Origin of the sequence: Streptomyces sp. NPDC018031, assembly GCF_044327625.1 — a bacterium.
Lineage (GTDB): Bacteria > Actinomycetota > Actinomycetes > Streptomycetales > Streptomycetaceae > Streptomyces.
Window position 1 is genome coordinate 1 of record NZ_JBIRFT010000012.1, and the last position, 55478, is coordinate 55478.

Here is a 55478-nt window from a genome sequence, read left to right on the forward strand (position 1 = left end):
TTCGCCGGCGGCTCCAGCACGGCCGTGCCCATGTGACGGACCTCGCCGATCGCCACCCCGTGGCTCACACCGACGCCCCGCAGCGTTGTCTCCATTGCGTCCTTCTCCGGTTCACGCGGTGCCGTCCCAGCAGCCACCGCAGATGTCAACTCGCCAGGTGGGTTCAGGTCGAGGTCACTGCCAGCCGAACAGCGCGTCGCCGGTCCGCACCTCGCCGTCCTCGCGGACCTCGGCGAGCGCGTCGGCGGTCGCCTCCAGCGCGACGACCGGGCAGACCGGCGACTTGCCGGCGGCCTCGACGTCCGCCGGGTTCCAGCGCACCACGGCCTGGCCGCGGCGGACGGTGTCGCCCTTGGCGACCAGCAGCTCGAAGCCCTCGCCGCCGAGCTGCACGGTGTCGATGCCGAGGTGGGTGAGGACACCGTGGCCCTCGGCGTCGACCACGACGTACGCGTGCGGGTGCAGCGACACGATGACGCCGTCGACGGGTGCCACCGCCTCGGACTCGGCGCGTACCGGGTCGATGGCGGTGCCGGGGCCGACCATCGCCCCGGAGAACACCGGGTCGGGAACGGCGGCGAGTCCGATGGCGCGTCCGGCGAGTGGGGACGTCACGGTGGTCATGAGAAGCCTTTCGGGGGGATGTCACAGGGGGCCGGCCGCCCGGCGTGCCGCCGGTCCGCCGGCCCGGGTGGCCGGCGGGCCCGGCCGGGCCCGCGGGGCGGGGGCGTCAGTTGGTCTCGGTGACCTTGGCCAGGGCGCGGGGTGCGTCCGGGTCCTGGCCGCGGGCGATGGTGACCTCGTAGGCGAGCAGTTGCAGCGGCAGGATCTCCAGGATCGGCTGGAGGTTTTCCGGGACGCCTCCGGTGGGCAGGGCGAACCCCGCGGACGCCTGCTCCACCTGGGCGGCGGGGCCGACGACGACCAGGTCCGCGCCCCGGTCCCGGAGGCGGTCGAGGACCGGCTGCAGCGCCTGTCCGCCCTTGCCCTCGGTGACCACCGCGATGACCGGGGAGACGTTGTCGACCATGGCGAGCGGGCCGTGCAGCAGGTCGGCGCCGGAGTAGGACAGCGCCGGGATGTAGCTGGTCTCCATCAGCTTCAGCGCGGCTTCCTTGGCGGTGGGGTAGCCGTACCCGCGCGAGGTGATGACCATCCGCTCGGCGAAGCGGTAGCGGGCGGCCAGCTGCCGCACCTCGTCGCCGCGGTCCAGGATCCGCTCGGCGAGGTCGGGGATCGCGCGGGCCGCCGCTCCGTCGCCGCCGCGCAGCCCCTCGCCCAGCAGGTAGAGGGCGAGCAGGGAGGCGGTGTAGGTCTTGGTGGCGGGCAGCGCCCGTTCGGGGCCGGCGAGCAGGTCGACGGTGAACTCGGAGACCGCCGCCAGCGGGGAGTCGGGGTTGTTGGTGACCGCGAGGGTGATCGCGCCGGCCTTCCGGGCCGCCTCGGTGGAGGCGACCAGGTCGGGCGAGCCGCCCGACTGGCTCACCGTGACCACCAGCACGTCGCTGAGGTCGGGCCGGGCGCCGTACACGGTGGTGGTGGACATGGAGGTCAGGCCGCACGGCAGGCCGAGCTCGATCTCGAGCAGGTACTTGGTGTACAGCGCGGCGTTGTCGGACGTGCCGCGCGCGGTGAGCAGCACGAAGCGCGGGTTGCGCGCCGCGATGGCCCGCGCCACCTCGCGGATCCGCGGGGCGCCGTCCCGCAGGATCCGTCGCAGCACCGCGGGCTGCTCCGCCATCTCGCCGGACATGACGCGGCCGGGGCGCTCGCTCTGCTCGGGCTGTCCCGAGGACGGGGCGGACATGCGGGGTGCCTCCAGTGGGAGAGGGGGGCGCGCAAGGCGGGGACGGAAGTAACTATTAGCCCATGAACCCACCAGAGGTCTAGTCCACCGGTCCAGACCACCTGCCGGCGCGGTCGCGGCCCGCCGTCCGGGGCCCGGCGAGGCCCCCGACGGCGGCCGGGTTCAGCCCGGCGCGGGGCCGGTCACCGGCAGCTCCAGCACGCCGGCGGCGTCCGGGGCGCTGCTGATCGCGACCGGTTTGACGCCCCGGTTGCCGTAGTGCGCGGTGTCGCTCGCGGCGATGACGAGGGACAGCCGGTGGCCCGCCCCGAACCGGTGCGCGATGCCGGGGAGGGCGACGGTGAACGGCCGGGTGACGTCCGGCACCCGCACCGGGGCGACCAGCCGGTGGATCAGGCTCCGGGTTCCGTCCGGGGCGACGTCGTAGAGCTTGGCGAAGAGGACCAGCCGGTCGGCCGCGTCGCCGGAACCACCGGCCCGCTCGGCCCGCGGGGAGGCCACCTCCAGGCTGAGCTTCGGCATGCCCACGACGTCCAGCGCGCCGGGCAGCGGGTCGGTGGTCCAGCCGAGGTGGGTCCCCGGCGCGTCGTACGGGGCCCGGTCGGGCAGGCCGGCCGTCGCGGCGAACGGCCGCTCGGAGTGGCTGGTGGGCAGGGGCCGGTTGCGGTAGCCGCGGGTGCCGGTCCGCACCTCGTCCCGGCGCTCCACGAGCCGGCCGTCGCCGGAGAGGTGGAGCCGGCGCGCGGTGCCGACCGGGAAGCCGGCCGCGCCGGCGTACCTGGGGCCGGAGCGCACCCAGTCCCGGTAGTAGGCGAACGCGGGGCCGGTGTCCGCCCCCGCCCGGTGCCGCAGATGGTGGTCGAACCAGGCCAGCACCCGGCGCCCGACGTACGAGGTCTCCCAGTTGCCCCGGGCGAGGTCCAGCTCGCCGGGGGCGGGATCGCGGCTGCCGCCGCTGTGGCCCCAGGACTGCCAGATCATCTTCGTCTCGGTGCCCCGGGCGCGCAGCGCCCGGTAGGTGGCGGCGGCCTCGTCGAGCGGGAACAGGGTGTCCGCCTGGCCCTGCACGAGCAGCGTGGGAGCGGTGACCCGGTGCAGGTACGACACCGGGGAGACGCCGCGGGCGTACGCGAGCGCCGGGGCGGCGCGCGCCGCCGGGTAGCGTCCGGAGGCCAGCAGCCGCAGGGTCCGGCAGGCCTCGGCGACGAAGTGCAGGCAGCCGCCCGCCCCGGCCCGGGAGGCGCCCGGACCGGGGCGGACCAGTCCCCGCAGCTCGCCGGCGCGGAAGAAGCCCCGCGCCCACCGGTACTTGTACACCCCCGGGGCGGTGGCGGACCCGCCCGGCGGCGGCTCCGCCGCGTTGGGCGCCAGGGAGTGGGCCAGGTCGTGCCAGGTGACGAACGGCACGAGGGCGTCGACCCGGTGGTCCACGGCCGCCGTGGCCAGTTGCACCGCGCCGCCGTAGGAGGCACCGATCATGCCGACCCGCGGGTCGCCCGGCCGGTCGCGCAGCACGATGTCGGTGGTGGTGCCGTCGTCGGCGGCGACGGTACCGCCGAGGAAGCCGACCAGCCGGGCGGCGGCGCGGCCGTCGATCTCCGGGTCGTCCAGCGAGATCGGGCAGCCGGACCGGCCGAATCCCAGCCCGGACCAGGCCAGCGTCACATAGCCCCGGGAGGCGAGCGCCCTGGCGAAGGCGCCCGTCGTGCGGTCCGTCTTGCTGCCGCCGAAGCCGTTGGTGGTGAGGACGGCGGGCGCGCGGTGGGATGCGTCCACCCCGGCCGGGCGGTGGAGGTCCGCGTCGATCGTGCACCGCCTGCCGCCCACCTCGACGGTGAAGGCCAGGGTGGTCACGGAAACGGAAGGGGACGCGGCCGCCCGGCCGGGCGGCGCCAGGGGTGCGGCGAGCAGCGCCGCCAGGGCGAGGGCGAGGGGCGTGCGGAGCCGGCTCACGTGCGCACCTCCTGCGACGGCGGTCCGGTACCCGCCGGTCGGTCCGGGCAGGGGCATCGTCCGGCCACCGTGGGGGCCCGTCAACATCCGCCGCACTGCCGGTCGGCGGCGTGAGTGTGCAAGGGGTGGCGTACGCTCCCGGGCGTGCGCCCTCGTGCCGGAGCGCGCGCCGTGTGCGCGCTGCGAGCCGGGCCGCCTCGGGCCCGCGGGGGACCCGCGCCGGCGGCGGTCGCGACGGTCGCGCGGATTTCCGTTATCCGCGTGCGCCCACGCGGTCTCCCAGGTGTAACGCCACAACGGGCCGACGAGGAAAGTGAGTGGGACAGGCCGTGATCGGTGAACACGACCCCTTGGTGAGCGCGGCGCAGGCCGGGGACGAGCGAGCGCAGGACGAGCTGGTGGCCGCGTATCTGCCGCTGCTGTACAACATCGTCGGCCGGGCGCTGCACGGGCACCCGGACGTCGACGACGTGGTGCAGGAGACCATGCTGCGGGCCCTGGCCGGCCTGGGATCGCTGCGGGACCCGGCGAGCTTCCGCTCCTGGCTGGTGGCCATCGCGATGAACGAGATCCGGCGGCACTGGCAGCAGCAGCCGGCCGGGCAGGAGCCGCGTCCGCTCCAGGAGGCGCACGACGTCGCCGACCCGGGAGCCGACTTCGTCGACCTGACGATCATCCGGCTGGGTCTGGTGGGCCAGCGGCGGGAGGTCGCCGAGGCGACCCGCTGGCTGGACGGCGACGACCGGGCGCTGCTGTCGCTGTGGTGGCTGGAGGTGTCGGGGCAGCTGACCCGCGCCGACGTCGCCGCCGCCATGGAGCTGTCGCCGCAGCACACCGCGGTCCGGGTGCAGCGGATGAAGGCCCAGCTGGAAACGGCCCGGGTGGTGGTCCGCGCGCTGGCCGCCGCCCCCCGCTGCGTGCTGCTGGCCGAGGCCGTCCAGCCCTGGGACGGCGCCCCGTCCGCGCTGTGGCGCAAGCGCCTGGCCCGGCACGTCCGGGACTGCACGGTGTGCTCGGGGCACGGCACGGGTCTGGTGCTGGCCGAGCGGCTGCTGGTCGGCCTGGCCCTGGTGCCGCTGTCCGCGGCACTGGCGGTCCCCGGGGCGATACGGGCGACGCCGGCGGCGGCCTCGTACGACATATCCACCGGTCCGTCCGGCGGATCGGCCGGCGCCCCCTCCGGCGCACCGGGCGGCGGGGCGCGGGCCGCCGCGGGCCGGCACCGCCAGCCGCGGAGCCGCCGCACGGTGACCGTCTCGGTGGCCGCGGGGATCGCCGTGCTGGTCGCGGCGGGCGTCATCCACTCCGCCTCGCGGTCCTCGGACGACGGCCGGGACGAGGCGCGCGCGGACCCGGCGGCGGAGACCACCGCCGCGGCGGCCCCGGCCACCACCCGCCCGTCGCCCAAGGCGACGGCCACCGCGAAGCCGAGCGCCTCGCCGTCCGCCTCCCGCTCCCACCGGCCGTCCCGCAAGCCGTCCCCGCGGCCCACCCCCTCCCGGACGCCCGCCACCACCCCGGCGCCCACCACGCCCGCCCCCACCACCGCGGCGCCCCAGGGCGGCGGCACCCACAGCGGTGAGGTCACCCGGCTCGTCAACGCCGAGCGGGCCAGGAACGGCTGCGGCCCGATGACCCTCAACAGCCGGCTGGACACGGCCGCCCAGCGCCACTCCGACGACATGGCGGACCGGGGCTTCTTCGACCACACCAACCCGGACGGCGCGGGTCCCGGCGAGCGGATCACCGCGGCCGGCTACCGGTGGAGCACCTATGGGGAGAACATCGCCGCGGGCCAGCGGACCCCCGAGGACGTGATACGCTCCTGGATGAACAGCCCCGGTCACCGCGCGAACATCCTCAACTGCTCGTTCAAGGAGATCGGCATCGGCTACCGGGAGGGCGCGGGCGGCCCCTGGTGGACCCAGAACTTCGGCGCCCGGTGAGGCCGCCGCGCCCGCCGGTCAGTCCAGGTCGCGCGGCTCCAGCGGCGTGTTGGCCGGGCCTTGCAGCACCCTGCCGTCGATGCCGAAGCGGGAGCCGTGGCAGGGGCACTCCCAGGTGGTCTCGGCCTCGTTGAAGGCGACCAGGCATCCCAGGTGGGTGCAGCGCGCGGTCAGCGCGTGGACCGTGCCGTCCTGGGCGCGGTACACCGCGCGGTGACCGGCCCCGACCCGCACCACCGCGCCCGTGCCGGGGGCGATGTCCGCCACGGTCCCGGCGCCGGGGGCGGTCACCCGGTCGCCGACGAAGTGCTGCGCCACCTTCGCCTGGTGCTGCCAGAACGGTGGGAGTTCACGCAGTGCGGACCGCAGCCGCCGCGGGTCGTACAGCGCGGCCCACGGCGGGAGCTCCTGTCCGGTGATCCGCGCGGTCAGCAGCCGGGCGGCCATCACGCCGCCGGTCATCCCCCAGCCGCCGAACCCGGTCGCCACATGGGTGTTGCGCGCCCCCGGGTGCAGCGGGCCGACCATCGGCACGGTGTCGGTCGGGTCGGCGTCCTGCGCGGCCCAGCGGTGGCTGATCCGGGTGCCGGGGAAGTGCTCCAGAGTCCACCGTTCGAGCCGCCGGTACCCCTCGGGCGCGTGCCCGGAGCCGGGGGTGAAGCTCTCCCCGGTGACGATGAGCAGGCGCCCGCCGCCGGGCCGGGGGGCGGTGCGGACCGATCGCTTCCCGTCCTCGGAGGTGATGAACATGCCTCCCGGGTCGGCCGATTCCGGGATGGGGGCGGCGACGACGAGTTCCCGGTGCACGGAGAGCCGGGTGAACAGCAGGGCGCGGTCGAAGACCGGGTAGTGGGTGGCGACCACGACGTGGCCGGCCGTCACCGCGTGGCCGTCGGCGGTGGTGAGCCGGCACGGGTCGCCCTCCTTGAGGCCGGTGACCCGGGTGCCCTCGTGGATCCGGCCGCCGCGCGCCGTCAGGTCCTCGGCGAGGGCGATCAGGTAGCGGCGGGGGTGGAACTGCGCCTGGTCCTCGACCCGGACCGCGCCCGTGACCGGGAACGGCAGACCGGTCTCGGTGACGAAGGAGGCGTCCAGCCCGGCTTCGCGGGCCGCCTCGGCCTCGGCCCGCAGCTCCGCCACCCCCTCGCCGCGGGTCGTGTAGGTGTAGGCCGGGCGGCGTTCGAGGTCGCAGTCGATGCCGAGTTCGGCGGTCACCGCCACCACCCGTTCCACCGCCGCCTGCTGGGAGCTCGCGTAGAGCCGGGCGCCCTCCGGGCCCCGGGTGCGGCGCAGGCCGTCGTAGACGCGGTTGTGGAGGGCGGTGACCTTCGCGGTGGTGTGTCCGGTCGAGCCGCCGGCGATGCGGTCGGCCTCCAGCAGCACGACGCGGCGGCCGGCCCGGGTGAGTTCCCAGGCGGTGGCGAGGCCCGCCACCCCCGCCCCGACGACGGCGACGTCGGCCTCGGTGTCGCCGGTCAGCGGCGGGTGGGGGGCGGCGGGCGCGGATTCCATCCAGTACGACATGTGCCGTCCTTCCATTGCCGGTGCGGCTCTCCCCGCGGTGTGGCGGGCTGTCAGACGGTGGTGTGGAAGCGGTCCCAGACCCGGTGCCGGCGCAGCAGCGGGGTGAGCGCGTCCAGCATCCCGCCGCCGCTGTCCCCGTCGACCACGCCGGGGGCGCCGGCGGGCACGCCGGCCGCCGCCAGCACCCGTGTGGCGCCGTTCCAGCCGCCGACGGCCTTGCCGTGCCGGAACGCCTCCGAGACCAGCAGCAGGACCCGCGGGTCGACTCCGGCCGCCGGGGCCGCGGCGCCGGCCGCGGGCGTGGTGTCGCCGGTGGTGGCGTCGGAGACCCTGGCGTCCCGGGCGCCGAGCGCGTCCTTGCCGGGGGCCGGTGCTCCGGCCAGCACGACGGCGTCGAACTCGGTGGACCGGGCCGCGGCGAAGGTGCGTTGGACGGTGACGGGGTCGCCGTCCGCGTCGAGCACCCCGCCTGCCGGCGCGATCACCAGCGGGACCATGCCGGCGCCGAGCACCGCCTCGCGCAGCGACCGCACGCCCGCCAGGTCGGCGCTCTCGTCGGCGACGATGCCGATGATCCGCCCGTCCACCGGCCACTCCCGGCCGACCTGGGACAGCGCGGGGCTGGGGTCGACCGCGGCGAGGGGCTCCTCGGGCTTGGGGGCGGGCAGGCCGAGGCCGGCCGCGACCTGTTCGCACAGCTCGGAGTCGATCCGGGCCAGCACCTTCAGCGCGCGTTCCCGGATCGCCTGCTCGTAGCACTTGCTCAGTTCGAAGGTGTACGCCGCGATGATGTGTTCGCGTTCCACCGGCGTCATGCTGAGCCAGAACCGCCGCGGCTGGCTGAAGTGGTCGGCGAAGGAGTCGGGCGCCTGCCGGACCTTCCGGGCCGCCGGGACGGGCGCCGGGACCTCGATGTACGCGCCGGTGTCGGCGCCCGCGAGGAACGGGCAGCCGCCGTCGAGGGAGTTGGGCCGGTAGGGCGCCACACCGCGGTGCACCGCCGTCTGGTGCATGCCGTCCCGGAGGGTGTCGTTGACCGGGGCGTGGGTGCGGTTGACCGGGATCTGTGCGAAGTTCGGCCCGCCCAGCCGGCTGATCTGGGTGTCCAGGTACGAGAACAGCCGCCCGGCCAGCAGCGGGTCGTCGGTGATGTCGATGCCGGGCACGAGGTGTCCGGGGTGGAAGGCCACCTGCTCGGTCTCGGCGAAGAAGTTCGACGGGTTGGCGTCGAGGGTGAGCAGCCCGATCGGCCGTACCGGGGCGAGTTCCTCGGGGACGATGTTGGTGGGGTCCAGCAGGTCGATGCCCTCGAACGTCTGCTCCGGCGTGTCGGGGAAGGTCTGGATGCCCAGTTCCCACTGGGGGTAGGCGCCGGCCTCGATCGCGTCGGCGAGGTCCCGGCGGTGGAAGTCCGGGTCCACACCGCCCACGATCTGCGCCTCCTCCCACACCATGGAGTGCACCCCGAGCTTCGGCTTCCAGTGGAACTTCACCAGCGTGGTCTCGCCGTCGGCGTTGACCAGCCGGAAGGTGTGGACGCCGAAGCCCTCCATCATCCGGAACGACCGCGGGATACCGCGGTCGGACATGTTCCACAGGGTGTGGTGGGTGGCCTCGGTGTGCAGGGTGACGAAGTCCCAGAAGGAGTCGTGCGCGCTCTGCGCCTGCGGGATCTCCCGGTCCGGATGCGGCTTGCCGGCGTGGATGATGTCCGGGAACTTGATCGCGTCCTGGATGAAGAAGACCGGGATGTTGTTGCCGACCAGGTCGAAGGTGCCCTCGGTGGTGTAGAACTTGGTCGCGAAGCCCCGGGTGTCGCGCACCGTGTCCGCGGAGCCGCGCGACCCCAGGACGGTGGAGAACCGCACGAAGACCGGGGTCCGCACGTCCTTGCCGAGGAACGCCGCCTTGGTGACCTTCACGGCCGTGCCGTACCCCTGGAACACGCCGTGCGCGGCGGCGCCCCGGGCGTGCACCACCCGCTCCGGGATGCGCTCGTGGTCGAAATGGGTGATCTTCTCGCGCAGATGGTGGTCCTGCAGCAGCACCGGTCCGCGGGGGCCGGCCTTCAGGGAGTGGTCGGTGTCGTACAGCCGGGCGCCCTGCGCCGTGGTCAGGTAGGGACCGGCCTGGGCCACCTTCGCCTGGTCCACGCCGGTGGCCTGCCCGGTGGGGCTGACCGTGTCCGGCCCGTGCTGGTCGGGCTTGGGGGGCAGGGGCTCGCGGGGCTCGGTGGGCTCGTCCACCGCCGGCGCCTCGGGGGCCGGGCGGCCGGGGATGTCGCCGGGCTCGTGGTCGGGGCGGGCCTTGTCCATCGTTCCTCCGTACGGCCTGGGGTTCGGCAACGCCACAGCCTTGACCTGCCGCGCTCCACGCGAAACGGGAACACCGGCGGGGTCCGCCCATCGGACTACCCGTCCGGGCGAACGGCGGGTGGTGGCGCCGTGCATCACCTCCCGCCCCTACCCCCGGGCTCGATGTCCACTCTGTACCTTTTCGGAGACCGCGCACGGCGAGCGCCCGGAGCACCGTTTTTTTCGGTCGGCGGCCCGGCGGCGGACGGCCGGTCCGCGCCGCGGCCGGTCCGCGGCTCTCCGGCGGACCTGCCGCCGGCCGGTTTGACCGGCGGCCCGTCGAGGTACCCGGAGGTGTGTTTCTTCTCAGGCCCCCCGCCGTGTACCGGCCGCAGGGCGACTCCGAGCTGCTGGGCCGGGCGCTGCGCGAGGCCGGGCCCGCACCGGGCGCGCAGGTACTGGACGTGTGCACCGGCACCGGCGTGATCGCCATCGCGGCGGCCCGGCTGGGCGCCGCCCGGGTGCACGCGGTGGACATCTCCGCGCCGGCGGTGTTCGCCGCGCACTGCAACGCGCGGCTGCGCCGGCTCCCGGTGACCGCGGAGCGCGGCGACTTCCTGCTGCGCACCGACGGCCGCCGCTACGACGTGGTGACCGCCAACCCTCCGTATGTGCCGACCCCCCTGGACGACCCCCGCAGCCGCCGGTCGGCCGCCTGGAACGCCGGCGAGGACGGGCGGGTGTGCGTGGACCGGCTCTGCGCGGCCGCCCCCCGGCTGCTCAGGACGGGCGGCATGCTGCTGCTGGTGCACTCCTCGCTGTGCGGGCCGGAGACCACGCTGCGGCGCTTGCGGGACGTGGGGCTGCGGCCGGCCGTCGTGGCGCGCCGGGTGCAGCCGTTCGGGCCGGTGCTGCGGGACCGCGCCGCCTGGCTGGAGGACCGGGGCCTGATCGCCCGGGGCCAACGGAGCGAGGAACTGGTGGTCGTCCGTGCCGACAAACCAGCCCGGGGCCGCTGAGCCCACGCCCGCACCCGGGCCCGGCCGCGCCGGCGGCGGGCCCGCACCGGGCGCGCGCCCGGTGCCGGACCGTGCGGGCGCCCCGGACATGGAGTCCGCAGCGGGTACGCCGGAGGAGGGTACGCCGGACGGCGCGACGGCCTCCGGTGACCGCCGGGCCCGTCGGGTCGTCGTCGACCCGGGCGGGCCGGTGCTGGTCGAGGGCCCGGTGGAGGTGGCGCTGCCGGACGGCCGGGTGGTCCGCTCCGACCGCTTCATGGTGGCCGTCTGCACCTGCCGGCGCAGCGGTACCTACCCGTGGTGCGACACCAGCCACCGGCGGCGCCGCCGGTGACGGGCGGTGCGGTGACCGGCGGTCCGGGTGTCGGTTGTGACCGGCGGTCCGGGGGTGGCTTTCTGGTCCGGGGGTCGGTCCGCCGGGGAAGGTGGGGGAAGGAGAGACGCCGGTGGGGTGGGGCAGGAGGAGCGTCCTCAGGGGCGGCCGGGGGGCGGCAGCGGATGGCGCAGTGACGGCGCGCCGCGGTCCCAGCACGCCCGGAGGTGACCGGCCAGCCGGTCCTCCACCAGTTCGGTGGCCTGGATCCCCAGGACGACATCGGGGGCGAGCGCCGGCTCCCGGCGCAGCAGGTCCGCGATCACCTCGTGCCGCATCAGCTGTTCGTGGACCGCGTCGGCCTCGATGTGCTCGGTGTAGAAGCGGACGCACGCCTCGGGCGCCCCGAGCCGGCGCAGCCCCTGGGCCATCCGGCGGGCGCTCGGGCCGGTGGTGATCTCCGCCGCGGCGAAGTGGCCCACCAGCGCCCCGCGCAGGGCCCGGTGCAGGCCGAACAGCGACATCATGTTGACGACGGCGATCGGTGGCGCCGGCACCGCGTCGAGGTAGTGCAGGTATCCGGGGTCCAGGCCGGCGCCGGCCAGCAGGTCCCGGAAGAGCCGGGAGTGCATGCGGTCGGCCCGGCCGCCGCCGAACTCGTCGAACTCCACGGCGACCAGCGCCGCCTTGGCGCGGCCCTGCAGCCGGGGCACCGCCCAGGCGTGCGGGTCGGCCTCCTTGAGGTGGTAGAGCGAGCGGTGCACCAGGTACTCGCGCATCTGCTCCCAACCGCCCTCGTCCCGCAGGTAGTGGGAGATGCCGGTGCCGTGGACCGGTTCGACGAGCAGGGCGTCCAGCGCCGCGCCGACGTCGGCGCCACCGGCCGTGGCGGCCCGCAGACCGTCCAGGAAGCGCCGCTCCGCGGCGGCGCGCAGCCGCAGCAGCCCGGGATCCCACTCCCAGCCGTCGTCGGCCTCCGGGAAGCCGCGGTAGTGCAGTTCGTAGCAGAGGTGGAGGGCCAGCTGGAGGTCCTCGCCGAACGGGTCGTCGCCGTCCGGGCGCACACCGCGCGGCGGGGCCGTCCCGGGCGGGGACCGCAGAAGGCGGAGGACGGTCGCGGAGAGCGTGCCGCGCGGCTCGGGCAGCCGGGGCGCCCGGGGGCGGGCCGGGCGGCTGGGCGCGGTCGCGGTCACCGGGCTCCTCCCGGGTCGAGCGGGCCGAGTACCGCGGTCGGTGAGGGCTCCGGGCCGCGGGCCACCGCCGGCCCGGTCACCGTTCCGGGCGCCGGGGCCGGGAGCGGGGCCAGCACCTCCCGGGAGAGGTGGCGTACCACCGCGGCCGGACCCTGGGAGGCGGAGCGGCGCTGCCGTTCGGCGCCGTCGCCGTGCGCCGCCAGCCAGGTGATCAGGGAGCGCACGAAGGGCAGGTCGCCGTCGGCCGCGAGGGCCGGGGCGGTGTGCGCCAGCAGGGCGGACACCAGCTCGACGGCGGGCACGGACCGCTCCTGGAACGGGTGCACCCCGGGCCCGTGCAGGCCGTGCCGGGCGGCCGACCAGACGGCGGCGGCGGCGACCTGGTTGCGCACCGCGGGGGCGGGAAGTCCCCGGTCCACGGCGGCCAGCGCGGTGCTCACCAGGGCGCGGGACAGGGCGGCTTGCAGCAGCGCCTCGCCGCAGCTCGCCGCCGCGTCGGCGACCCGGAACTCCACGGTGGGGAACCGGGCCGACGGCCGGGCCAGCCAGAAGCTCATCCGCTCGTCGACCAGGACCCCGCAGTCGACCAGCCGGGCCACCTCCCGGTCGTAGGCCGCGGCCGAGGGGAACGGGGGCGGCACTCCGGAGCCGGGGAAGCGCGACTGCTGCACCATGCGCCAGCTGGCGTAGCCGGAGTCGGTGCCGTGGTGGTGGGGCGAGTTGCCGGACAGCGCGAGGAGGGTGGGGAGCCAGGGCCGCAGGTGGCCGATCACCGCCACCGCCGTCTCCCGGTCGCGGACGCCCACGTGCACGTGGCAGCCGCCGGACTCGTAGTCGGGGACCACCCCGGCGTACAGGTCGGCGATACGGCGGAACCGGGCGCCCGGCGAGAGCCGTGCCCGGCCGTCGCCCGCCGGCGGGGTGCCGCAGGACACCAGGACGGCTCCGCGGCGGCGGGCGGCGGCGGCCAGTCCGGCGCGGGCGCGGCGGAGCCGCCCGGCCAGCTCGGCCAGGTTCCCGCACACCGCGGACGCGGCCTCCACCTGGCAGGCCAGCAGTTCCGCCTTGACGTCGGCGCCCCCGCAGACGGTGGGCGGGGCGCCGGTCCGCAGGTCGCGCAGGACGTCGTCCGCCACCGGGAGCGGCTGTCCGCCGACCGCGTCCACCAGGAAGAACTCCTCCTCCACGCCCATGGTGAGACCGGGTCGCACCGCTTCGGCCGCCGTCATCGCACCCTCCCTCGCGGCGGCCCGCACGCCGGGCCCGCCAGGAGACTGCGGGTTCCCCGCGCCCGCCCGGCCAATCCTGGGCCCGGCGGGACCGGTCCCGCCGGGCCCAGGATTGGCCGGGCGGACATCCGGGCCCCGCCACGGTCGGTGGTCCCGGCTCACTTCGTCCGACATGGTCACGTTTGGCCCGGCCGCGCCCGGAGAACCCGTTGCGGTACGGAACATTCTCCGGCGGCCCGGGAGGCGTGATGAAAGCTGTGACCTGGCACGGCAAGCGGGACATCCGTGTGGACACGGTGCCGGACCCGCAGATCAGCGAACCCACCGATGCCATCGTGCGGGTCACCTCCAGCGGTATCTGCGGTTCCGACCTGCACCTGTACGAAGTGCTCGGTCCGTTCCTGGAGGAGGGCGACATCCTGGGCCACGAGCCGATGGGAGTGGTGGAGGAAGTCGGCTCCCAGGTCACCTCGTTGCGGCCGGGCGACCGGGTGGTGATCCCCTTCAACGTCTCCTGCGGCACCTGTCACATGTGCAGGACGGGGCTGCACTCGCAGTGCGAGACCACCCAGGTGCACCGGCACGGCACCGGCGCCGCGCTGTTCGGCTACACCAGGCTCTACGGGCAGGTGCCGGGAGGTCAGGCGGAGTACATGCGGGTCCCGTTCGCGGACACCCTGCCGGTGAAGGTGCCCCAGGGGCCGCCCGACGCGCGCTTCGTCTACCTGTCGGACGTCCTGCCCACCGCCTGGCAGGCGGTGGAGTACGCCGCCGTACCCCCGGAGGGCAGCGTCTGTGTCCTGGGCCTGGGGCCGATCGGCGACATGGCCTGCCGGGTCGCGAAGTTCCGCGGTGCGGGCCAGGTCATCGGGGTGGACCTGGTGCCGGAACGGTTGGAGCGGGCCCGCGCCTACGGAGCCACGGTGCTGGACCTGCGGGAACACGGGGACCGGCTCGCCGAGGTGATCCGCGGCATGACCGGCGGCCGGGGCCCGGACTCGGTGATCGACGCGGTCGGCATGGAGGCCCACGGGGCACCGGCCGCCCGGTTCGCGCACAATCTGGTCGGGATGCTGCCCGCCGGGCTCGCCGAGAAACTGATGGAACGCGCCGGGGTGGACCGCCTGGCCGCGCTGCGCATGGCCATCGACGTGGTGCGGCGCGGCGGGACCATCTCCGTCACCGGAGTGTACGGCGGGATGACCGATCCGCTGCCGATGCTCACCCTGTTCGACAAGCAGATCCAGCTGCGCATGGGGCAAGCCAACGTCAGGCGCTGGATCGACGACCTCATGCCCCTGGTGTCGGACGGGGACCCGCTGGGCACCGAGGGGTTCGCCACCCACGAGGTCGCGCTGGACGACGCGCCCTGGGCCTACCGGACCTTCCAGGCCAAGGACGAGGGCATGGTGAAGACCCTGCTCAAGCCGTGACGTCGGCGGGCCGCGCCGCGGCCCGGCCCCCCGCCCGGCCGGGCGAGTGCCCGGCGCTCCGATCCACGCTCCCAGGAGGCGCACCCGATGAACGACCGCCGACCGTCCCACCCCGCCGAGCGGTATCCGCGGCCGGAGTTCCCGCAGCAGGACCAGCCGCACCCCGGTGACACCGAACGCATGGAGCCCCGCCCGGACCACGGCGAGTCCTCCTACCGCGGCAGCGGGCGGCTGGAGGGCCGGCACACCGTCATCACCGGTGGCGACTCCGGCATCGGCCGCGCCGTGGCCCTGGCGTTCGCGCGGGAGGGTGCCGACGTGCTCTTCGCCCATCTGCCGGAGGAGGAGAAGGAGGCGGCGGAGACCACCCGGCTGGTCACCGAGGCCGGGCGGCGGGCGGTGGCGGTGGCCTGCGACATCCGGGAGGAGTCGGCCTGCCGCGAACTCGTCGACCGGGCCGTGGCGGAGTTCGGCCGCATCGACGTACTGGTCAACAACGCGGCGTACCAGATGTCGCAGCCGGAGGGCATCGAGCAGATCAGTACCGAGCAGTTCGACCGTGTGCTGCGCACCAACCTGTACGGCATGTTCTGGCTGTCGAAGATGGCGGTGCCGCACATCCCGCCCGGCGGCAGCATCATCAACACCACCTCGGTGCAGGCGTACAAGCCCAGCCCGCACCTGCTGGACTACGCCACCACCAAGGGCGGCATCGTCACCTTCACCCAGGGGCTGGCGGCGAACCTGGTGGAGCGCGGCATCCGGGTGAACGCGGTGGCGCCCGGCCCGGTGTGGACCCCGCTGATCCCGGCGACCATGCCGGACACCGCGGAGTTCGGGGCGCAGGCGCCGGTGGGGCGGGCCGCGCAGCCCGCCGAACTCGCCCCCGCCTACGTCTTCCTCGCCTCGCCGGAGTCGGGCTACATCACCGCCGAGATCGTCAACGCCACCGGTGGCACGCCGCTCCCCTAGCGCGTCGCTCACCCCCGGGCCCGTCCCGGAAGCCGGGCGAGTGTCGGAGTGGGGAGGCATCCTGGGTGCGAGCGGCCGCAGGAGGCCGACGCCCGAGGGAGCCCGATATGACGCGGTACCTGATCTCGTTCGACGACGGCGCGATGAACATCCCCGAGGAGGAGTTGCCCGAGGTGGCCGAGGCCTCGTTCGAGGTGGTGCGCAGGGCCCGGGACGCCGGTGTGTGGGTCTTCGGTGGTGGACTGGAACGGCAGCGGGCAAGCGTCGTGGCCACCGACGGGACGGTCACCGACGGCCCGTACCCGGAGACCAAGGCGGTGCTCGGCGGGTTCGCGGTCATCGATGTGCCCTCACGTGCGGACGCGCTGGAGTGGGCTGCCGAGATCGCTGCCACGTGCCGCTGTGCGCAGGAGGTCCGGGAGATCCTGCCCGACCCGACGGCCTGACCCGGGACGACCCGCCGGTGGCGTGGCCCCGATTCGCCGGAGGTGGCTGGTGACCTGCGGGATCGTCACGCCCAGGGCCTGTGGGACCGGCCGGGACCGGTGCCGCACGTGAGCGGCGCGGCCGCGGGCCCGGCGCCCGTTGCCCCACCGCCACCGGGCAGGGCGATCGCGGCCGGACCCCGCGCGGGGCCCGGCCGGGGCCGGGGCCCGTGACGACGGGCCCGGGCCCCGGCTGGAACCGCCGGACCCCGGCGCCGGGTCCGGCTCGGCTCAGGGGCGCCGCCAGGCGTCCTCGGTCAGGTGCGAGCCCGCCATCGGACCCATCCGCAGCATGCCGCCGTCCACCGCCCACGAGGCACCGGTGACGTAACCGGCCCGCTCCCCCGCGAGGAAGGCGATGACGGCGGCCACCTCCCGGGCGTCGCCGGGCCGGCCGAGCGGCACCCCGGGACGGTGGCGGCCGCGCACGTCGACGTCCTCCTGCCCCGTCATCGGGGTGGCGATCTCCCCCGGCGCGACCGCGTTGACCAGGATGCCGTGCTCCGCGAGTTCCAGGGCCATCACCTGGGTGAGCAGCCCCAGCCCGCCCTTGGCGGCGCAGTACGGGGCGGCCCCGACCCGCGGCTGGTGCTCGTGCACGCTGGTGACGTTGATGATCCGGCCACCACCACCGGCGGCGATCATGCGGCGGGCGGCGCGCTGCCCGCACAGGAACGGCCCGTGCAGATCGACGTCGACGACCTCGCGGAAGGTGGTGAAGTCCAGGTCGACGAACGGGGTGGCGGTGCCGGTGCCGGCGTTGTTCACCAGCACCCGGAGTCCGCCCAGCCGGTCCGCCAGCCGGTCGACCGCCCCGGCCGCTTCGGGCAGCCCGGTCAGGTCCATCCGTTCCAGCTCCGCGCGGCGGCCCAGCGCACGCACCTCCGCCGCGGTCGCCTCCGCGCCGTCGCGGTCGCGGTGCCAGGTGATGCCGACGTCCATGCCGTCCCGGGCCAGGGCCACCGCGGTGGCCCGGCCGATGCCGGAGTCGGCGCCGGTCACCACGGCCACCGAGGGTCCGTTGCCGCGTACGGTCATCCGCTGCCTCCTGTCGTCGGATGCGTGACCTTCCGCCTACCCGGTCCCGGCCGGTGTGCGGCCTCCTCTTCGGCGGCCGGCCCGGTGACGGCCGCGACGGCGCCGAGCACCTCCGGCACGCCGATCCGGAGCAGCCGGGCGTCCGGCCGCCCGCCGTGGGCGTCCCCCGGCCTGGCCGCGGCGCTGTCCGGGTGCCACAGGACCCGGTGCCGGGCGAGCGGCGGCGGCCCCCACAGCCGGGGTGCCACCGGCCCGAACAGCACCACCGACGGGGTGCCCAGCGCGGTGGCGAGGTGGGCCGGCCCGGTGTCCCCCGCGATCACCACCCGGGCCCGGGCGACCAGGGCGGCCAGTTCGGCGAACGGCAGGTCGGAGGCGCCGCCGAGCACCGCGCCGGACGGCAGGCCGGCCGCGCCGGCCACCGCGTGGGCGAGCGGCGCCTCCCCCGCGCCGGCGGTGATGACGACCCGGTGCCCGCCGGCCGCCAGGGCCCGGGCCACCGCGGCGAACCGCCCGGCGGGCCAGCGCCGGGCGGCCGCGTCCGCCCCGGGGTGCAGCACCGCCGCGCCCGGGGCCGGTGACGGCCGGTCGGGCGGCGCGATGCGCAGGTCACCGGGGTCGGCGGGGATGCCGTACCAGCGCAGCAGACGGCACCAGCGGGCGCGTTCGTGCTCGTCCTCCCGCCAGCGGGGGCCGGGACCCGGCCGGCCGGGCCGGGCGTACGCCAGCAGCCGGGCGGGGTCCAGCGCGGCGAGCACCCGGTGGCTGGGCGGGCCGTTGCCGTGCAGGTCGACGGCGATGTCGGGGGGTGTGCCGGTCCAGCGCAGCCGGTCCGGGACGGCGCGCCCGTCGGCCGTGGTGGGCAGCAGGGTGTCGACGGTCCGGGTGGCCGCCACCGCGTCGGCGAGCCGGGCGGGGGCCGCCAGCACCAGTTCGTGGTCGCGGTGCGCGCGGCGCAGCGCCCGCAGGGCGGGTACCGCGGTGAGCAGGTCGCCGAGCCCGAGGGCACGCAGCACCAGCAGCCGCCCGCCGGGGCCGTCGGCGGGGCGGCGGCCAGTGGCGATCCGCCCGGGGGCGGGCGGTCCGGCCGGGGGCGGCGTCATCGGCTCGCCTGGCGGGCGGTGGGCGACAGGGCGGCGCGGCGGGCGAGTTCGGTGGTGGACCGGCCGTCGAGATAGGGCAGGACCAGCGCCTGGCCGTTCCACTCGCGCAGCACGACGGCCTCGGGGAGTTCGTCGAGGGTGTAGTCGCCGCCCTTGACCCACACATCGGGGCGCAGGCCGCGGAGCAGTCGCTCGGGGGTGTCCTCGTCGAACACGGCGACGGCGTCCACACAGCCGAGTCCGGCCAGGACGGACACCCGGTCGGCCACCGGGGTGAGCGGTCGGCCGGGTCCCTTGAGGCGGCGGACGGAGGCATCGGAGTTGACGCAGACGATGAGGCAGTCACCGACCCGGCGGGCGTTCTGCAGCAGGCCGACGTGTCCGGCGTGCAGCAGGTCGAAGCAGCCGCCGGTGGCCACGACGGTGCCGCCGCGGGCGCGGACCCGTTCGGCGAGGGTGCGGGCGTCCGGGGTCTCCCGCGGGCCGCTGCCGGCCGTCGCGTCCGGGGCCGGGGTCTCCCACAGGCCGGGCGCGGCGGCTCCGCCGTCGGCGACGAACCGGGCCGCGTCGCCGACGGCCCGCTGGACGGCTTCCTCCGGGAGGGCGCCGTCGGCGAGTGCGCCGGCGGCGGTGGCGGCGAAGCGGTCGCCCGCGCCGCACGGATCGCCGGGCGCGATCTGCGGCGCGGGGACGTACATGGGGTTGTCCTCCCCGGGCCGGGCGAGGATCGCGCCGCGTTCGCCGAGGGTGACGGTGACGGCGGCGCAGCCCCAGTGCTCGGCCAGCCGGGCACCGCGCCGGCCGTGGTCGCGCAGGGCGTCGCCGCCGGTGCCGCCCGGCGGGTGGCCGGCCGCGGCCAGGGTGCGGGCCTCGCCGGCGTTGGGGGTGGCGAGCCGGGCCCCGGCCACCGGGGGGCCGCCGCGCGGGTGCGGGTCCCACACCAGCGGCACCCGCCGGGCCACGTCGCCGAGCAGCTCGCGTACGGCGGTGGCGGTGCCGCGCCCGTAGTCCGCGACGAGCACCGCGCGGGCCTCCCGGAGGACCGCGCGCACCTGGCCGCCGGGCGGGCCGGGGCTGCCGTGGCCGCGGTCCACCCGGACCAGCGGCCGGCCGTCGGCCATCACCCGGGTCTTGACCGGGAGGGTTCCGGTGTACGGGAGTTCGACCAGGTGGACCGCGGGGCTCAGGGCCGCGCGTACCCGGTCGGCGGCCTCGCCCTCGCCGATGCCGGTGATGAGGACCACCTCGTTCCCGGAGCGGGCGGCGAGCCAGGCGGCCAGGCCCGCCCCGCCCGGCCGGCTGTGGTCGGAGCGCACCTCGACCACGGGGGCCGGGGCGTCCGGGGCGAGCCGGGTCGCCGTTCCGTCGATGTCCTGGTCCAGCAGGGTGTCGCCGATCACGACCAGGGGCCGCTGCCGGGTCATGAGGTGCCTCCGGGTCGGGTGGCGCGCACCGGCCGGGGGCCGCCGGGGCCGCCGTTCGCGCGGGTGCGGCCGGCGGTGCGCGCGGCGCGCGGCCGGGCCCGGTCCAGGCCGGTGTGCCCGGCCGCGGCGTCGAACGCCTCGCACAGGATGTGCAGGGCGACCAGGTGGGTCTCCTGCACGGCGGCCGTGCTGGGCGAGTCGATCGCCAGGGTCTCGTCGCTCCGGGCGGCCAGCGGATTGGGCAGCGGCCCGGTCATCGCCCACACCCGCAGCCCGGCCGACCTGCCCTGTTCGGCGGCGCCCAGCAGGTTGGGGCTGCGTCCGGAGGTGGACATCAGCAGCAGCACGTCACCGGGCCTGCCGTGGGCGGCGACCTGACGGGCGAACAGTTCCTGGAAGCCGTAGTCGTTGCCGATGGCGGTGACGCTGGAGGTCTCGGCGTGCAGGGCGAGGGCCGAGTAGGCCGGGCGCTCCTCGCGGTAGCGGCCGACCAGCTCGGCGGTCAGGTGCTGGGCCTGGGCGGCGCTGCCGCCGTTGCCGGCGGCCAGCAGCCGTCCGCCGAACGGCAGGACGGCGGCCAGGTGGTGTCCCCATGCGGCGATCCGGTCCAGGCCGTGGGCGCGGAGGCCGCCCAGGGCGTCCTGGAGGACTCGGCAGTGCTCGTGTGCTGCGCGCATCGAATCGGTCATGGCTCGCCGGGGCCGTCCGGCCCGCCGGGGTACCGGCGGGCGGCACGGGCCCGCACCTCCTTCACACGGGTCGCTTCACACGGGTCGGTGCGTCAGGCGCGGCGGGAGGCCGCGGGGGTCAGGGGTCCGCCGGGGTCGCGGCGCCGGACCCGGACGTCGCGGTAGACGTGCTCGGTGGCGGCCGCGATCCGGTCCCATCCGTAGCGGCCGAGCACCCGGCGGCGGCCGGCCGCCCCGCAGGCGGCCCGCAGCGCGGGGTCGGCGAGCAGGCCCGCGGTGGCCTCGGCGAGCGCGACCGGGTCGCCGGGCGGGACGAGCCGGCCGGTGACCCGGTCCTCTACGGTGTCCCGCTGCCCGCCGACGGCGCTGGCCACCACCGGTGTGCCGCAGGCCATGGCTTCCAGCGGGACGATGCCGAACGGCTCGTAGTCCGCGGGGCACAGCACCACGTCGGCGGTCCGCAGCAGTGCGGGCACGGCGACCCGGGGCACCCCGCCGGTGAAGCGGACCCGGTCGGCCACGCCCAGATCGCGGGCGAGGTCCCGCAGCCGGCACGCCTCGGGGTCGGTGCCGAGGCGGTCGGGGGGCGGCCCGCCGGCGATGACCAGTTCCGCCCCGGGGAGCAGCACCAGTGCGGCGATGGACAGGCCGGCGCCCTTGCGCGGCACCAGCCGCCCGATCTGGACCAGCAGGTGGCGGTCGGTGCGCCGGGGCACACCGGGACCGCGCGGGGAGAAGCGGTACGGGTCGACACCGCACGGCACCACGTCGATCCACCGTTCGTCCAGGCCCATGGCGAGCAGTTCGCCCACCTCGTCCCGGCAGGTGGCGATGGTGCGGTCGCAGGCCGCGCCGACCCTGGTCTCCCAGTCGACGCGGTCGGCGGGGCTGGTGTCCGCTTCCTTCTGGTGCCGCCGCTTCACCGTGCCCAGGGCGTGGTAGGTGTGGGCGAAGGGCAGGTCCAGGCGGCGGACGGCGTGCAGGGCGGCGACGCCTGACATCCAGAAGTGCGCGTGCACCACATCGGGGGGATCGGCCCGCCAGTCCGCTTCGAGCCGGCTGCCGAACCGGGCCATGTGGGGCAGCAGTTCGTCCTTGGGTACCGGCTCGGCGGGGCCGGCCGGTACGTGCCGCACCTCGACGCCGGGCCGCAGCGGGACCCGGTCGGGAAGGTCCGGGGCGTCGCGCCGGGTGTGGACCACGACGCGGTGGCCGCGGTCGGCGAGCGCGGCGGCGAGGGCGGCCACATGGACGTTCTGGCCGCCGGCGTCCGCGCCGCCGAGTGCGGCGAGCGGGCTGGCGTGCTCCGAGACGAGTGCGATGTGCAGGGCGGCGGGGGGCGGCTGCGGGCCCTGGCCGGCCGGGGCGCGCAGGGCCGCGGCCCGGGGCGCCCGGGTACGCCGGCCGCCGGTGCGGTGGATGCGCGGCATCAGCGGGTCACCTCCTCGATCAGTCGCTCCCAGTCGGCCAGGAAGCGCTTGAGTCCGTACCGGTCGAGGGCGGCGCGGCGGGCGCGCGCACCGTCCTCGGCCGCCGCCCGGGGTTCCCTCAGGTAGTGGCGGGCGGCTTCGGCGAGGACCTCCGGCCGGGTGGAGAGCACTCCGGTGCCCGGCGGTACCGCTTCGGTTGCCTCGGTGGTGGCGAGCGCGACGACGGGCATCCCCAGGTGCATGGCCTCGATGAGGGACAGGCCCAGCGAGGTCCAGCGCACCGGGTGCAGGTACAGGCGCCGCCGGGCCATGGCGGTGTGCAGTTCGGCCTGCGGGAGGTCGGCGGTGCGGCAGCGGTCGGCGGGCAGTCCCAGGTGTGCGGCGAGCCCTTCGGTGCGCATGCCGAACACGTCCAGCGGGGCGGCCGCGGCGAGGGCGGGCAGCAGGTCGGTTCCGGTGTGGCGGGCGCGCCGCACCGGCTCGTTGACGACCACGGCGGCGCGCGGCAGTTCCCCGGTCCAGCGGTGCCCCGGATCGACGACGCCGTGTTCGACGACGGTGGTGGGCGCGCGCCCGTTGTCCCAGAAGAGGCGGTTGAAGTGGGTGACGTGGACCAGCGGGATGTCGTCCCGGTCGGCCATCGGGTGCCGGGTGCCGGGCACCTCCCCGTCGGGGGCGTTGTGTTCGAGGTAGACGGCGGGCACGTCGCGGCCCGGGCGGCGGCCGCCGAGCCAGCGGGTGGCCAGCGGCAGTTCCTCGGGGCGCTGCAGGACGACGAGGTCGACGCCGGCGGTGGGCAGCCGGTCCGGAGGGAGTTCGACGACCGAGTCGGGCCAGGTGAAGGTGCGGGCCCGGCCGCGCCCGTCCGGGCCGCGGTCGGGCAGGACCGGCACCAGGTAGGTGTGCGGGCCCTGTACGAACGCCGTGGTCCAGGAACCGTGGACATGCCAGAGCAGGATGTTCACGCGGTCACCTCCGGGGGTCGGGGGCGGGCGGCGGGGCGCCCGCCGCGCCGGTCAGCAGCGAGTCGACGGCGCCCAGCACCTCCTCGTCGGTGACGGAGTCCAGACAGGGGTGGCCGGGCACCGGGCAGGCGCGCGCCCGGGTGCCGGCGCAGGGCGCCTGCTGCCGGCCCAGCAGGACGTGCGGCACGCCGTAGGGTGCCCAGCGTCCGGCGGGGACGACCGGGGCGAACAGCGAGACCACCGGGGTGCCGACGGCCGCCGCGAGGTGGGCGGGGCCGGTGTTGCCGACCACCACGGCGCCCGCCCGGGCCAGGACGCCGGCGAGTTCGCCCAGTCCGGTGCGCCCGCCCAGGTCGAGTGCCCGGTCACCGGCGACGGCGGCGGTCAGCTCCTTCTCGTTGGCGCCCCCGGTGACGATGACCCGGTGGCCGGCGCGGTCGAGTGCGGCGACCGCGCGCCCGGCCCGTTCCGGGGTCCAGCTGCGGGCCGGGACGGCGGCGCCGGGGTGCACCACGACATAGGGGTCGGCTCCGGTGAGCGGGGTGGTGTCGGGCGGCGGGAGGGTGCGCAGGCCGCCGGGGTCGCCGGGCGGCAGGGTGAAGCCCGCGGCCTCGGCCAAATCGAGCGCGGCGCGCGCCTCGTGGGCGTGCGGGGCGCGGGCGTGCCGCAGGTCCAGCAGGGACCCCGGGTAGTGCTCGCTGTCGGCGGCGACCCACGGCACCCCCGCCCACTTCAGCAGGAGGGCGGCGGGCAGCGGGCTCTGGTGGTAGGAGGTGAGGACGAGGGCCCGGTCGAACCGCCGTTCGCCGACGGCGCGCAGCAGCGCGGTGAGGTTCTCCGGTGCCACCCGCGGCGGGTCCAGGCCGACCCACGGCGCGTCGTGGACCAGTACCTCGTCCACTCCCGGCAGCATCCGGCCGGCCTCCTCGCCGAGCGGTCCGCACAGCAGCGCCAGCCGGCCGGATCCGGCGGCGGCGGCGCGGACGGCGGGTCCGGCGAGCAGCACGTCCCCGGCGCTGTCCAGCCGCACCACCAGGGTGCGCGGCGCGCGGCCCGTCATGCGCGGTCCTGCGGCGCCGGGCCGGCGGGGTGCCGCGCGGTGAGGATGTCCCGTACCGCGGTGGGCAGGTCGTGGGCGGTGCGGTCGGCGGTGGCGACCTCCGCCGGGAGCGTGGCCGGGGTGGGGACGAGGATGCCGGCGGCGCCGGCCGCGTGCGCGGCGGCGAGGTCGGATCCGATGTCGCCGATGACGACGGTCCGGTGGGGTGGCACGCCCAGCCGGCGGCAGGCGGCGCGGATCAGACCCGGTGCCGGCTTCCGGCACCCGCAGGCGTCGCCGGGGCCGTGCGGGCAGACCGCCCACACGTCGAACGGGCCGAGCAGGTCCTCCACGCGGTGCCGGACGGCCTCCACCTGACGGTAGGACAGCAGGCCGCGGGCGACGCCGGACTGGTTGCTGACCACGCCGAGCGGGACGTCGTGGCGGCGCAGCCGGGCGAGCGCCGCGCGGGCGCCGGGCATGGGCCGCACCCGCCGCGGGTCCCCGTTGTAGGGCACGTCCTGGACGAGGGTTCCGTCCCGGTCGAACAGCACCGCCGCGGGGAGGCGGCCCCGGTCGTCCGCGGCGGGGTGCCGGACGCGGTGCGGGCGGGTGGCGGCGGAGCCGAAGAGCCAGGGCTCCGCGGTGTCCGCGGGGGGTGCCGTGAGGGCTGCGGTGGTCTTCACCTGGCACCGAGTATCCGTACAAATGAGGACGAAACGCTGCTCAGCGTGACACCGGCCGACAGCAGTCGGCGGCGGTCCCGGCCGGTCGCCGGGCCGGCCCCGCGGAGCGGCCGGCGGTGAGGGCGCATCAGGCCGCGCGCCCAATGGGCCACCGCCACCGGAGGGATGAGGGCGCTGGTGACCGTGAGGGTGGTGATCTCCTCCCGGGTGCGCGGTCCGGGGAGCACGCGAGCCAGCGTGAACTCGCCCGTGCCGGCCAGCCACAGGGCCGCGCAGAGCCCCGCGGCCCGGGGCCGGCCCGCCAGCGCGCAGCCGGCGGCGGCCACCGCCGCGGCGGTGACGGCCAGGTGGCGGGGCAGCCGGCCGCGCGGGGCTTCCGCGCGGCGCCACCAGTCGCGGCCGTGGATCCGGTTCATCAGTACGTCGTCGGCGTTGCCCGCCTGGGTGCGGACCGAGACCCAGCGGTCGGCGGGGCGAACCGGGTGGGTGGTCCGGCGGCGCCCCGTGCCGAGGGTCCAGCCCGCCGCCCGTACCCGCAGCGCGATGTCGGCGTCCTCCCGGAAGGCGCGCCGGAAGCGTTCGTCGAAGCCGCCCACGTCCTCCAGGGCGGCCCGCCGGTAGGCCATGTCGGCGGTGATCCAGCGTGCGGTGGCCAGCCCGGCGGTGTTGCGCTCCCAGTCGGTCGGCCTGCGGTGCTCCGGCAGCGGCACGGCGATGCGGGCCTGCACCCCGCCGGTGCGCGGACCGGCCGCCGTGAGGTCGGCGGCGAGTTCCGCCGCCCAGTCCGGCCCGGGCAGCACGTCGTCGTCGAGGAAGACGATCCACGGCTCGGGGCAGGTGGCCCAGCCGAGGTTCCGGGCGGCGGCGGGGCCCGCGGCGCGGCCGGCCACCACGGTGACCAGGGACCGCAGCGGTTCGGGGACGGCGAGGCCGGGCGGCCGGGTGCCGGCCCCCGGCCGGTCGTCCACCACCACGATCCGCGCCGGGCGCGGGCCGGCCGCCTCGGCCAGCGCCCACAGCACGCGTTGCAGGCTGGGCCGGCCCAGGGTGGGCACGACCACGGCGTACGGGGGGCAGGCCGGGGCCGGGCCCGGGTCCTCGCGGTGTCCCCGGTGCGCGTCCCGGGCGCTCACAGCGGGTCCCCGGCGTCCGGGCGGCCGGCGTCCAGGTGCCCGGCGTCGGGCATCCCGCCGGCGAAGAACGCGCCGCGCCGGACCACGAAGGGGCCGATGGCCAGCAGGTCGACCGGGGCGGAGCCGAAGCACTCCAGGGCGTCGCGCGGATCGTCGACCATCGGCCGGCCGGCCGTGTTGAGACTGGTGTTGATCACCACGGGGAGGCCGGTGAGCTGTTCGAAGCGGGTGAGCATCCGGGCGACCAGCGGTTCGTCGGCGGGGTCCACGGTCTGCACCCGCGCGGTGCCGTCCACGTGCACCACCGCCGGGATGCGGTCCCGCCACCGGGGTGCCACCCGGTGCACGAACAGCATGTACGGGCTGGGCAGCCGGCCGTCGAAGATGTCGGCGGCCCGGTCGGCCAGCACCATGGGTGCGACCGGCCGGAACTGCTCGCGGCCCTTGACGTCGTTGAGCCGCTCCAGGTTGCCCGACCGGCCGGGGTGGGCGAGCAGCGAGCGGTGCCCCAGCGCCCTGGGGCCGTACTCGGAGCGGCCCTGGAACCAGGCGACCACGGCGTCGCCGGCGAGCGCCGCGGCGACCTCCTCGGCGACGTCCGGGGGCCGTTCGAAGGGGACGGCCGCGGTCTTCAGCCAGGCTTCCAGTTCGGCGTCGGACCAGCCGCGCCCCAGATCCGCCCCGGTCATCGGCTGCGGCCGCTCGCCGCCCTGGGCGGCGACCAGCAGCGCGCTGCCGAGCGCGGTGCCGGCGTCGCCCGCGGCGGGCTGCACCCACACCCGTTCGAACGGCCCCTCGCGCGCGATCCGGGCGTTGGCCACGCAGTTGAGCGCCACTCCCCCGGCCATGGTGAGCAGCCGGTCGTGGGTCCGTCCGTGCAGCCACCGCACCAGGTCCAGCAGCGTCTCCTCCAGCACCCGCTGGGCGCTGGCCGCGAGGTCGGCGTGGACCGCGCTCCAGGCCTCGCCCGGCCGCAGCGCGGGGGCCAGTTCGGCCCACGGGACCCCGGTGGCGCGGAAGCCGCCGTCGCCGGTGGGGTGGATGTGGCGGCGCAGTTCCGCGGCCATCCGGGGCCGGCCGTAGGAGGCGAGGGCCATCACCTTGTACTCGTCGGAGGAGCGCAGGAAGCCCAGGTGCTCGGTGAGTTCCTCGTAGACCAGGCCGAGGGAGTGCGGCAGCCGCTGGCCGTGCAGCGCCTCCAGCCGGTCGCCGACGCGGCGGGCGGCCAGGTGCGAGGTGGCCTCGCCGCGGCCGTCGAGCACCAGGACCGAGGAGTGGGCCGCGTCGGGCGCGGCCAGCGCACCGGACGCGGCGTGGGCCATGTGGTGCGGCACGAAGCGGACGATGTCCGGGTCGAGTCCGGGCAGCGCGGCCCGCAGGAATCCGGCCGCCTCGCGGGCGTAGGTCTGCCGCAGGTGGTCCCAGGGATCGTCCAGGCCCAGGCTGTCGGCGGGTTCGGCCAGTGACGGGTCGTAGGAGTAGGCGACGGCGTCGAGGTCCTGCGGGCGCAGCCCGGCCTGGGCCAGGCACCAGGCCGCGGCCCGCTCCGGCATCTCCCAGGCCGAGAACGGCAGCGGCCGCTTGCCGTGCTTGCGCCGCGAGAACCGTTCCTCCTCGGCGGCGCCGACCGTACGGCCGTCGATGACCAGGGCCGCGGCCGGGTCGTGGAAGAGGGCGTTGACGCCGAGTACGCGCATGGCCGTGCTGCCTTTCGTCGGCTTCGGGGCGGGCCGCGCCGGGTGGCGGCCGGGCGCGGGTGCGCGCCGGCGGCGGGGGGTGCGGCCGGCGGCGGGTCCGGCCGGGCCGGCCGCGCCGGGGGCGGCCGGCCGGGCGGGGCGCCGCGGGCGGGGTGGCTCAACCGGTGGCGGACCGCGCCCGGTACCAGTCGATGGTGCGGGTCAGCCCCTCGTCCGGCGGCACGGTCGGCTCCCACAGCAGCTTGCCGCGCGCCAGGGTGATGTCCGGGCAGCGCACCGCGGGATCGTCGGTGGGCCGCTCGATGAACCGGACCGTGGACCGCGAGCCCGCCAGTTCGATGACCTTCCGGGCGAGTTCGAGCATGGTGATCTCGGTCGGGTTGCCGATGTTCACCGGCCCGGTCAGGTCGGAGGCCGCCATCGCCAGGATGCCGCGGACGGTGTCGTCGACGTAGGCGATGGACCGGGTCTGCTGCCCGTCGCCGGTCACCGTGAGCGGGTCGCCGGCGAGGGCCTGGCGGATGAAGGTGGGGACGGCGCGTCCGTCGTGGCCGCGCATCCGGGGCCCGTAGGTGTTGAACAGCCGGACGATGCCGGTGTCGGTGCCGTGCACCTGGCCCTCGGCGGTGGTGAGCGCCTCGGCGAAGCGTTTCGCCTCGTCGTAGACGCTGCGCGGGCCGACCGGGTTGACGTTCCCCCAGTACCGCTCGCTCTGCGGATGCTGCTGCGGGTCGCCGTACGCCTCGGAGGTGGAGGCGAGGATGCAGCGGGCGCCGTGCCGGCGGGCCAGGGCGAGCACGTTGCGGGTGCCGAGGCTCCCCGTCTCCAGGGTGTGCAGGGGGAGCCGGAGGTAGTCGGCCGGGGACGCCGGCGACGCGAGGTGCAGTACGAGGTCGGCCCGCCGACCGACCTCGCACTCCTGCGTGACGTCGGCGCGGACCAGCCTGAAGTCGGGATGCCCGGCCAGGTGGGCGACGTTCTCCGGAGTACTGGTGCAGAAGTCGTCCACACAGGTGACCGCGGTGCCCTGGTCCAGCAGTGCGGTGCACAGGTGCGAGCCGACGAAGCCGGCTCCACCGGTGACCACGGCGTGCCGGAAGCGGCGGGTGGCATCACTCATGTGCGATCTCCCTCGGTGTGCTTCGGCCGGGGCCGGGGCCGGATCCACGCGGCGGGCGCTACTTGCCGAACATCTCCCGCTGGACGTCGTCCGGTCCCTCGAACCGGTTGCGCTTGGCGTTGTGGATCCTCTGCACGACGCTGTCGCTGGCGCCGTTGTCCCGGGCCCGCTGTTCCAGGGTCTGCTTGTCGCAGGGGTACTCGGCGTCCTTGAGGGCCTTCTGGACCTCGATGGGGTTGAGCTTCTCGGCCATGGCGTTCTCCTTCGTCTCATCGGTTGCCGGTCACCGGCGGTGGCCGGGCGGGCAGGGTTGAGGGAGCTGAGTGCGGTGTGCGGGGCGGCGCGGAGGGGCGCGCGGCCGGCCGTGCGGCGGTTCCGTCACGGCCAGGAGGACTCACTGCGCGGTACGACCACGAGTTCGGCCACCGCGCTGCCGGTCGGCACGGAGAGGGCGTACAGGACGGTGTCGGCGACGATGTCGGGGCTCTGCAGCAGCGACCGGTCGGCGTCCGGGAAGCGCTCCAGGACGAACGGGGTCGCCATGCCGCCGGCGATGATGCCGGTCACGCCGACCCCGAGGCAGTCCCGCTGGGCCTCCTTGAACAGGGTGTGGGTGAAGGCCCGCAGCCCCGCCTTGCCGGCCGAGTAGGGCCCGGCCTCGGTCCAGGTGCGGTGGGAGGCGGTGGAGAGGATGTTCACGACGTGTCCCCGGTGGCGGGCCACCATGCGGCGGTACGCCTCCAGGCACAGGTACATCGGGCCGAGGAGGTTGGTGCCGACGACCCGGGTCACCTCGTCGGGACTGAGGTGCTCGATGGGTTTGGAGACGTCCACGGCCGCGTTGTTGACCAGCACGTCCACCGGCCGGTCGGTCGCGTCCAGTTCCGTGAACAGGTCGGCCACCGCCGCCGGGTCCCGTACGTCGAGCTGCGCGAAGGTGGCCCGGTGGCCCTGTTCGCCGAGCTCGCCGCAGAGTTTCTCGGCCAGGTCGCGCCGGAGGTCGGCCACCGTGACGAGCGCGCCCGCGCCGGCCAGCCGCCGCACGATGGCGGCCCCGAGGCCGCGGGCGCCCCCGGTGACCAGGGCGTGTCGTCCGCGCAGTCCGTCCGGTGCCGAGTCATCCGTCACGTCGGCCATGTCCCGCTCCTCCGCTGTCCCGGGGGGCCGGTGGTCCGGTGGCCCCGTGGGGTCGAGCGGGCGGCCGGAGGTCCGGCCGCCCGTATGCCCAGCACGGAGTACCCATGGCCAAAATGGCGAAACGGCACATATCGCCAGTCACCCGGCTGGACGGGCCCGACTCGCCGGGTGACGCGGGTTCTGCTGTGCCGACGCGCGCGGAGCGCCGCGGGGATGTGCCGGGGCCGGCGCTCCGGGGCCCGGCCCCGGAGCGCCGGCTGCCCGCACCGCGCGGCACCGGCGCGGCGCGCGCAGCCCGACGCCCGGTCAGGCCACCGTGGTGAGCTGCGGAACCGGGGCGGCCACCGGGGCGGGGACCGCCACCGGGGCACCGGGCAGCGCCGGGACCAGGCCACCGGCAGACGCACCGGCGGAACGGCGGGAGTGGTACGCGGCGCCCGCGCCGATCACCGCGGTGATCAGCAGCCCGCCCGCGATCAGCGCGCCACGCGGCCCGGCCCACTCCATCAGCAGACCCAGCAGCGGCGGACCGGCCAGTCCCCAGCCGGTGCCGGCGCTGCGCCAGACCCCGAGCACCCGGCCGCGCATATGGGCCGGCGGGTCGGTCTGCAGGACCGTGTTGCCCGCGGTGTCGGAGATCGACTCCACCACGGCCATCGGCGCGACCAGCAGGATCAGCAGCCACAGCTCGGGCGCGAAACCGGCCGCGACCTGGAGCAGGGCACCCACCGCGGCCAGCGTGGCGACCAGCCGCACCGAGGGGCGGCGCAGCCGCCCGGCGAGGACCGCGCCCGCGATGCCGCCGGCGGCCAGCACCGTGGAGACGGTGCCGAACTCCTCCGCCCCACCCGCCAGCGGGCCGGTGACCAGCACCGCGAGCGTCAGCCCGTAGTTGCGACCGAAGATCGCACTCACCGCGGTGACCACGGTCAGCGCCACCAGCCGGGGCCGGCCGAGGAAGAACGCGAGGCCCTCGCGGCTGCCGCCCTTGCGCGCCACGCGGCCCCGCCCGGCCGGTGCGGCCTGTTCGGCCTGTTCGGCCGGTGGCTGTGGCTGCGGACGCAACCGGAGGAACGGGATGACCAGGGCGACCAGCAGGAACGACACGCCGTTGGCGGCGTACGCGGCGGCCGCGCCGAACGCGGCCACGGCCACACCCGCGAGAGCGACACCCATCAGACGGCCCACGCTGTGCACCACGGAGCCCAGGGCGATGGACGACGGGACGTCCTCCACCGGCACCAGGTCGTTGCCGAGCAGCGCGCACGCCGGCCCGTCCACGGTGGCCACCATTCCGGTGACCGCGGCCAGGACCATGAGCAGCGGCATGTTCAGCTGGTCGAAGGCGACCAGCGCGGCGGTGGCGAACGCGACCAGACCCAGGACCGCCTGGCTCACGGTGGCGGTGACCTTGCGCGGCCAGGAGTCGACCACGGCGCCGCCGGCCAGGCCGAGCAGCAGACCGGGCGCGGCCTGCACCGACAGGGAGAGTCCGGTGGCCGCGGCGGAGCCGGTGATCTGCAGCACCAGCAGGTTCTGCACGGTCAACTGCATCCAGGTACCGGTGTTGGACACCAGGTTGGCCATCGACCACCAGCGCATGCTGGGGTGGCGCAGGCACCGCCACGGCGCCCGGTCGGGAGCCGTGGCGGTCGGGGCCGCGGAGCCGGCGGACACCGCGCCGGACCGGTCGGCGGCGGCGCGGGTGCCCAGGCGGGGGCGAGGAATCAGAGGCATGGTCCGGGAGCTTCGTCGCGGGCGCGGGGCAAGCCGCGCGGGGATCGGGCGAGCGGGGCGGTGGGAGCAGCGAGAAGGCCCCGTCCCCGGGGCCTGCCGAGGGCTTGGGCTCGGCGCCGTCCCATCGTCACAGGCGGTTCGGCCGGATGCCGTGACCTGCGCCCCACCGGCGGCGCCCGGATCGCCCCGGCCCGCGGAACACCCCCGCGCACCGGGCGACTTGGACTTCTGGTGGGCTTGCTCACACGGCGCGCGGGGCGGCCCCCGGGCCGGTGCCCCGGCACGCCTCGTACCCGGGCCGTCACCCGGCGCCCGCCGGACCGTCCGGCCGGCCGGGCCGTTCGGCCCCCGGCCGGGGGCCGTCCGGCCCGGCGGGGCGGGACCACCGGCTCCCGCCGGCCGGCCTTCCGGCCCGGCCCGCACGCCCTCCCCGCCCCGGCGGCCACCCCGCACGGGTTGCCGGCCGTCCGCGTGGGTGCCCGTCGTCCGCGTGGTGGCCCGCCCCGCCCAGGTGACGCCGACCCGACCGGCCGCCTCCGGCCGGAAGCCCGTCCGTGTCCGGTGGCCCGCCCCGACGGGTGCCCCACCTCCGGCTGGAGGCACGTCCCCGCCAGGTGGCCCGCCCGGCCGGTCGCGTGCCCCTGGCAGCCCACCCCCCTCGATCCGCCACCTCCGGCCGGATCCCCGTCCGTGTCCGGTGGACCGCCCCGACGAGTGCCCGTCGGCCGCACGGTGGACCGACCCTCCTGGTGCCCGGGCCCCCGGGTCTCCGCTGCCGCCCGGGCCCCGGCCGCCGGGTCGTTTGACCGCGGGCCGGCCGGAAACCCGGCTGTCCTGACCGGGGCGCCCGCGACCGGTGAGGCCCGGGAGGTGAGGAACGGTGATCGTCGACCCACGGCAGGCCGGGGGCCACGCCCCGCGGACGGTGGCCCCGGGGCCGGCCGGCCACCGCCCGGACGCCGGGGCGGCGCGTCCCGGCGGGGACGGGCGCGCCCGGGGTGCCGCAGCGGCCGGCCACCGGCCCGCGGAGCCGCCCGGCACGGGCGGCGGCCGGCACCCGGTGCCGCGCACACCCCGCGGCGCCGGCGGCGATCGCCGCGTCGGCCGGGCGCCGGTTCCGCCGCGCGCCGGCCGTCCGCGCCGGGCCGCGGCCGGTACGGGTGGCGGCCGGTGAACGGCCGGACCGTCGACGCGGTGGTCGTCGGGGCGGGCCCGAACGGCCTGGTGGCGGCGAACATCCTGGCGGACGCCGGCTGGCAGGTGGTGGTCCTGGAGGCCGCGCCCGACCCCGGCGGAGCCGTACGCAGCGACCGCGGCGTCCATCCGGATCATGTGCACGACCTGTTCAGCTCGTTCCATCCGCTGGCCGCGGCGTCCCCCGCGATGCGCGGGCTGGAGCTGGAGCGCTGGGGGCTGCGCTGGAGCCACGCACCCGCCGTGCTGGCGCATCCGATGCCGGACGGGCGGTGCCCGGTCCTGTACCGGGACCGGGAGCGGACCGCGCAGGTCCTGGAGTCGTGCGGGCCGGGCGACGGCTCGGCCTACCTGCGGCTGGTGGAGCTGTGGGACGCGCTGGGCGAGGACCTCGTCGAGGCGCTGTTCACCCCGTTCCCGCCGGTCCGGTCGGGGGTGGCGCTGGCGGCCCGGCTGCGCTCGGCGGGCGGGCTGCGTGCGCTGCGGACCCTGGCGCTGCCGGTCCGGCGGCTGGGCGAGGAGGAGTTCATCGGGGCCGGGGCGCCGCTGCTGCTGGCCGGCTGCGCCCTGCACGCGGACCTGTTCCCCGAATCGCCGGGCAGCGCGGCGTTCGGCTGGCTGCTGGCCATGCTGGGGCAGCAGGTGGGCTGGCCGGTGCCCGCCGGCGGGGCGCAGCAGCTCACGGCGGCGCTGGTGCGCCGGCTGGAGGCGCGCGGAGGAGCGGTGCGCTGCGCGTCGCCCGTGGCGCGGGTGCTGATCGCCGACGGCCGCTGCACCGGGGTGCGGACCGCCGCCGGCGAGCCGGTGCGGGCCCGGCGCGCGGTGCTCGCCGATGTGCCCGCTCCCGCGCTCTACGGCGAGCTGGTCGGCTGGGAGCGGCTGCCGGCCCGGCTCCGCGCCGACCTGGCGCGGTTCCAGTGGGACCACGCCACGTTCAAGGTCGACTGGGCGCTGTCCCGGCCCATTCCGTGGCGGGCTCCCGCCGCGGGCGGGGCGGGCACCGTGCACCTCGCCGCCGGCCTGGACCATCTGACGCGCTACGCGGCCCAGCTGGCCACCGGGCAGGTGCCGGACCGGCCGTTCGCCCTGCTGGGACAGATGACCACGGCGGACCCCCGGCGCTCCCCGGCCGGCACCGAGTCGGCGTGGGCGTACACGCATCTGCCGCAGCGGGCCCGCGGTGACGCCGGTGGTGCGGGCCTGGGGGACCGCTGGGACCATGGCGCCAAGGAGGCGATGGCCGCCCGGGTGGAGGCGGAGGTGGAGCGGCTGGCCCCGGGCTTCCGGGACACCGTGCTCGCCCGCCGGGTGCTGGCCCCGACGGATCTGCAGCGGCTCGACCGCAGTCTGGAACGGGGCGCGGTGAACGGCGGTACCGCCGCCTTCCAGCAACAGCTGATGTTCCGGCCGACGGTCGGGACGGGCCGGCCGGAGACGCCGGTCCGCGGGCTGTACCTGGCCTCGGCCTCCGCTCACCCCGGCGGTGGGGTGCACGGCGCGTGCGGGGCCAACGCGGCCCGTGCCGCGCTGTGGGCCGGCCGCCCCTCGGCCCGGCGCGTACTGCACCCGGTGTGGTCGGCGCTGCGCGGCGCGCTCGGAGGGAGAGGTGACTGACCACCGGACCGGGCCCGGGGCGGGCGCTCCGGAGCCCGGGTGAGAGCCGAGAGGAGACCCCGTGGCCGTACGTCATGTGCTCGTCCGAAGGTCGCCGGAGGCGGTGTGGGCCGTGCTCAGCGACGGTGAGAGATACGCGGAGTGGGTGGTGGGCACGGAGCGCAGCCACCAGCTCGACGGCTGGCCGGCGGTGGGCGCCGCGCTCCGCTGGTCGGTGCGGATCGGGCCGTGGCGCCTGCGCGGGGACACCGTGGTACGCCGCTGCGAGCCACCCACGGAGTTGCAGCTGGAGGCCCGGAGCGGCTCGCTGGGCTCCGCCCGGATCGCCATCGAGGTGCTGCCGTGGGGCGAGGACGCGCTGCTCATCGTCGACGAGCACCCGCTGAGCGGGCCCGGCTCGCGGTGGCACAACGGCGTCGTCGACGCGTTGCTGCAACTGCGGCACCGCGCCATGCTGCGCCGCCTCGCCGGGCTGATCGAGCGTTCCGCTCCGCCCGGCGCGCGGGCGACGTCCGGCGGCGGGCCCGGCCGCGTCGCCGAGGGGGATACCGGTCCGTGGTGAGCGGGCGCCCCGCCCGGCGCCCGGTGCCCCGGGCGGGCACGAGGCGCCGGACGGGCAGAGGGCCGGACGGACAGGGACCCGGCGCCCGGCCCGGGCCGGGCGCCGGGCCTCAGCCGGCCGGCGGCGTGCCGCCCGGTACCGGGCGGCCGGCGCGCACCTCGGCCAGGAAGTCGCCGAGGGTCCGGCGCGGGGACCAGCCCCGGGCCCGCGCCTTGCCGATGTCCAGCACCACCGTGTGCGCGAGCTGGTCGACCGCGTAGCGGGTGAGTGCGGGCTCGGCGTGCGGACGGTGCCGCGCCACGCCCTGGAGCGCGCCGGCCACCGCCAGGGCGGCGCCGCGCGGCAGGTGCCGGATCCGGGCCGGTGTGCCGTGGGCCCGGAGCACCTCGCGCACCGTCCGGTCCCGGGGGTAGGCCGCCGCGTCGGCGATGTTGTACGCGCCGGGCGGCCAGCCGGCGGCGGACAGGCAGGCGTCGGTGAGGTTCTCCACCGCGGTGAGGCTCAGCCGGACGTCCCGCCCGGGCAGCAGCAGCGTTCCGGCGCGCACCCGGGCCGTCAGCCGGGGCACCAGGTGCGGGTCGCCGGGCCCGTAGACGGCCCGGGGCCGCAGCACCACGGCCCCGGCCGCCAGCGCCAGCCGCTCCCCCGCGGCCTTGGTGCGGCCGTAGGCGTTGAGGTGGCCGGAGACCGGATGGTCCTCCCGTACCCGCCCGCGGTCCGGGCGCGGGTCGTAGACGCTGGCGCTGCTCACCCAGACCACCGGTCGCCCGCCGGCGGCGCGCAGCAGCCGGGCGGTGCCGTCGACGTTGACGGCGTGCATCAGCGCCTCGGCCGGTGAGCCGGGCACCGGATCGCCGACGGCCGCCGCGCAGTGCACCACCAGATCGGCGCCCGCGAGATCGGGCACCGCACGGGCGGCGTCCCACGGAACGTGTTCGCCGACCGGCCCGGGGCGGCGTCCCACGCACACCACCTGGGCCCCGGCGGCAGCGGCGGCCCGGGCCAGGTGGCCGCCGCAGAAGCCGCTCGCGCCGGTGACGGCGAGCCGGAGACCGGCGAGGCCGGGCCGGCCGGGCGCCGCCGGGCGGAACCGGCCGTCGCCGGCGCCGGCACCCGGCGGGCCGGGGCGGCGGGCGGTCACCGGGCCTGCCCGGCGCGCAGCACCAGGGTGCGCCAGCCCGGCAGCGCCGCGTGCCGGTCGGCCCGGGCCCGCACCACGCCGGGCCGGTGCGGGGCGAGCGCGGCGAGCAGGTCGGCGAGTTGCGCCCGGGCCAGCCGGGCGCCGGGGCAGGCGTGCGGGCCTGCCCCGAAGACCAGCTGGGAGTCGGCGGGGCAGGCCGGGCGCCGGCAGTCCGGGTCCATGGCGTGGGCGCGCACCGCGTGCCGGGCCACCAGGACGAGCCGGTCGCCGGGGCGCACCGGGCAGCCGGCCACCGTGCTGCCGGCCGCGGCGACCCGGGGCAGCAGCGGGGACGGGGCGACGACCCGCAGCAACTCGCCCACCAGCAGGGGACGCAGGCCCGGGTCGGCCGCGTCCGCCCACAGCCCGGCGTCGGCGCACCAGGCGGCGGCGCGCGGCAGCGCGGCGACCGTGGTGGTGACGGCGGCGGTGGCCAGCATGGCGCGCAGCGCGTGGTCCTCGGCCGCGGCGGAGCCCAGCAGGGCCTCCAGACGGGCCGCGGCGGCGGCCACCCGGGGGCCGGGCCGTCGCGGGCCGGGGAGGTGCTCGCGCACCGCGGCCGCCGCGGCCTCGGCGGCGGCCGCGGTGACGGCCCATGGGTCGGCGTCGAGGCGCAGCAGCGCGCACACCGTGGTGCCGGCCACCTCACGGGCCACGTCGGCCAGGTCGACGGTGCCGCCCGGGTGGGCGAGCGGTGCCAGTCGCCGGTCGAGCACCTGGCGCCACAGCGGGCGGAGGGCTGCCACCCCGGCGGCCCCGAGGTCGTGGCCGACGGCGCGGCGGGCGGTGCGGTGGCCGCTGCCGTCCTGGTCGAACAGCACCCCCGCCGGGGCGTCCCCGCCGGGGGTGCCCGGAGTGCCCCGGGAGAGTGCCGTCTTGGCGGCGGCCCCGGTGGTGCCCGGTGCGGTGCGGTCCAGCGGGACGCGGGTGAGGGCCTGGCGGAAGGCGTCGGTGCCGTGGACCACGACGGTGCGGCCGAGGCGGACCACGGGGCGGTGGCGGGTGGCGGCCAGCAGCGCGAAGAGCACCGGGTGACCGGCGAGGTAGACCCGGCGGTCCCGTCGCCGGGCGCGCCGGCGGCGCCGCCGGGAGCTTTCCGGGGCGGCCCCCGGGCGCTCCGGCCCGGCGGCCCGCGCCGGGTCCTCGGCGGTGCGTGCCGACGCCGCCCGGAGCGTGGCACCGGCCCGCGGGGCCGGCCGGGGAACCGGCGGGGCGCCTCGCCGGTCCGCGGACCGGCCGGCGGAGGGACGGAACGGCCTCATCGGACGTGTACCTCCGCCTCGGTGGCCGGGTGGTAGCGCCGGTCCCAGTACCAGAGCAGGGTGCGGCGCGGGCCCCAGGCCCGCAGCCTGCGCAGGCTGTTGTGGACCACCAGGTGCTCGGCGCGGACGATCCGGTCGCTGTGCCGGCGTGCCCGGTTGAGCAGGGCGACGTCCTCGGAGTCCTCGCTGAGGGTCACCCGCGGGGTGCCTCCGCACCGCACGTAGAGGTCGGCGGTGAGCGCGAGGTTGTGGCCGTGGCACAGCACGTAGGGCGCCCGGTAGCGGGGGTGCCGGTGGGCCTTGCGGTAGCGGCCGTAGAGGGCGGTGAGCCGGATGACCGCGGGCAGCAGCCGGGCCTCGGCGAAGCCGGGTGACTCGTCGGGGCGGGGCACACTGCGGCCGCACACCATCTCTGCGCCGCGGCCCAGTTCGGACTTGACGGTGGCGACCCAGTCCCGGGCGGGCAGGCAGTCGGCGTCGGTACGGGCCAGCCAGCCGGCGCCGCGGCCGATGGCGTGGCGGAAGCCGGAGTCGACGGCGGCGCCCGTCCCGTGCTGGGGTTCGTGGACGAGCCGGACGGGGAACGGCGCGTCGGCGGCGAAGGCGCGCACCACGGCCGCGGTGGCGTCGGTGGAACCGTTGTCCACCACGGCGAGGGTGAAGTCCCGGTCGGACTGGGCCGCGAGCGCGGCGAGGGTGCCGCCGATCGCCCGGGCCTCGTTGTAGGCGGGGACGACGACCCACAGGGCGGGCCGGTGTCGATTCGGTGCGGTCATGGTCCTCATCTGGAGTGCTCGGTCGGATGGGGCGGGGCGGCCGGTGGCGCGGGAGGCGCCCCGCCGGCGGGTCCGGGGCCGGGGCCGGCCGGACGGACGGGTGGCGGCGGCTCGCCGCGCCGGGGCCGGCGGCGCGGTGGCGGGAACCGGCGCGGGCGGTCCCGGTCCCGCTCCGCCAGCGCGGCCGCCGCCCGGCGGGCCGCGGCGGCCCGGTCGGGCTTGCGGGAGCGGCCGGCCAGCGGGACGTCGGTGAGGAGCACGGCGTCGGGGCGGGCGGCGCCCATCCGCCGCAGCGGTCCGGCGAGCGCGGCGCGGACCCGGCGGGGGTCGGCGCCGCGCCGCGGCTGGACGAGGGCGACCAGCAGTTCGTCGCCGTCCCCGGCCGGTACGCCGACCAGTACGGCGAGTTCCACCTCGGCGGTGTGCAGCGCCGGTTCGTGGAGGCCGGGGTAGATGTTCTCCGCGCCGCGCAGCACCATGTCCTTCAGTCGGCCCTCCAGGACGATCCGGCCGCCGTCCAGCCGGGCCCGGTCCCCGGTGCGCACCCAGGCGGCGGGCTGCTCCCCGAGGTAGCGGTCGCGGGCGGCGGGCCCGGCGAGCAGCAGTTCGCCGCTGGCGTCCGGCCGCGCCCGGACACCCGGCAGCGGGGCGCCCACCAGGTCGCCGGCGCCGTGGAACGCCGCCTTCTCGGCGTGCTCCACGGCGGCCGCGGGGAAGAGTTCGGTGAGCGCGTACACACCCCATGCCTCGGCGGCGCCCGCCTGCCTGACCCGGCCCAGCAGCCGGGCGCCGGCCGGGGCCGAGCCGGTCCAGACCCGGCCGGTGAAGCGGGCCCGCTCGGCGAGCGCGGCGCGCAGCTGCGGCGGGGTGAGGTAGGTGGCCTGCGGTGCCAGGCGCCGCAGTTGCCGGGCGAGGACCCGCGGCGACCGGGCGGGCAGGGCGACCGGGGCGCCGTGGGCCAGGGCGGGCACCAGGACAAAAAAGGTGCCGCCCAGGACCGGTGCCCCGGCGCGCGGGCCGACGAGCGCGGCCACCGCGTCCATGCCGGCGGCCAGTCCGGCGCGGCTGTGCACCACGGCCCGCGGGCGGGCGGTGGTGCCGGAGGTGAAGACGATCACGGCGTCGGCGTCCGGGTCCGCGGCGGGCGCGGGCAGCGGGCGGCGGGAGACGTCCAGGTCCAGTCGGGGGGCGCAGCCCGGCAGCCGCCGGCCCAGGGTCGCGACGGGGCCCAGCGAGGCCAGGTCGGGCAGGGCGAGTCCGGCCCGGCGGGCCGGCCGTCCGGCCCATCCGGCGACCGCCTGGGCGGTGGCGTCGGCGAGGACGAGCGCCGGGCGGGCCAGCGCGAGCCGGGCGCTCAGCACCTCCGGCCCCGCGCCGGGGTCCAGCACCGCGGCGCGCAGCCCCAGCCGGTGCGCCGCCAGTATCAGGGCGAGGGCCCGGGGGCCGGGCCGGACCGCGACGCCGATGGTGTCGCCCCGGGCGAGGCCGCGGGCGTGCAGGGCGGCCGCGTACGCCTCGCTGAGATCGGCGAGGTCACCGCAGGTGGCACGCACCCGCACCGCCCCGGAGCGGGTGTGGCCGAGGACGGCGGGGCGGTGCGCCCCGGCGCGCAGCGTGTGGGCGAGTCGGTCGAGCATCAGCGCGGGTCCGCGGTGTGCCGGCCGCTGCCCAGGTCCAGGTACCAGCGGGCGGTGCCGACCAGGCCGTAGGCGCGCAGCCGGCGGGTGGAGTTCTCCACCACCATCCGGCGGCAGCGGGCGATGTCGGCGGTGTGGCGGCGCACCCGGTTGAGGAAGGCCCGGTCGGTGGGTGACGGGCGGCGCGGCATGCCGCCGACGGCCAGGTACAGGGATGCGGTGATGGCCATGTTGTTGCCGGCGTGCATCCGGTACGGCGCCCGGAACCCGTGCCGTGGCCGGTGGGCGGGGCGCAGCCGGCCGAAGGCGGCGGCGATGGCGACGAGCGTGCGGAACGCGGCCCGGCCCAGCGGCCCGTGTTCGTCCCGGCGGGCGTCGAGCCGGCCGCACACCATGCCCTCGCCCAGCCTGGTCAGTGTGGCCCGGGCGGCGGCCGTCCAGCCCGGCCGGGGCAGGCAGTCGGCGTCGGTGCGGGCGAGGTGGGTGGCGCCGTGCCCGATCGCGTACCGGAATCCGGTGTCGACGGCGCAGCCCACGCCCTTCTCCGGCTCGGTCAGCACGCGCACCGGGAACGGGGCGCGGGCGGCGAAGCGGCGGACGATGTCCGCGGTGCCGTCGGTGGAGGCGTTGTCCACGACGAGGAGGGTGAAGTCCCGGTCGTGCTGGCGGGCCAGTGCGTCGAGGGTCGCGCCGATCCGCGCGGCCTCCTGGTAGGCGGGCACCACCACCCACAGACGGGGCCCGGTGCGCTCCGCCGCACCGCCGCCGGCGGGGTGCGGCGCGAGTTGTTCCGGGAGGCGGTGGTTCACGACGCCTCCCACACCATGGTCATGATGCTGACGCCGCCGCCGAGGCCGATGAACAGGACCGGGTCGCCGGGGGCCAGTTCGTGCCGTATCCGGTCCAGTTGCACCCCGAGGGAGGCGCTGGCCACATTGCCCAGCTCCTCCACGGTGATCACGAGTTTCTCCCGGGGCACCCCGGTGATCTCGATGAACCGCTCCAGGTACGGCAGGGTCACCTGGTGGACCAGGACGCGGGCGTAGTCCGGCCACTGGAGGCCGGTGCGGTGCCGGACCCGGTCGAGTACCGCCGTGCCCACCTTCTCGAACACGCCGCGCAGTTCGCGGCCGTCACCCACGAAGTAGGTGTGCTCGGTGTCGCGCGGATGGCGGGAGCCGCCGCCGAAGATGCCGCCGACGGCCCAGTGTTCGGAGTAGGTCTCGGTGTCGACGTCGAGGATGCCGCCGCGTTCGACCGCCTCCACCACCACCGCGGCGCCGGCGTCCCCGAAGGTGTATCCGGCGAAGCCGGCGCGGAATTCGGCCGGTCCGGCCGGCGCGGTCCGCATGGCGCGGGTCGGGGTCTCGCCGGTGACCACCAGGGCGCGGCCGGCCCGGCCGGCGAGGATCATGGAGCGGGCGGTGTCGATGCCGTTGACGAAGCTGTTGCAGGCGTTGGTGACGTCCAGGGCGTGCGCGCGGGTGCCGAGTTCGGCCTGGACCAGGTGGGCGGTGGCGGGCTCGGCGATGTCCCGGGTGGCGGAGGCGTAGAGCAGCAGGTCGATGTCGAGCGGGTCGAGTCCCCCGTCGGCGAGGGCCTGCCGGGCCGCGCCGGTGGCCAGGGTGGAGGCGTACTCGCCGTCGCCGGCGATCCGCCGGGTCCTTATCCCCGTGGCCCGTTCGAAGAACCCCCGGGGCAGGGTGAGTCCACCGCTGTCGGTGACCTTGCGCCGCAGTTCCTCGGACGTGAGGTGCTGCCGGGGCAGGCAGGAGCCGGCAGCGGTGATCCCGACGCGCGTGGGCCGCGGCCCGGAAGCGGTTCTGGTACTGGGCATGGGGCCAGCATTCGGGACGCCGGACACCATCTGCCTGAGTATCCGTACTCAGCTGGTGATGAGCTGTTCCCCTCGGTTTCGTCCGGGGTTGCCCCGGTGTCCTCGGCCTGGCCCGGTCGGTCGTGCGGGGCCGGTCCGGGGCTGCGCGACTGGTGGCGGGCTGCGTCGCCGAGCACTGCCCCTCGGACGTCGTCCGCCAGGAGCACGGCGGGCAGCACGCCGACGCGGGGGCGGGCGAGGCGGCGGCGGGCCTGGGTGCGGGGCGTCGCCGCGGGCTCCGCGGCGGTCGAAGGAGGGGCGGGAGACGGGTCGCGCGGGGCGGCGAAACGTGCTGCCGGCTCCCGCTGCGAGCCGCTACGGCAGGAAGTCGTCGAAGGTGTGCACCGTCGTGCCCGGCGCGGGTGCGGCAAGGGAACGGATCATCGCGGCCGCGAGGCGCTCGGCCGTCACCGGCCGGTACCGGCGCAGCCGCCCGGTCAGCAGGGGGGCGACCACCGGCGCGAGTTTGATGCCGAGGCGCTCGGCCGGCCGGCTTTCGGCGCGCGCGCCCAGCAGGAGGGAGGGCCGGAAGATCTGGGTGCTGTCATAGCCGAGGCTGATCACGTCGTGTTCGGTCGCACCTTTGACACGCAGGTAGAACTGGCGGGCGGTGGGGGCGGCGCCGATGGCGGAGCACAAGGCGATACGGCGGGCCCCCGCCTGACGGGCGAGGCGGGCGACGGCCACGGTCATGTCGTGGTCCACCTCGCGGAACGCCTGCCGGGACCCGGCCTTCTTCATCGTCGTGCCCAGCGTGCAGTACACGTCGTCGACGGCCGGCACGTCGGCGGAGGTGAGCGCGGTGAAGTCGACGACCCGTACGTCGAGTTCCGGACGCGTCGGCTCCAGTGGGCGGCGGGTCAGCACGATCACCCGGTCGTAGCGCGGGTCGGCGAGCAGTCGGGTCAGCACCTGCCCCCCGACGAGGCCGCTCGCCCCGGCCAGCAGGGCGGTTCGCGATTCCATGGATCCTCACAGGGGACGGGCGGGTCGGACGTTTCGGGCCGCCCGCGGGGGGCCGGGCGGAAGCGGGGGGCCGGGCCCTTGGGCTGCTGCCCGGGACCATGCTGCACCATCCCTCCTGCCGGCGCGTCCGGATCCGCAGCGGCAACCCGCGATCAGTGGTCACGTCTGCGCCCGGACCCTCCCGGCGGCGGCCGTGGCACGTGGAGGACTTCGGGGACCACGGGTCGGACGCCGACGCCCGGACGCCGCTTCGGCACCTGCGCCGACGCCCTCGGCCCGGCCCTGGGAGGACACCCCGGCCGCCGCACCGGTGCGGACGGTGCCCGGCACGGGTGCCACGGGGACGGTCCGGCCTCCCGGCACACCGCCGGGCGTGTGGTGGCGTCCCGCACGCGTCCGGCGACCGGGGGTGATGGTGGCTTCCTCCCCAGAACGCGGCCCCGGGCTGTTTTCTCCCCGGGTCAGTGGTAACCCGGGCTGCGAGGGAGGACCCGGGCAAGGACACGCACGCCAGACGGGCGCCATGACAGATGGGCGCACCGCGCCGGGTCATGGAGAGCACGGCTGTGACACACCGGCCACCGGCCGCGCGCGCCCCTCACGACCTCATGACCCAAGGAGTCGAGGAGCAGACCGATGAGCGATGGGACCACGGACGACAGCGGCCGGGCGCGGGAGGTCGGCCGGGCGGCGAAAGCCGAGGCGTCGGCGACGACCGGCCGGGCCGGACAGGCCGCCGGTGAGGTGACGGCCACCGCGGCCGATCAGGCCAAGGAGGTCGCGGGGCAGGCCCGGCAACAGGCCGGCACGGTGCTGCACGAGATGCGCGGCCGGGTGGCGGATGAGGTGGACGGCCAGACCCGGCGCCTGGCGGGCACGGTGCGCCAGTGGGCGGACGACCTGCACGGTCTCTCCCGCGACGCCGCCGATTCCCCGGCCCGGGGGATGGTGACACAGACGGCGGACGGCGGCCACCGGGCGGCGGACTACCTCGACCGGCACGGCGTCGGCGACATGGTGCGGGACCTCGAGGACTTCGCACGCCGTCGCCCGGGCGTCTTCCTCGGAGGTGCGGCCCTGGCCGGTCTGGTGGTCGGCAGGCTCGCCAAGTCCGGTGGTGCGGACGGTTCGGCCCAGCCGCCGGCGCGGAAACAGCCGTCGGACGGCACCGAAGGCACCTCGCCGGAAGGCGCGGAGCGTTCGGAGCTGCCGGGCTACCCGGGGGTGTGAGATGGCCACGATGTCGACGCGGTCTCCCGGGGCTCCGCCGACCGACCGGCCGGCCCGGGTCGCGCGGCCGTCCCGGTGGACGGAGGAAGCGGCGCGGGCGCGCGAGCGGGAACCCTCGGTGGGTGAGTTGCTGGCCGCGGTGGGCCGGGACGCGCAGACCCTGCTCCGCCAGGAGGCGGAACTCGCCAAGGCGGAGATCCGGCAGGAAGCCGCCAAGGCCGGGAAGGCCGCCGGGATGTTCGGCGGAGCCGGTTTCGCCGGCTACATGGTGGCGCTGTTCCTGTCGCTGGCCGCGGTGTTCGGCCTCGCCAACCTCATGGACACCGGCTGGGCGGCATTGATCGTCACCGGTGTGTGGGCGGCCGTCGGTGCCGTGCTCTTCGTGCTGGGCCGGTCACGGATGCGGACGGTCTCGCCCAAGCCCGAACGGACCGTGGAGACATTGAAGGAGGATGCGCAATGGGCACGTCACCCGACCAGATGAGGAGCGAGATCGAGGCCACCCGCGCCAGGCTGGCCGCGGACGTCGACCGGCTGTCCAACCGGACCGGCCCGCGCAAACGGATGCGCAGGCGAGCTTCACGCATGCGGGGCACCGCCACCGGAATCCGCGAGCGGGTGATGGGCACCGCCTCGGAGTCCGCGGGCCGGACCCAGGCGGGCGCCGAGCAGGTTGCCCGGTCGGCGCGGCAGAGCACGCAGGACGCCGCCGGCACGGTACGCGAGGCGGTCGGCTCGGCACGGGACACCGCCGGCCAGGCGGGCGATGCCGTCCGGGGCGCGCCGGAGCAGGCCATGCGCCAGACCCAGGGCAACCCGCTCGCCGCGGGGCTGATCGCTTTCGGTGCCGGGCTGCTGGCCGCGTCGCTGCTGCCCGCCTCGGAGGCCGAGCAGCAGGCGGCCGCCCGGGTGACCGAGCGGGCGGGCGAGGCGATGGAGCCGGTCAAGCAGGCCGCGATGGACTCGGCCCAGCGCGTCAGGGAGACCGCCACCGAGGGTGTCCAGCAGGCGGCCCAGGAGGTCAAGGGAGCAGCCGCGGAGGGAGCCAGGGCCATGAAGGAAGAAGCCCGGGACCAAGGTGGCCAGGTCGCCGAGCAGGCCCGGCAGTCGGGCTCGGCGGTCACCGGTGAAGCACGCGACCGGGACTCCGGAAGCTAGCGGAGGGGACGAACCATGGCACAGCATGACGCAGACGACGAGCCGGGCGCGTCCCGGGAGGACCGCGGCCGTCCCGGCGGTCAGGCTGACGAGGACACCCGTCGGGGAGCGACGCGCGGCGGCCCGGAGGGTTCCCGCGGCCAGGACGGCAAGCCACCGGAAGGGCCCACGGACCTGCCGAAGGCTTCCTGGCGGGACGCGTGCAAGCGGACCGTGAAGGAGTTCAAGGAGGACAACCTCACCGACTGGGCCGCGGCGCTCACCTACTACGGGGTGCTGTCCATCGTTCCCGCCCTGCTGGCCCTGGTTTCCCTGCTGGGCCTCATGGGCCGGTCGAGCATCAAGCCGCTGATCGACAACCTGGAGGGCCTGGCCCCCGGCGCCGTGCGCGACACGCTCAACACGATGCTGGAGCAGTTGGAGAAGAACCAGGGCAAGGCGGGGATCGCGCTGGCGATCAGCATCGTGATCGCCCTGTGGTCGGCATCGGGCTACATCGCGGCGTTCATGCGGGCGTCGAACGCCGTCTACGACATCGGCGAGGGGCGCCCGGTGTGGAAGACCCTGCCGGTCCGGTTCGGCATCACCGTCGTGGTGGTGATCCTGCTGGCCGCCATCGCCGTGGGCGTGGTGTTCACCGGAACCCTGGCCAGCCGGGCCGGTGACGTGCTGGGCGTGGGCAGCACCGCCGTCACCGTCTGGAACTACGCCAAGTGGCCGGTGATGATCCTGCTGTTCTCCCTGGTCATCGCACTCCTGTACTGGGCCTCGCCGAACGTCAGACGGGGCTTCCGGTGGGTGACCCCGGGAAGCCTGTTCGCGGTCCTCATCTGGATCGTCGCCTCCGCCGCGTTCGCGGTGTACGTGGCGACCTTCGCCAGCTACGACAAGACGTACGGCAGCCTGGCCGGGATCGTCGTCTTCCTGGTCTGGCTGTGGATCTCCAACATCGCCATCCTCTTCGGCCTGGAGTTCAACGCCGAGCTGGAGCGCGGGCGGGCCATCGAGGCCGGACACCCTCCGGAGGAGGAACCGTACGTCGAGCCGCGCGACGACCGGAAACTCTGACCTCGGCGGCCCCCGCCCGGCGGTGGCGTCGCTACTGGGGCCGGCGCCCGGTGATGTCTCCTCCGGGGTCGTCGAGCAGGGCGAGGCGTGCCGTGACACGTTTGCCCACCGGCTCGCGCTGGACCTCGAACCCCTGGGCGACGGCCATGACGATCTCCAGGCCGTGCTGGCCGACCCGCCCCGGGTCGGCGGCCCGGGCAACCGGCAGGACGGGGCCGGTGTCCCACACGACGACCTCCACCAGGTCCCCGACGATGCGCAGCTCCAGCAGCAGGGGGCCGGGGGCGTACTTGCGGGCGTTGGTGACCAGCTCGCTGACCACCAGCTGGGTCAGATCCATGGAGCGCGCGGACACCGGCAGCCCGTGCTCGGCCTGAACGCGGGTGAGAAAGCCGGTCGCGCGGTGCCGGGCCTGCGCGATGCAGCCGTCGTCACCGTCCAAGGCAACCGTGTCGTGCAGCGCATCACCGTCCGGCATCACGCCCTCACCGCGGGCGGATTCCACTGGCTCCACTAGCGTTCCCCCAATCACAGGGGCGCGTATACCCGCAAAGACGCCCCCCATGTTTCCCGGGCACCGGGGTAGGGGTGGTGGTACCGATACCTGCCCCGCCGCCTCGCGGCGGGCAACGTTCACGCCCCTGTTCCGAACCATCGAGCGCACATGGAGGAACGGTGGCAGACGACCACGCCGCGGCCTCGTCCAGCCGGCTTTCCGTCGACCGCTCCGTCGTCGACGGCGTCGGGGTGGTGGCCCTGCACGGTCAGATCGACCACAGCGTCCGCGACCATCTCAACCATGCCCTGCTCCCGCCCGGCGACGCGTGCGCCCCACGCACCGTGGTCGATCTCAGCGGCGTCACCTTCATGGACTCCACCGGCATCAACGTCCTCCTCACCGCCCACCTCGCCGCCACCGGCGCCCGGGGCTGGCTGCGCCTGGCCGGCCCGCGCGAGCCGGTCCTGCGCGTCATACAGCTGGTCGGCATCGACACCGTCATCCCCTGCTACCCCGCCCTCCGCCAGGCCCTGAGCAACTGACCCCGTCCGAAGCGGCGCGCGGGGGAACGGGCTCGTCGACGCGGGGGCGGCCCGGGAGCGGGCGGCCTTCGGTCAGGGGTGCTCCGTGGCGCGTTCGGCGGGCTTCGTCGCGGGGCTCCCGGCGGCGGGGGCCGGCCGGTCCCCGGGGAGTTCACGGCGGGTGCGGACCGGGGAGAGGAAGACCGGCAGGAAGGCGAGCGCCATGACGCAGCCGCCCACCCACAGGGTGAGGTGGACGGTGGTGAGTTCACCGATCAGGCCGGCCGCGGCGGCACCGACGGCCATGGCGCCGGTGAGCAGGAAGCGGAAGGTGGCGTTCATCCGGCCCAGGAGGGCGTCCGGCGTCATCCGCTGCCGCAGGCTCACGCCCAGCACGTTGTCCATGCCGGTCTTGAACATGGCGAGCAGCCAGCCGGCCCCGGCGAGCCACAGCCACGGGCCGCGGTCGATCAGCGGGACGAGCAGCCCGGCGGGCGCCAGGATCAGACCGGCCAGGCCGAGGGTCCGCCCGTAGCCGAGGCGGCCGGCCACCGGGCGGGCGCAGCGGGCCCCGAGCAGCAGGCCGGCGCCGCCCGCGGCCCAGAACAGGCCCAGGGCCCCCGCGGGCAGTCCCAGGTCCCGGACGAACAGCACCGGCAGCATCGTGTTGACGATCTGGAGGCCGAGGTTGGTCAGGGCCGCGGTGAGCGCGAGCGCGCGCAGTTCCCGGTCGCCGAGGACGTGCCGCAGTCCTTCGGCTATCCGCGCCCCCAGCCCCGGGGCCGCCCCGGGGCCGGGCGGCTCGGGCGGCGGGGTGCGGCCGATCGCGGTGAGCCGGAGGGCCGAGGCCAGGTAGCCGAGGCTGGTGCACACCACCGCCACCGGCGCGGTGAGCAGTTGCACCAGACCGCCGCCGGCGCCCCGTCCGGCCACGTTCCCGGCTGCCATCAGGCTGACCACGGCCGCGTTGGCGCGCACCAGCCCGTCCCGGCCGACCAGCCGGGGCAGTGCGCTCTGCGATCCGACGTCGAAGAAGACGGTGGCGCAGCCGTTGAGCAGCACCACGGCGTACAGCTGCCCGAGCGACAGTACGTCCAGCCACCAGGCCAGCGGGACGGAGGCGAACAGCGCGGCCCGGGTGAGGTCCGCGGCGATGAGCACCCGCCGGTGCCGCATCCGGTCCACCCACGCCCCGGCGGGCAGCCCGATGAGGAGGAACGCGACCGTGCTCAGCGTGGCGAGCGCCCCGACCTGGCCGGGGCTCGCGTCGAGGGCGGACACGGCGATGAGCGGGACGGCGACGTAGCCGACGCTGGTGGCCAGGTGGCTGAGGGCGGTGGCGGTGAACAGGGTGCGGAAGTCGGCGGTGCGCCAGGGGGAGTCGGGTCGCATGGTCCGTTCGTCCGGGTGCTCGTGGAGGGGCCGGCCGCGGCGGGGCCCGGGGTGCCGCCTCCCCGCTCCGGTGCGCCCCGGAGAACGCTGCCGGATCCCACCCTGAGGGACAAGTGAATAGTTCTGGCCGCACTGTTGACGGTTGCTTCACGATTCCTGGGGTCCCTGGGGTCCCTGGGACCCGGCTTCCGGCGCGGCCGCGGCCCGCAGCAGCCGCCCGCCCAGGGCGTCCAGATGGGAGGTGAGGGCGGCCGGCGCGTGCACCCGGAACTCGCAGCCCATCATGGCGAACCGGAACGCCAGCCACTCCAGCGAGTCGGACGAGGTGGTGCGCAGCCGGCAACGGCCTTCGCCGAGCGGCTCCGGGGTGCCGAGCGAGCGGGGCAGCCGGGCGGCCACGTGCTCCACCGGCGCGTGGAAGGTGACGTCCAGCAGGTGCTCCGGCTGGAGCCAGGACAGCGCGCGGGCCACGTACTCCGCGGCGCCCCCGGCCGGGAGCTCCCGCGGGGTGAACCGCGCTCCGGTGGCGACCGGATCGCCGACCCGGTCGATCCGGAACGTCCGCCAGTCCTCCCGGTCGAGGTCGTACGCGACCAGGTACCAGCGCCGGCCGGTGGACACCAGCCGGTAGGGCTCCGCCTGCCGCCGGCTGGCGGCGCCGTCGCCGGCGCGGTAGCGGAACCGGACCTTCTCCCGCCCGGTGACCGCCGCGGCCATCACGGTCAGGGTCTGCGGGTCCACGGTGGCGGAGTCGCCGCCCCCGCCCATCGCCAGCGGGACGGTCGCGGCCTGGAGGGTGGAGACCCGGTGCCGCAGCCGGGACGGCAGCACCTGTTCCAGCTTGGCCAGGGCGCGGACCGCGGCTTCCTCGACACCCTCGATGGCGTGGCCGGCGCCCGCCCGCAGGCCGACGGCGATGGCCACCGCCTCATCGTCGTCGAGGACCAGCGGCGGCATCGCCTTGCCCGCCATCAGGCGGTAGCCGCCGTCGGCGCCCATGGTGGCCTGCACCGGATAGCCGAGTTCGCGCAGCCGCTCGATGTCGCGCCGCACGGTGCGCCTGCTCACGCCGAGGCGCTCGGCGAGCTCGCCGCCCGGCCATTCGCGCGGGGTCTGCAGGAGGGAGAGGAGGGTCAGCAGCCGTACCGGGGTGTCCGTCATGACTCCAGCATGCCGTCCATCTAGGACACGATCCGACCTACATCGGGTTTAGTGTCCCGGCATGACTTCAGCACAGCCCTCCCCCGGCGACCGGCGCCGCTGGTTCGCACTGGCGATCGTGATGACCGCGGCCTTCATGGACCTGGTCGACGTCACCATCGTCAACATCGCCATCCCCAGCATCCGGCAGGACACCGGAGCCTCGTTCGGCGAGATCCAGTGGATCACCGCCGGGTACGCCCTGGCCTTCGCGGCCGGGCTGATCACCGGCGGCAGGCTCGGCGACATCTACGGCCGCAAGCGGCTCTTCCTGGTCGGCATCGCCGGATTCACCGCGGCCTCCGCCCTGTGCGGGTTCGCCGCCGGCCCGGAGATGCTGATCGCCTCCCGGTTCCTGCAGGGCGGCACCGCGGCGCTCATGGTGCCGCAGGTCCTGTCGATCGTGCACGCCACCTTCCCGGCCCACGAGCGGGGCAAGGTCTTCGGCCTGTTCGGGGCGGTGGTCGGGCTCGGCGCGGTGTCCGGCCCGATACTCGGTGCGCTGCTCACCGAGTGGGACCTGTTCGGCCTCGGCTGGCGGCCGATCTTCCTGATCAACCTGCCGGTGGGCATCGCCGGACTGCTGCTGGGCGCCGCGTACATCACCGAGTCCAAGGCGCCCCGGGCCCTGCGGCTGGACCTGGTCGGGGTGGTCCTGGTCACCGCCGGGCTGCTGCTGCTGGTCTATCCGCTGACCCGCGGTCACGAGCTGGGCTGGCCGGTGTGGGGGTACCTGGCGATGGGCGTCGGCCTCGCGCTCTTCGCCGTGCTCGTGGCCTACGAACGGCACAAGACCCGCAAGGACGGCTCCCCGCTGATCGAGCTGGCGCTGTTCCGGGTGCGGAGCTTCGCCGCCGGGATCGCGGTCCAGCTGGCCTTCGGGGTCGCCTGCGGGATCTTCTTCCTGGTCTGGACGCTGTACATGCAGATCGGGCTGGGCTGGAGCGCCCTGCGGGCCGGCACGACCGGCATCCCGTTCTCCCTCGCGGTCTCGGTGGCGGCCGGGCTGTCGGTGCAGAAGCTGGTGCCGCGCTTCGGCCGCAAGGTGCTCCAAGCCGGCGCGCTGACGATGATCGCGGGGCTGCTGCTCTACATCTGGGAGGCCGGCCGGTACGGCACCGCGATCACCTCCTGGCAGATGGTCCTCCCGCTGGTCGTGATGGGCGCGGGCATGGGGCTGATCGTCGCGCCGCTGACCGACGCGGTGCTCTCCCAGGTGCCGCGCGAGCACGCCGGATCGGCGTCCGGTCTGATCAACACCACTCAGCAGATGGGCAACGCGCTCGGCCTCGCGCTGGTCTCGGTGGTGTTCCTCGGCGCCGTCGACGAGGGCCGGGCATCCGGCGGGCCGGGTGAGCGCGGCCGGGCGTTCGCCGAGGCGTTCCAGCACTCGCTGTGGTGGGTGGCCGGGATCCTGGCCGCCGTCCTCGTCCTGATGTCCGCTCTGCCGGCCCGCCCGCAGCAGCACCCGGAAGGCGCCGGGGACGCCGACGCCCGTGCGGCGGCGTCCGGGGCGGGGTCCGGGGCGGAGTCCGGTCCGGGCGCCGCGGAGGGCCGGCCCGCGGCCGGCGCCCCGGCCGGGCAGCGGCACCCGGAGGGCGACCGGGAGCCGGCTCTCACCCGCTGACCCGGGTCCCCGGTTCCGGTGCGCGTGCTCGTGGTCGACGGGCACGCGCACCGGCACGCCCGGGGGCCTCCGGGGCGTCCGGGGGTCCGCGACCCCTCTCCCCATCTCGCTCACCTGTTCGATTACCGGGTTATGCTGGCGGTATGGACATCAATCTGCAGCCGTCGCTGTTCGACGCGGAGGCGGAGGTCGGACTGCGCCCGCTGGACGGCCTGCGGCGCACCGAGCTCGGCCGGGGTGCCTGGATCGATGTCCTGCCCGGGTGGCTGACCGGCGCCGACGCCCTGTTCGAACACCTGGCCCGGCATGTGCCCTGGCGGGAGGAGCAGCGCCGGATGTACGACCGCGTGGTGGAGGTCCCCCGGCTGCTGGCCTACTACCGGGCCGACGACCCGCTCCCCCACCCGGTGCTCCACCGGGCGCGGGCCGAACTCAGCCGCCGGTACGCCGACGAACTGGGGGAGCCGTTCCGCACCGCCGGCCTTTGCCTGTACCGGGACGGCCGGGACAGCGTCGCCTGGCACGGCGACCGGATCGGCCGGGGCAGCACCGAGGACACGATGGTGGCGATCGTCTCGGTCGGGGATCCGCGGCAGTTGGCGCTGCGCCCCCGGAACGGCGGCGGGGCGACGGTGCGGCAGGCGCTCGGCCACGGCGACCTGGTGGTGATGGGCGGTTCCACGCAGCGCACCTGGGACCACGCGGTCCCGAAGACCGCCCGGGCGGTGGGGCCGCGGATCAGCATCCAGTTCCGCCCGGCCGGAGTGGCGTAGCGGCGCTCCGGCCGGAGCCATGAAGCCAATCTCGGTTTGCGATCGATTCCATGGACAACATGCATTGGACTCATGGATCTTGGGGCGGAACAATCAAGCCGTACGGCGACGCGGTACGGCCGGTCCACCCCGGCGGCCCGGCCGTACCGGTAAGCCCCTGGGGCCGTGACGGCCGCAGGCGAACCACCTCTGCCCTGGAGTAGCCATGCGCGTCACCGCCTTCGACCACCTCGTCCTCAACGTCACCGACGTGGAGCGCTCCCTGGCCTTCTACTGCGGTCCGCTGGGGCTGGAGCCGGTCCGGGTCGACGAGTGGCGCGCGGGCAAGGTGCCCTTCCCCTCGGTACGGGTGAGCCCGACGACCATCATCGACCTCGTCCGGGCGGCGGACGGCCCGCGCGGAACCAACGTCGACCACATCTGCCTGGTCGTCGAGCCACTGGAGTGGCAGGAGGTCGTCGACTCCGGCACCTTCGACGTCGTCGACGGCCCCGGCCCGCGCTTCGGCGCCCGCGGCACGGCCCAGTCCCTCTATGTGCGCGACCCGGACGGGAACACCGTCGAGCTGCGCTGGTACCCGCAGGACGCCTGATCCACCGCGGCGGACGGCAGCCGCCCCCGGCGCGGGCCGGCCGGCGTCACCCCGGGCCGGGCCACGCGACCGGGCCGCCGGCCGGCCCGGTCGCGGGACGCTCAGCCGGCCTGCCGGACCTCGCCGCCGGGGACCTGGACGCCGGGGACCTGGACGTCAGGGACCCGATCGTCGGGAACCTCGCCGTCGGGCACCCCGGGGTCCGCGGCGCCGTCCTCCGGGAGGCCGTGGTCGACGTAGCGCAGCACCCCGGCCATCAGGTGCCCGGGCACCTCCTCGGACCCGGCCGTGACGCAGCCGGCCAGCTCCGCCCGCAGCACCGCGGGGTCGATCCCCGCGCCGATCAGCACCAGCCGGGTCCGGCGGGCCTCCCCGTCGGACCAGCCCGAGGGGTGGAAGCGGAGGAACCGGCCGACCGCGTGCAGCGAGAACTTCTCCGCCCGCCCGGTAGGGGCGAAGTCGACGAAGCCCTTGATCCGGTAGACGCCGGCGGGGCGGGAGTCGAGGAACTCCATGAACCGCCGTGGATGCAGCGGCCGGTCCGCGGCGAACTCGACGCTCTCGTAGCCGGCGTGCAGGTGTCCGCCGTGGTCGTGCGCGGGGCCGGTCTCCTCGGTGCACAGGTCGGCGAAGGACAGCTGGCGGAACACCTCCTCGCCGGCCGGCCGCACGGGCGCGTCGAACAGCAGGTCGGGGTCGACCCGTCCGTGCTCGGCCGCCACCACCGGGATACCGGGGGCGAGTTCGCCCAGGGTCCGCAGCAGCCGGCCCCGGGTCGAACCGTCGACCCGGTCCGCCTTGTTGAGCACCACCACGTCGGCGGCGCGGACGTGGCGGTCGAGCTGCGGGTGCCGCTCCCGGGTGCCGTCGAACTCCGCGGCGTCCACCACCTCGACCAGGCCGCCGTAGGTGATGCGGTCGTCGTCGCTGGCCAGCAGCATCCGGATCATGCTCTGCGGCTCCGCCAGACCGCTGGCCTCGATCACGATCACGTCGATGCGCGCGGCCGGATCGGCCAGCCGGTCCACCATCGCGTCCAGCTCCGAGGCGTCGGCCACGCAGCACAGGCAGCCGTTCTCGATCGGGATCATGGTGTCGACCTGCCCGGCGACGGCCAGGGCGTCGATGTTGATGCTGCCGAAGTCGTTGACGATGACGCCGATCCTGGTGTCCCCGCTGCGCCGCAGCAGGTGGTTGAGCACCGTCGTCTTGCCGGAGCCCAGGAATCCCGCGATGAGGACGACCGGTATCCGATTCCCTGCCAAGACGCTGCCTTCCGTGACGGACCATGACTCACCGTGACGGATCACGGGGAACCCGGGTTCCGGATCGTAACTCATCGTGGTAATCCGCCGGCCCCACGGGCCGGTCAGCGCGGGCTGATCCCGGCCGCCGCCGAGACCCGGTCGACCTCGGCCAGCTCGGCGTCGGTGAGGGGTGGCGAGCCGAGCACCCCGACGTTCTGCTCCAGCTGCGCGACACCGCTGGCGCCGATGAGCACGGAGGTCACCCGGGGGTCGCGCAGCACCCAGGCGAGGGCGAGCTGGGCGAGGGTCTGTCCGCGGTCGCGGGCCAGTTTGTCGAGCGCGCGCAGAAGGTCGAGCCGCCGCTCGGTGAGCACCTCGCGCTTGAGGAAGTTGTCCAGGGCCATCCGGGAGCAGTCGGGCACCCCGCCCAGGTAGCGGTCGGTCAACTGGCCCTGGGCGAGGGGGGAGAAGGCGATGAACCCGGCGCCCGCCGCCTCGGTGGCGGCGAGCACCCCGGCCTCCACCTCGCGCTGCAGCAGCGAGTAGGGGTGCTGGTTGACCAGGTAGGGGGTGCGCAGCTCGGCGAGGATGGCCGCGGCCCGGCCGATCGCCTCCGGCGGGTAGTTGGACAGGCCCGCGTACCGCGCCTTGCCCTGGCGTACCGCGGTGTCCAGCGCCCCCATGGTCTCCTCCAGCGGGGTCCCGGGGTCGAACCGGTGCGAGTAGAAGACGTCGACGTGGTCGAGTTCCATCCGGGCCAGCGACTGGTCGAGGCTGGACAGCAGGTACTGGCGGGAGCCCCATTCCCCGTACGGCCCGGGCCACATGCCGTACCCGGCCTTGGTGGCGACGAACAGCTCGTCGCGGTACGGGCGGAAGTCCTGGCTGTAGAGCCTGCCGAAGTTCGCCTCGGCGCTGCCGTTCGGCGGGCCGTAGTTGTTGGCCAGGTCGAAGTGGGTGACGCCCAGGTCGAAGGCGCGGCGGAGCACGGCGCGCTGGGTGGCCAGCGGGGTGGTGTCGCCGAAGTTGTGCCACAGGCCGAGGCAGACCCGGGGCAGCAGCACTCCGGTGCGGCCGGACCGCTGGTAGCGCATGGTGGCGTAGCGGTCGTCCGCGGCGAGATGGACCATGGGGGTTCGTCCTCGGGTCGCTGGGGGTCGGGGCGGGCGGGCGATCGCGGCTGCCGCGGCCCGCCGGACCAGTCTGCCGGCGGCCGCGGCCCGCACCGGGCCCGTCCGGCCGCGCGCCGCGCCCGCCCTGCCGCGCGCGGGGGCGTCCGGCGGCGCTCGCCGCTCCGTGCCGCGCCCGGAGCGGCGCGGCACGCACCCGCGCGCCCGGAACCGCCGCGGCCCGGGGAGACTGGTGCGGTCCCGTCCGCAGCACCGCACCGATCGCCTCCCGGGAGTGCCCGTGCCCGAACCCTCCGCCGCGCTGTTCCTGATGGACCCGGTCCACCTCCCGCGCCTGTTCCCCGGCCCGCTGCTGGACCGGCTGGCCGGGTCGGTGCGGGTGCCCCGGCGGGCCGGACCGCTCCCGGCGGCGGCGGACGGGGTGGACCCGGCCGAGGCCGAGCTGGTGATCACCGGCTGGGGCTGCGCGCCGCTGACCGCCGGGGTGCTGGCCGGGCTGCCCAGGGTGCGGACCGTGCTGCATGCCGCGGGCAGCGTCAAGGCGCATGTCACCGAGGCGTGCTGGGACCGCGGGCTGGTGGTGTGCTCGGCGGCCGGCGCCAACGCGC

General features: G+C 76.3%; 50 protein-coding genes (1 of these 50 running past the window's edge). 17 read left to right on the forward strand and 33 right to left on the reverse strand.

Annotated features, from left to right (window positions below):
- Positions 1-174 precede the first annotated feature (174 nt).
- From ACH4B3_RS23835 to ACH4B3_RS23845, 3 genes are all read right to left on the reverse strand, one after another.
- Positions 175-624 carry a PTS glucose transporter subunit IIA gene (locus ACH4B3_RS23835; protein ID WP_398465800.1) on the reverse strand — a complete coding sequence of 150 codons (450 nt, stop codon included), beginning with the start codon at positions 622-624 and terminating at the stop codon, positions 175-177.
- Between the two features lie 106 nt (positions 625-730).
- Complete coding sequence (locus tag ACH4B3_RS23840) at positions 731-1807, reverse strand: SIS domain-containing protein (protein WP_398465802.1); 1077 nt, start codon at positions 1805-1807, stop codon at positions 731-733.
- Positions 1808-1969: 162 nt separating this feature from the next.
- Complete coding sequence (locus tag ACH4B3_RS23845) at positions 1970-3817, reverse strand: alpha/beta fold hydrolase (RefSeq protein ID WP_398465804.1); 1848 nt, start codon at positions 3815-3817, stop codon at positions 1970-1972.
- Positions 3818-4077: 260 nt separating this feature from the next.
- Here ACH4B3_RS23845 and ACH4B3_RS23850 point away from each other — a divergent pair, with 260 nt between their 5' ends.
- Positions 4078-5706: a sigma-70 family RNA polymerase sigma factor gene (locus tag ACH4B3_RS23850; protein ID WP_398465806.1), complete on the forward strand. Its 1629-nt coding sequence runs from the start codon at positions 4078-4080 to the stop codon at positions 5704-5706.
- Between the two features lie 18 nt (positions 5707-5724).
- Here ACH4B3_RS23850 and ACH4B3_RS23855 read toward each other — a convergent pair whose 3' ends face one another.
- A complete protein-coding gene (locus ACH4B3_RS23855) occupies positions 5725-7230 on the reverse strand; it encodes an FAD-dependent oxidoreductase (RefSeq protein WP_398465808.1) in 1506 nt (501 codons plus the stop codon).
- A gap of 50 nt (positions 7231-7280) precedes the next feature.
- Positions 7281-9545, reverse strand: coding sequence for a catalase (locus tag ACH4B3_RS23860; protein WP_398465810.1), 2265 nt, complete (start codon positions 9543-9545; stop codon positions 7281-7283).
- A 359-nt stretch (positions 9546-9904) separates the two neighbouring features.
- On the opposite strand from ACH4B3_RS23860, the gene ACH4B3_RS23865 reads away from it, so the two are divergent.
- Both ACH4B3_RS23865 and ACH4B3_RS23870 read left to right on the forward strand, forming a co-directional pair.
- A complete protein-coding gene (locus ACH4B3_RS23865) occupies positions 9905-10543 on the forward strand; it encodes a HemK2/MTQ2 family protein methyltransferase (RefSeq protein ID WP_398465812.1) in 639 nt (212 codons plus the stop codon).
- An 88-nt stretch (positions 10544-10631) separates the two neighbouring features.
- On the forward strand, positions 10632-10877 hold the full coding sequence (locus ACH4B3_RS23870; RefSeq protein ID WP_398465814.1) for a CDGSH iron-sulfur domain-containing protein: 246 nt from the start codon (positions 10632-10634) through the stop codon (positions 10875-10877).
- 137 nt (positions 10878-11014) lie between these two features.
- Here the strand turns inward: ACH4B3_RS23870 and ACH4B3_RS23875 are convergent, their stop codons facing one another.
- Entirely contained in the window at positions 11015-12049 is a 1035-nt protein-coding gene (locus tag ACH4B3_RS23875) for an iron-containing redox enzyme family protein (protein WP_398465815.1), read from the reverse strand.
- Positions 12046-13278 carry a glutamate--cysteine ligase gene (locus tag ACH4B3_RS23880; RefSeq protein ID WP_398465817.1) on the reverse strand — a complete coding sequence of 411 codons (1233 nt, stop codon included), beginning with the start codon at positions 13276-13278 and terminating at the stop codon, positions 12046-12048. Before ACH4B3_RS23880 ends, ACH4B3_RS23875 begins: the two co-directional genes overlap by 4 nt.
- A gap of 248 nt (positions 13279-13526) precedes the next feature.
- On the opposite strand from ACH4B3_RS23880, the gene ACH4B3_RS23885 reads away from it, so the two are divergent.
- From ACH4B3_RS23885 to ACH4B3_RS23895, 3 genes are all read left to right on the forward strand, one after another.
- Positions 13527-14711, forward strand: coding sequence for a zinc-dependent alcohol dehydrogenase (locus ACH4B3_RS23885; RefSeq protein WP_398465819.1), 1185 nt, complete (start codon positions 13527-13529; stop codon positions 14709-14711).
- Positions 14712-14798: 87 nt separating this feature from the next.
- Positions 14799-15683 carry an SDR family oxidoreductase gene (locus ACH4B3_RS23890; RefSeq protein ID WP_398465821.1) on the forward strand — a complete coding sequence of 295 codons (885 nt, stop codon included), beginning with the start codon at positions 14799-14801 and terminating at the stop codon, positions 15681-15683.
- 107 nt (positions 15684-15790) lie between these two features.
- Positions 15791-16129, forward strand: coding sequence for a YciI family protein (locus ACH4B3_RS23895; protein ID WP_398465823.1), 339 nt, complete (start codon positions 15791-15793; stop codon positions 16127-16129).
- 270 nt (positions 16130-16399) lie between these two features.
- Here the strand turns inward: ACH4B3_RS23895 and ACH4B3_RS23900 are convergent, their stop codons facing one another.
- The 14 genes from ACH4B3_RS23900 to ACH4B3_RS23965 all read right to left on the reverse strand — a co-directional run bounded on the left by ACH4B3_RS23900 (position 16400) and on the right by ACH4B3_RS23965 (position 31231).
- Positions 16400-17206 carry an SDR family oxidoreductase gene (locus ACH4B3_RS23900; RefSeq protein ID WP_398465825.1) on the reverse strand — a complete coding sequence of 269 codons (807 nt, stop codon included), beginning with the start codon at positions 17204-17206 and terminating at the stop codon, positions 16400-16402.
- Positions 17203-18309, reverse strand: a complete 1107-nt coding sequence (locus ACH4B3_RS23905; protein WP_398465827.1) for a glycosyltransferase family 9 protein — start codon at positions 18307-18309, stop codon at positions 17203-17205. The genes ACH4B3_RS23900 and ACH4B3_RS23905 overlap by 4 nt, the downstream gene beginning before the upstream one ends.
- Positions 18306-19733, reverse strand: coding sequence for a D-glycero-beta-D-manno-heptose 1-phosphate adenylyltransferase (rfaE2, locus tag ACH4B3_RS23910; RefSeq protein WP_398465829.1), 1428 nt, complete (start codon positions 19731-19733; stop codon positions 18306-18308). The genes ACH4B3_RS23905 and rfaE2 overlap by 4 nt, the downstream gene beginning before the upstream one ends.
- Positions 19730-20410 (reverse strand): SIS domain-containing protein, encoded by a 681-nt coding sequence (locus tag ACH4B3_RS23915; RefSeq protein ID WP_398465831.1) that lies wholly within the window; start codon positions 20408-20410, stop codon positions 19730-19732. The genes rfaE2 and ACH4B3_RS23915 overlap by 4 nt, the downstream gene beginning before the upstream one ends.
- A 104-nt stretch (positions 20411-20514) precedes the next feature.
- On the reverse strand, positions 20515-21852 hold the full coding sequence (locus tag ACH4B3_RS23920) for a glycosyltransferase (protein ID WP_398465833.1): 1338 nt from the start codon (positions 21850-21852) through the stop codon (positions 20515-20517).
- Complete coding sequence (locus ACH4B3_RS23925) at positions 21852-22817, reverse strand: glycosyltransferase (protein WP_398465835.1); 966 nt, start codon at positions 22815-22817, stop codon at positions 21852-21854. Before ACH4B3_RS23925 ends, ACH4B3_RS23920 begins: the two co-directional genes overlap by 1 nt.
- Before the next feature lie 4 nt (positions 22818-22821).
- Positions 22822-23877 (reverse strand): glycosyltransferase family 9 protein, encoded by a 1056-nt coding sequence (locus tag ACH4B3_RS23930; protein WP_398465837.1) that lies wholly within the window; start codon positions 23875-23877, stop codon positions 22822-22824.
- Positions 23874-24542: a D-glycero-alpha-D-manno-heptose-1,7-bisphosphate 7-phosphatase gene (locus tag ACH4B3_RS23935; protein ID WP_398465839.1), complete on the reverse strand. Its 669-nt coding sequence runs from the start codon at positions 24540-24542 to the stop codon at positions 23874-23876. Before ACH4B3_RS23935 ends, ACH4B3_RS23930 begins: the two co-directional genes overlap by 4 nt.
- Complete coding sequence (locus ACH4B3_RS23940; protein ID WP_398465841.1) at positions 24539-25675, reverse strand: glycosyltransferase family 2 protein; 1137 nt, start codon at positions 25673-25675, stop codon at positions 24539-24541. Before ACH4B3_RS23940 ends, ACH4B3_RS23935 begins: the two co-directional genes overlap by 4 nt.
- Positions 25672-27372, reverse strand: a complete 1701-nt coding sequence (locus ACH4B3_RS23945) for a carbamoyltransferase (protein ID WP_398465843.1) — start codon at positions 27370-27372, stop codon at positions 25672-25674. The genes ACH4B3_RS23940 and ACH4B3_RS23945 overlap by 4 nt, the downstream gene beginning before the upstream one ends.
- A gap of 157 nt (positions 27373-27529) precedes the next feature.
- On the reverse strand, positions 27530-28492 hold the full coding sequence (locus ACH4B3_RS23950) for an NAD-dependent epimerase/dehydratase family protein (RefSeq protein ID WP_398465845.1): 963 nt from the start codon (positions 28490-28492) through the stop codon (positions 27530-27532).
- Between the two features lie 58 nt (positions 28493-28550).
- Positions 28551-28745, reverse strand: a complete 195-nt coding sequence (locus ACH4B3_RS23955; protein ID WP_398465847.1) for a DUF2795 domain-containing protein — start codon at positions 28743-28745, stop codon at positions 28551-28553.
- A 125-nt stretch (positions 28746-28870) separates the two neighbouring features.
- Positions 28871-29629, reverse strand: a complete 759-nt coding sequence (locus ACH4B3_RS23960) for an SDR family oxidoreductase (protein WP_398465849.1) — start codon at positions 29627-29629, stop codon at positions 28871-28873.
- Positions 29630-29935: 306 nt separating this feature from the next.
- Entirely contained in the window at positions 29936-31231 is a 1296-nt protein-coding gene (locus ACH4B3_RS23965) for an MFS transporter (protein WP_398466143.1), read from the reverse strand.
- 1305 nt (positions 31232-32536) lie between these two features.
- On the opposite strand from ACH4B3_RS23965, the gene ACH4B3_RS23970 reads away from it, so the two are divergent.
- Positions 32537-34174, forward strand: a complete 1638-nt coding sequence (locus ACH4B3_RS23970) for a phytoene desaturase family protein (protein ID WP_398465851.1) — start codon at positions 32537-32539, stop codon at positions 34172-34174.
- 61 nt (positions 34175-34235) lie between these two features.
- Positions 34236-34736, forward strand: a complete 501-nt coding sequence (locus tag ACH4B3_RS23975; RefSeq protein WP_398465852.1) for an SRPBCC family protein — start codon at positions 34236-34238, stop codon at positions 34734-34736.
- Between the two features lie 109 nt (positions 34737-34845).
- On the opposite strand, the gene ACH4B3_RS23980 is transcribed toward ACH4B3_RS23975, so the two are convergent.
- The 7 genes from ACH4B3_RS23980 to ACH4B3_RS24010 form a co-directional block, all read right to left on the reverse strand.
- Positions 34846-35877 (reverse strand): NAD-dependent epimerase/dehydratase family protein, encoded by a 1032-nt coding sequence (locus ACH4B3_RS23980; protein ID WP_398465854.1) that lies wholly within the window; start codon positions 35875-35877, stop codon positions 34846-34848.
- Positions 35874-36944, reverse strand: a complete 1071-nt coding sequence (locus ACH4B3_RS23985; protein WP_398465856.1) for a cytochrome P450 — start codon at positions 36942-36944, stop codon at positions 35874-35876. The genes ACH4B3_RS23980 and ACH4B3_RS23985 overlap by 4 nt, the downstream gene beginning before the upstream one ends.
- Positions 36945-37174: 230 nt before the next feature.
- A complete protein-coding gene (locus tag ACH4B3_RS23990; RefSeq protein ID WP_398465858.1) occupies positions 37175-37954 on the reverse strand; it encodes a glycosyltransferase family A protein in 780 nt (259 codons plus the stop codon).
- Between the two features lie 5 nt (positions 37955-37959).
- On the reverse strand, positions 37960-39591 hold the full coding sequence (locus tag ACH4B3_RS23995; protein ID WP_398465860.1) for a class I adenylate-forming enzyme family protein: 1632 nt from the start codon (positions 39589-39591) through the stop codon (positions 37960-37962).
- The gene (locus ACH4B3_RS24000; protein WP_398465862.1) at positions 39591-40400 is read right to left on the reverse strand and encodes a glycosyltransferase family 2 protein; all 810 of its coding nucleotides are present in this window, start codon (positions 40398-40400) and stop codon (positions 39591-39593) included. The genes ACH4B3_RS23995 and ACH4B3_RS24000 overlap by 1 nt, the downstream gene beginning before the upstream one ends.
- Entirely contained in the window at positions 40397-41428 is a 1032-nt protein-coding gene (locus ACH4B3_RS24005; RefSeq protein ID WP_398465864.1) for a 3-oxoacyl-ACP synthase III family protein, read from the reverse strand. Before ACH4B3_RS24005 ends, ACH4B3_RS24000 begins: the two co-directional genes overlap by 4 nt.
- Before the next feature lie 354 nt (positions 41429-41782).
- The gene (locus ACH4B3_RS24010; protein ID WP_398465866.1) at positions 41783-42433 is read right to left on the reverse strand and encodes an NAD(P)H-binding protein; all 651 of its coding nucleotides are present in this window, start codon (positions 42431-42433) and stop codon (positions 41783-41785) included.
- Between the two features lie 636 nt (positions 42434-43069).
- Here ACH4B3_RS24010 and ACH4B3_RS24015 point away from each other — a divergent pair.
- The 4 genes from ACH4B3_RS24015 to ACH4B3_RS24030 all read left to right on the forward strand — a co-directional run bounded on the left by ACH4B3_RS24015 (position 43070) and on the right by ACH4B3_RS24030 (position 45889).
- Positions 43070-43663, forward strand: a complete 594-nt coding sequence (locus ACH4B3_RS24015; RefSeq protein ID WP_398465868.1) for a hypothetical protein — start codon at positions 43070-43072, stop codon at positions 43661-43663.
- 118 nt (positions 43664-43781) lie between these two features.
- On the forward strand, positions 43782-44147 hold the full coding sequence (locus ACH4B3_RS24020) for a phage holin family protein (protein ID WP_398465870.1): 366 nt from the start codon (positions 43782-43784) through the stop codon (positions 44145-44147).
- The gene (locus ACH4B3_RS24025; RefSeq protein WP_398465872.1) at positions 44123-44821 is read left to right on the forward strand and encodes a DUF3618 domain-containing protein; all 699 of its coding nucleotides are present in this window, start codon (positions 44123-44125) and stop codon (positions 44819-44821) included. The genes ACH4B3_RS24020 and ACH4B3_RS24025 overlap by 25 nt, the downstream gene beginning before the upstream one ends.
- 15 nt (positions 44822-44836) lie before the next feature.
- Positions 44837-45889 (forward strand): YihY/virulence factor BrkB family protein, encoded by a 1053-nt coding sequence (locus ACH4B3_RS24030; RefSeq protein ID WP_398465874.1) that lies wholly within the window; start codon positions 44837-44839, stop codon positions 45887-45889.
- A gap of 31 nt (positions 45890-45920) precedes the next feature.
- On the opposite strand, the gene ACH4B3_RS24035 is transcribed toward ACH4B3_RS24030, so the two are convergent.
- A complete protein-coding gene (locus tag ACH4B3_RS24035; protein ID WP_398465876.1) occupies positions 45921-46367 on the reverse strand; it encodes an ATP-binding protein in 447 nt (148 codons plus the stop codon).
- 197 nt (positions 46368-46564) lie between these two features.
- Between ACH4B3_RS24035 and ACH4B3_RS24040 the strand changes: the two genes are divergently transcribed.
- On the forward strand, positions 46565-46930 hold the full coding sequence (locus tag ACH4B3_RS24040; protein ID WP_398465878.1) for an STAS domain-containing protein: 366 nt from the start codon (positions 46565-46567) through the stop codon (positions 46928-46930).
- Between the two features lie 72 nt (positions 46931-47002).
- On the opposite strand, the gene ACH4B3_RS24045 is transcribed toward ACH4B3_RS24040, so the two are convergent.
- Both ACH4B3_RS24045 and ACH4B3_RS24050 read right to left on the reverse strand, forming a co-directional pair.
- On the reverse strand, positions 47003-48301 hold the full coding sequence (locus tag ACH4B3_RS24045; RefSeq protein ID WP_398465880.1) for an MFS transporter: 1299 nt from the start codon (positions 48299-48301) through the stop codon (positions 47003-47005).
- Between the two features lie 147 nt (positions 48302-48448).
- Complete coding sequence (locus ACH4B3_RS24050) at positions 48449-49462, reverse strand: helix-turn-helix transcriptional regulator (protein ID WP_398465882.1); 1014 nt, start codon at positions 49460-49462, stop codon at positions 48449-48451.
- Positions 49463-49523: 61 nt separating this feature from the next.
- On the opposite strand from ACH4B3_RS24050, the gene ACH4B3_RS24055 reads away from it, so the two are divergent.
- From ACH4B3_RS24055 to ACH4B3_RS24065, 3 genes are all read left to right on the forward strand, one after another.
- Positions 49524-51128: an MFS transporter gene (locus ACH4B3_RS24055; protein ID WP_398465884.1), complete on the forward strand. Its 1605-nt coding sequence runs from the start codon at positions 49524-49526 to the stop codon at positions 51126-51128.
- 143 nt (positions 51129-51271) lie between these two features.
- Entirely contained in the window at positions 51272-51901 is a 630-nt protein-coding gene (locus ACH4B3_RS24060) for an alpha-ketoglutarate-dependent dioxygenase AlkB (RefSeq protein WP_398465886.1), read from the forward strand.
- 205 nt (positions 51902-52106) lie between these two features.
- Positions 52107-52493, forward strand: a complete 387-nt coding sequence (locus ACH4B3_RS24065; RefSeq protein WP_398465888.1) for a VOC family protein — start codon at positions 52107-52109, stop codon at positions 52491-52493.
- A 101-nt stretch (positions 52494-52594) separates the two neighbouring features.
- Here ACH4B3_RS24065 and ACH4B3_RS24070 read toward each other — a convergent pair whose 3' ends face one another.
- On the reverse strand, positions 52595-53758 hold the full coding sequence (locus ACH4B3_RS24070; protein WP_398465890.1) for a CobW family GTP-binding protein: 1164 nt from the start codon (positions 53756-53758) through the stop codon (positions 52595-52597).
- A 104-nt stretch (positions 53759-53862) separates the two neighbouring features.
- On the reverse strand, positions 53863-54870 hold the full coding sequence (locus ACH4B3_RS24075) for an aldo/keto reductase (RefSeq protein WP_398465892.1): 1008 nt from the start codon (positions 54868-54870) through the stop codon (positions 53863-53865).
- 274 nt (positions 54871-55144) lie between these two features.
- Between ACH4B3_RS24075 and ACH4B3_RS24080 the strand changes: the two genes are divergently transcribed.
- Positions 55145-55478: the 5' portion of a hydroxyacid dehydrogenase gene (locus ACH4B3_RS24080; protein ID WP_398465894.1), read on the forward strand. Its footprint extends 674 nt past the window's final position; only the first 334 of its 1008 coding nucleotides appear in the window; its start codon is at positions 55145-55147; the stop codon falls past the right edge of the window.

What these genes read in the sequence shown, in the direction of transcription:
- ACH4B3_RS23835 (WP_398465800.1), bottom strand. Translation starts at nt 624, where the DNA reads ATGACCACCGTGACGTCCCCACTCGCCGGACGCGCCATCGGACTCGCC.
- ACH4B3_RS23840 (WP_398465802.1), bottom strand. Translation starts at nt 1,807, where the DNA reads ATGTCCGCCCCGTCCTCGGGACAGCCCGAGCAGAGCGAGCGCCCCGGC.
- ACH4B3_RS23845 (WP_398465804.1), bottom strand. Translation starts at nt 3,817, where the DNA reads ATGCCCCTGCCCGGACCGACCGGCGGGTACCGGACCGCCGTCGCAGGA.
- ACH4B3_RS23855 (WP_398465808.1), bottom strand. Translation starts at nt 7,230, where the DNA reads ATGTCGTACTGGATGGAATCCGCGCCCGCCGCCCCCCACCCGCCGCTG.
- ACH4B3_RS23860 (WP_398465810.1), bottom strand. Translation starts at nt 9,545, where the DNA reads ATGGACAAGGCCCGCCCCGACCACGAGCCCGGCGACATCCCCGGCCGC.
- ACH4B3_RS23870 (WP_398465814.1), top strand. Translation starts at nt 10,632, where the DNA reads ATGGAGTCCGCAGCGGGTACGCCGGAGGAGGGTACGCCGGACGGCGCG.
- ACH4B3_RS23880 (WP_398465817.1), bottom strand. Translation starts at nt 13,278, where the DNA reads ATGACGGCGGCCGAAGCGGTGCGACCCGGTCTCACCATGGGCGTGGAG.
- ACH4B3_RS23885 (WP_398465819.1), top strand. Translation starts at nt 13,527, where the DNA reads ATGAAAGCTGTGACCTGGCACGGCAAGCGGGACATCCGTGTGGACACG.
- ACH4B3_RS23890 (WP_398465821.1), top strand. Translation starts at nt 14,799, where the DNA reads ATGAACGACCGCCGACCGTCCCACCCCGCCGAGCGGTATCCGCGGCCG.
- ACH4B3_RS23895 (WP_398465823.1), top strand. Translation starts at nt 15,791, where the DNA reads ATGACGCGGTACCTGATCTCGTTCGACGACGGCGCGATGAACATCCCC.
- ACH4B3_RS23900 (WP_398465825.1), bottom strand. Translation starts at nt 17,206, where the DNA reads ATGACCGTACGCGGCAACGGACCCTCGGTGGCCGTGGTGACCGGCGCC.
- ACH4B3_RS23905 (WP_398465827.1), bottom strand. Translation starts at nt 18,309, where the DNA reads ATGACGCCGCCCCCGGCCGGACCGCCCGCCCCCGGGCGGATCGCCACT.
- rfaE2 (WP_398465829.1), bottom strand. Translation starts at nt 19,733, where the DNA reads ATGACCCGGCAGCGGCCCCTGGTCGTGATCGGCGACACCCTGCTGGAC.
- ACH4B3_RS23915 (WP_398465831.1), bottom strand. Translation starts at nt 20,410, where the DNA reads ATGCGCGCAGCACACGAGCACTGCCGAGTCCTCCAGGACGCCCTGGGC.
- ACH4B3_RS23920 (WP_398465833.1), bottom strand. Translation starts at nt 21,852, where the DNA reads ATGCCGCGCATCCACCGCACCGGCGGCCGGCGTACCCGGGCGCCCCGG.
- ACH4B3_RS23930 (WP_398465837.1), bottom strand. Translation starts at nt 23,877, where the DNA reads ATGACGGGCCGCGCGCCGCGCACCCTGGTGGTGCGGCTGGACAGCGCC.
- ACH4B3_RS23945 (WP_398465843.1), bottom strand. Translation starts at nt 27,372, where the DNA reads ATGCGCGTACTCGGCGTCAACGCCCTCTTCCACGACCCGGCCGCGGCC.
- ACH4B3_RS23950 (WP_398465845.1), bottom strand. Translation starts at nt 28,492, where the DNA reads ATGAGTGATGCCACCCGCCGCTTCCGGCACGCCGTGGTCACCGGTGGA.
- ACH4B3_RS23955 (WP_398465847.1), bottom strand. Translation starts at nt 28,745, where the DNA reads ATGGCCGAGAAGCTCAACCCCATCGAGGTCCAGAAGGCCCTCAAGGAC.
- ACH4B3_RS23960 (WP_398465849.1), bottom strand. Translation starts at nt 29,629, where the DNA reads ATGGCCGACGTGACGGATGACTCGGCACCGGACGGACTGCGCGGACGA.
- ACH4B3_RS23965 (WP_398466143.1), bottom strand. Translation starts at nt 31,231, where the DNA reads ATGCGCTGGTGGTCGATGGCCAACCTGGTGTCCAACACCGGTACCTGG.
- ACH4B3_RS23990 (WP_398465858.1), bottom strand. Translation starts at nt 37,954, where the DNA reads ATGACCGCACCGAATCGACACCGGCCCGCCCTGTGGGTCGTCGTCCCC.
- ACH4B3_RS23995 (WP_398465860.1), bottom strand. Translation starts at nt 39,591, where the DNA reads ATGCTCGACCGACTCGCCCACACGCTGCGCGCCGGGGCGCACCGCCCC.
- ACH4B3_RS24005 (WP_398465864.1), bottom strand. Translation starts at nt 41,428, where the DNA reads ATGCCCAGTACCAGAACCGCTTCCGGGCCGCGGCCCACGCGCGTCGGG.
- ACH4B3_RS24010 (WP_398465866.1), bottom strand. Translation starts at nt 42,433, where the DNA reads ATGGAATCGCGAACCGCCCTGCTGGCCGGGGCGAGCGGCCTCGTCGGG.
- ACH4B3_RS24015 (WP_398465868.1), top strand. Translation starts at nt 43,070, where the DNA reads ATGAGCGATGGGACCACGGACGACAGCGGCCGGGCGCGGGAGGTCGGC.
- ACH4B3_RS24025 (WP_398465872.1), top strand. Translation starts at nt 44,123, where the DNA reads ATGGGCACGTCACCCGACCAGATGAGGAGCGAGATCGAGGCCACCCGC.
- ACH4B3_RS24030 (WP_398465874.1), top strand. Translation starts at nt 44,837, where the DNA reads ATGGCACAGCATGACGCAGACGACGAGCCGGGCGCGTCCCGGGAGGAC.
- ACH4B3_RS24035 (WP_398465876.1), bottom strand. Translation starts at nt 46,367, where the DNA reads ATGCCGGACGGTGATGCGCTGCACGACACGGTTGCCTTGGACGGTGAC.
- ACH4B3_RS24045 (WP_398465880.1), bottom strand. Translation starts at nt 48,301, where the DNA reads ATGCGACCCGACTCCCCCTGGCGCACCGCCGACTTCCGCACCCTGTTC.
- ACH4B3_RS24050 (WP_398465882.1), bottom strand. Translation starts at nt 49,462, where the DNA reads ATGACGGACACCCCGGTACGGCTGCTGACCCTCCTCTCCCTCCTGCAG.
- ACH4B3_RS24055 (WP_398465884.1), top strand. Translation starts at nt 49,524, where the DNA reads ATGACTTCAGCACAGCCCTCCCCCGGCGACCGGCGCCGCTGGTTCGCA.
- ACH4B3_RS24060 (WP_398465886.1), top strand. Translation starts at nt 51,272, where the DNA reads ATGGACATCAATCTGCAGCCGTCGCTGTTCGACGCGGAGGCGGAGGTC.
- ACH4B3_RS24065 (WP_398465888.1), top strand. Translation starts at nt 52,107, where the DNA reads ATGCGCGTCACCGCCTTCGACCACCTCGTCCTCAACGTCACCGACGTG.
- ACH4B3_RS24075 (WP_398465892.1), bottom strand. Translation starts at nt 54,870, where the DNA reads ATGGTCCATCTCGCCGCGGACGACCGCTACGCCACCATGCGCTACCAG.